The organism is Bradyrhizobium sp. STM 3557 (genome assembly GCF_045571465.1).
GTDB lineage: Bacteria > Pseudomonadota > Alphaproteobacteria > Rhizobiales > Xanthobacteraceae > Bradyrhizobium.
This window is the reverse complement of sequence record NZ_CP120697.1, coordinates 1,590,001-1,646,356: the sequence shown is the minus strand read 5'-3', so window position 1 is coordinate 1,646,356 and position 56,356 is coordinate 1,590,001. Positions and strand designations below refer to the sequence as shown.

General features: G+C 62.3%; 55 protein-coding genes, 1 tRNA gene and 2 pseudogenes (2 of these 58 running past the window's edge). 28 read left to right on the top strand and 30 right to left on the bottom strand.

All coding sequences use genetic code 11. The features are described from left to right. On the bottom strand, nt 1-907 hold the 5' portion of the coding sequence (locus tag P6U24_RS07475; protein ID WP_407158507.1) for a helix-turn-helix domain-containing protein. It extends 26 nt beyond the left edge of the window; only the first 907 of its 933 coding nucleotides appear in the window; its start codon is at nt 905-907; its stop codon lies beyond the left edge, outside the window. A 454-nt stretch (nt 908-1,361) separates the two neighbouring features. Here P6U24_RS07475 and P6U24_RS07470 point away from each other — a divergent pair, with 454 nt between their 5' ends. The 4 genes and pseudogenes from P6U24_RS07470 (at nt 1,362) to P6U24_RS07455 (ending at nt 5,042) form a co-directional block, all read left to right on the top strand. Then, nucleotides 1,362-2,258 (top strand): helix-turn-helix transcriptional regulator, encoded by an 897-nt coding sequence (locus tag P6U24_RS07470; protein ID WP_407160379.1) that lies wholly within the window; start codon nt 1,362-1,364, stop codon nt 2,256-2,258. A gap of 182 nt (nt 2,259-2,440) precedes the next feature. Then, nucleotides 2,441-2,641: a hypothetical protein gene (locus tag P6U24_RS07465; RefSeq protein WP_407158506.1), complete on the top strand. Its 201-nt coding sequence runs from the start codon at nt 2,441-2,443 to the stop codon at nt 2,639-2,641. Between the two features lie 149 nt (nt 2,642-2,790). After that, nucleotides 2,791-3,988 (top strand): annotated as a pseudogene (locus tag P6U24_RS07460) (NAD(P)/FAD-dependent oxidoreductase). Nucleotides 3,989-4,088: 100 nt separating this feature from the next. Then, nucleotides 4,089-5,042 carry an MBL fold metallo-hydrolase gene (locus tag P6U24_RS07455; protein ID WP_407158505.1) on the top strand — a complete coding sequence of 318 codons (954 nt, stop codon included), beginning with the start codon at nt 4,089-4,091 and terminating at the stop codon, nt 5,040-5,042. Between the two features lie 119 nt (nt 5,043-5,161). On the opposite strand, the gene P6U24_RS07450 is transcribed toward P6U24_RS07455, so the two are convergent. The 6 genes from P6U24_RS07450 to P6U24_RS07425 form a co-directional block, all read right to left on the bottom strand. After that, nucleotides 5,162-6,427: an MFS transporter gene (locus P6U24_RS07450; RefSeq protein WP_407158504.1), complete on the bottom strand. Its 1,266-nt coding sequence runs from the start codon at nt 6,425-6,427 to the stop codon at nt 5,162-5,164. 286 nt (nt 6,428-6,713) lie between these two features. Continuing rightward, nucleotides 6,714-9,851, bottom strand: a complete 3,138-nt coding sequence (locus P6U24_RS07445) for an efflux RND transporter permease subunit (RefSeq protein WP_407158503.1) — start codon at nt 9,849-9,851, stop codon at nt 6,714-6,716. Next, complete coding sequence (locus P6U24_RS07440; protein ID WP_407160378.1) at nt 9,848-11,005, bottom strand: efflux RND transporter periplasmic adaptor subunit; 1,158 nt, start codon at nt 11,003-11,005, stop codon at nt 9,848-9,850. Before P6U24_RS07440 ends, P6U24_RS07445 begins: the two co-directional genes overlap by 4 nt. A gap of 244 nt (nt 11,006-11,249) precedes the next feature. Then, nucleotides 11,250-12,671, bottom strand: coding sequence for a DUF4403 family protein (locus tag P6U24_RS07435; RefSeq protein ID WP_407158502.1), 1,422 nt, complete (start codon nt 12,669-12,671; stop codon nt 11,250-11,252). A gap of 53 nt (nt 12,672-12,724) precedes the next feature. Continuing rightward, nucleotides 12,725-14,014, bottom strand: coding sequence for a DUF3300 domain-containing protein (locus tag P6U24_RS07430; RefSeq protein ID WP_407158501.1), 1,290 nt, complete (start codon nt 14,012-14,014; stop codon nt 12,725-12,727). A 59-nt stretch (nt 14,015-14,073) separates the two neighbouring features. Continuing rightward, entirely contained in the window at nt 14,074-14,358 is a 285-nt protein-coding gene (locus P6U24_RS07425; RefSeq protein WP_280969714.1) for a hypothetical protein, read from the bottom strand. Nucleotides 14,359-14,772: 414 nt separating this feature from the next. On the opposite strand from P6U24_RS07425, the gene P6U24_RS07420 reads away from it, so the two are divergent. Next, nucleotides 14,773-15,699 (top strand): LysR substrate-binding domain-containing protein, encoded by a 927-nt coding sequence (locus tag P6U24_RS07420; RefSeq protein WP_407158500.1) that lies wholly within the window; start codon nt 14,773-14,775, stop codon nt 15,697-15,699. A gap of 33 nt (nt 15,700-15,732) precedes the next feature. Here P6U24_RS07420 and P6U24_RS07415 read toward each other — a convergent pair whose 3' ends face one another. From P6U24_RS07415 to P6U24_RS07395, 5 genes are all read right to left on the bottom strand, one after another. Next, on the bottom strand, nt 15,733-16,680 hold the full coding sequence (locus tag P6U24_RS07415; RefSeq protein WP_407158499.1) for a phospholipase D-like domain-containing protein: 948 nt from the start codon (nt 16,678-16,680) through the stop codon (nt 15,733-15,735). Nucleotides 16,681-16,756: 76 nt separating this feature from the next. After that, nucleotides 16,757-18,538: an ABC transporter ATP-binding protein gene (locus P6U24_RS07410; RefSeq protein ID WP_407158498.1), complete on the bottom strand. Its 1,782-nt coding sequence runs from the start codon at nt 18,536-18,538 to the stop codon at nt 16,757-16,759. A 25-nt stretch (nt 18,539-18,563) separates the two neighbouring features. Continuing rightward, nucleotides 18,564-19,757, bottom strand: coding sequence for an alpha/beta fold hydrolase (locus P6U24_RS07405; RefSeq protein WP_407158497.1), 1,194 nt, complete (start codon nt 19,755-19,757; stop codon nt 18,564-18,566). Between the two features lie 90 nt (nt 19,758-19,847). After that, the gene (locus P6U24_RS07400) at nt 19,848-20,129 is read right to left on the bottom strand and encodes a hypothetical protein (protein WP_407158496.1); all 282 of its coding nucleotides are present in this window, start codon (nt 20,127-20,129) and stop codon (nt 19,848-19,850) included. Nucleotides 20,130-20,235: 106 nt separating this feature from the next. Then, on the bottom strand, nt 20,236-20,565 hold the full coding sequence (locus P6U24_RS07395; protein WP_407158495.1) for a hypothetical protein: 330 nt from the start codon (nt 20,563-20,565) through the stop codon (nt 20,236-20,238). A gap of 567 nt (nt 20,566-21,132) precedes the next feature. Between P6U24_RS07395 and P6U24_RS07390 the strand changes: the two genes are divergently transcribed. Beyond that, nucleotides 21,133-21,417, top strand: coding sequence for a hypothetical protein (locus P6U24_RS07390; RefSeq protein WP_407158494.1), 285 nt, complete (start codon nt 21,133-21,135; stop codon nt 21,415-21,417). Nucleotides 21,418-21,458: 41 nt separating this feature from the next. Here the strand turns inward: P6U24_RS07390 and P6U24_RS07385 are convergent, their stop codons facing one another. After that, on the bottom strand, nt 21,459-22,385 hold the full coding sequence (locus tag P6U24_RS07385) for a LysR substrate-binding domain-containing protein (RefSeq protein WP_407158493.1): 927 nt from the start codon (nt 22,383-22,385) through the stop codon (nt 21,459-21,461). Between the two features lie 124 nt (nt 22,386-22,509). After that, nucleotides 22,510-23,043 (bottom strand): TetR/AcrR family transcriptional regulator, encoded by a 534-nt coding sequence (locus P6U24_RS07380; protein ID WP_407158492.1) that lies wholly within the window; start codon nt 23,041-23,043, stop codon nt 22,510-22,512. Between the two features lie 195 nt (nt 23,044-23,238). Here P6U24_RS07380 and P6U24_RS07375 point away from each other — a divergent pair, with 195 nt between their 5' ends. Together P6U24_RS07375 and P6U24_RS07370 are read left to right on the top strand one after the other, a co-directional pair. After that, nucleotides 23,239-24,486: an alpha/beta hydrolase family protein gene (locus tag P6U24_RS07375; RefSeq protein ID WP_407158491.1), complete on the top strand. Its 1,248-nt coding sequence runs from the start codon at nt 23,239-23,241 to the stop codon at nt 24,484-24,486. Between the two features lie 362 nt (nt 24,487-24,848). Further along, complete coding sequence (locus P6U24_RS07370; protein ID WP_407158490.1) at nt 24,849-25,676, top strand: hypothetical protein; 828 nt, start codon at nt 24,849-24,851, stop codon at nt 25,674-25,676. A gap of 76 nt (nt 25,677-25,752) precedes the next feature. On the opposite strand, the gene P6U24_RS07365 is transcribed toward P6U24_RS07370, so the two are convergent. Beyond that, entirely contained in the window at nt 25,753-26,115 is a 363-nt protein-coding gene (locus P6U24_RS07365) for a thiamine pyrophosphate-binding protein (RefSeq protein ID WP_407158489.1), read from the bottom strand. 9 nt (nt 26,116-26,124) lie between these two features. On the opposite strand from P6U24_RS07365, the gene P6U24_RS07360 reads away from it, so the two are divergent. After that, nucleotides 26,125-27,318 (top strand): thiamine pyrophosphate-dependent enzyme, encoded by a 1,194-nt coding sequence (locus P6U24_RS07360; protein ID WP_407158488.1) that lies wholly within the window; start codon nt 26,125-26,127, stop codon nt 27,316-27,318. A gap of 200 nt (nt 27,319-27,518) precedes the next feature. Next, on the top strand, nt 27,519-29,600 hold the full coding sequence (locus P6U24_RS07355; RefSeq protein ID WP_407158487.1) for a DUF4387 family protein: 2,082 nt from the start codon (nt 27,519-27,521) through the stop codon (nt 29,598-29,600). A gap of 255 nt (nt 29,601-29,855) precedes the next feature. Here the strand turns inward: P6U24_RS07355 and P6U24_RS07350 are convergent, their stop codons facing one another. The 4 genes from P6U24_RS07350 to P6U24_RS07335 form a co-directional block, all read right to left on the bottom strand. Then, a complete protein-coding gene (locus P6U24_RS07350; RefSeq protein ID WP_407158486.1) occupies nt 29,856-31,379 on the bottom strand; it encodes an AMP-binding protein in 1,524 nt (507 codons plus the stop codon). A 76-nt stretch (nt 31,380-31,455) separates the two neighbouring features. Further along, nucleotides 31,456-32,073 carry a MarC family protein gene (locus P6U24_RS07345; protein WP_407158485.1) on the bottom strand — a complete coding sequence of 206 codons (618 nt, stop codon included), beginning with the start codon at nt 32,071-32,073 and terminating at the stop codon, nt 31,456-31,458. Between the two features lie 71 nt (nt 32,074-32,144). Next, a complete protein-coding gene (locus P6U24_RS07340) occupies nt 32,145-32,420 on the bottom strand; it encodes a hypothetical protein (RefSeq protein ID WP_407158484.1) in 276 nt (91 codons plus the stop codon). Nucleotides 32,421-32,609: 189 nt separating this feature from the next. After that, entirely contained in the window at nt 32,610-32,876 is a 267-nt protein-coding gene (locus tag P6U24_RS07335; protein ID WP_407160820.1) for a hypothetical protein, read from the bottom strand. Here P6U24_RS07335 and P6U24_RS07330 point away from each other — a divergent pair. Both P6U24_RS07330 and P6U24_RS07325 read left to right on the top strand, forming a co-directional pair. Next, nucleotides 32,809-33,093, top strand: a complete 285-nt coding sequence (locus P6U24_RS07330) for a GCG_CRPN prefix-to-repeats domain-containing protein (RefSeq protein ID WP_407158483.1) — start codon at nt 32,809-32,811, stop codon at nt 33,091-33,093. The genes P6U24_RS07335 and P6U24_RS07330 overlap by 68 nt on opposite strands. Before the next feature lie 181 nt (nt 33,094-33,274). Next, nucleotides 33,275-33,790: an FAD-dependent oxidoreductase gene (locus P6U24_RS07325; RefSeq protein WP_407158482.1), complete on the top strand. Its 516-nt coding sequence runs from the start codon at nt 33,275-33,277 to the stop codon at nt 33,788-33,790. 281 nt (nt 33,791-34,071) lie between these two features. Here the strand turns inward: P6U24_RS07325 and P6U24_RS07320 are convergent, their stop codons facing one another. The 3 genes from P6U24_RS07320 to P6U24_RS07310 are packed head-to-tail and all read right to left on the bottom strand — an operon-like array spanning nt 34,072 to nt 36,020. Then, nucleotides 34,072-35,271, bottom strand: coding sequence for a hypothetical protein (locus P6U24_RS07320; RefSeq protein ID WP_407158481.1), 1,200 nt, complete (start codon nt 35,269-35,271; stop codon nt 34,072-34,074). 31 nt (nt 35,272-35,302) lie between these two features. Then, nucleotides 35,303-35,644, bottom strand: a complete 342-nt coding sequence (locus P6U24_RS07315; protein ID WP_407158480.1) for a hypothetical protein — start codon at nt 35,642-35,644, stop codon at nt 35,303-35,305. A 13-nt stretch (nt 35,645-35,657) separates the two neighbouring features. Then, nucleotides 35,658-36,020: a hypothetical protein gene (locus tag P6U24_RS07310; protein WP_407158479.1), complete on the bottom strand. Its 363-nt coding sequence runs from the start codon at nt 36,018-36,020 to the stop codon at nt 35,658-35,660. 62 nt (nt 36,021-36,082) lie between these two features. On the opposite strand from P6U24_RS07310, the gene P6U24_RS07305 reads away from it, so the two are divergent. Further along, the gene (locus P6U24_RS07305) at nt 36,083-36,496 is read left to right on the top strand and encodes a hypothetical protein (RefSeq protein WP_407158478.1); all 414 of its coding nucleotides are present in this window, start codon (nt 36,083-36,085) and stop codon (nt 36,494-36,496) included. A gap of 62 nt (nt 36,497-36,558) precedes the next feature. On the opposite strand, the gene P6U24_RS07300 is transcribed toward P6U24_RS07305, so the two are convergent. Next, nucleotides 36,559-36,635, bottom strand: a tRNA-Met gene (locus P6U24_RS07300). Between the two features lie 439 nt (nt 36,636-37,074). On the opposite strand from P6U24_RS07300, the gene P6U24_RS07295 reads away from it, so the two are divergent. Further along, nucleotides 37,075-38,508 (top strand): coniferyl aldehyde dehydrogenase, encoded by a 1,434-nt coding sequence (locus P6U24_RS07295; RefSeq protein ID WP_407158477.1) that lies wholly within the window; start codon nt 37,075-37,077, stop codon nt 38,506-38,508. Nucleotides 38,509-38,738: 230 nt separating this feature from the next. On the opposite strand, the gene P6U24_RS07290 is transcribed toward P6U24_RS07295, so the two are convergent. After that, nucleotides 38,739-39,500 carry an SDR family oxidoreductase gene (locus tag P6U24_RS07290; RefSeq protein ID WP_407158476.1) on the bottom strand — a complete coding sequence of 254 codons (762 nt, stop codon included), beginning with the start codon at nt 39,498-39,500 and terminating at the stop codon, nt 38,739-38,741. Nucleotides 39,501-39,613: 113 nt separating this feature from the next. Here P6U24_RS07290 and P6U24_RS07285 point away from each other — a divergent pair, with 113 nt between their 5' ends. Beyond that, nucleotides 39,614-40,129 carry a CvpA family protein gene (locus tag P6U24_RS07285; protein ID WP_407158475.1) on the top strand — a complete coding sequence of 172 codons (516 nt, stop codon included), beginning with the start codon at nt 39,614-39,616 and terminating at the stop codon, nt 40,127-40,129. A gap of 117 nt (nt 40,130-40,246) precedes the next feature. Then, nucleotides 40,247-41,029 carry an SDR family oxidoreductase gene (locus P6U24_RS07280; protein ID WP_407158474.1) on the top strand — a complete coding sequence of 261 codons (783 nt, stop codon included), beginning with the start codon at nt 40,247-40,249 and terminating at the stop codon, nt 41,027-41,029. 235 nt (nt 41,030-41,264) lie between these two features. On the opposite strand, the gene P6U24_RS07275 is transcribed toward P6U24_RS07280, so the two are convergent. After that, nucleotides 41,265-41,720, bottom strand: coding sequence for a DUF3775 domain-containing protein (locus tag P6U24_RS07275; RefSeq protein ID WP_407158473.1), 456 nt, complete (start codon nt 41,718-41,720; stop codon nt 41,265-41,267). Nucleotides 41,721-42,058: 338 nt separating this feature from the next. Between P6U24_RS07275 and P6U24_RS07270 the strand changes: the two genes are divergently transcribed. The 3 genes from P6U24_RS07270 (at nt 42,059) to P6U24_RS07260 (ending at nt 44,546) form a co-directional block, all read left to right on the top strand. After that, the gene (locus tag P6U24_RS07270; RefSeq protein WP_407158472.1) at nt 42,059-42,901 is read left to right on the top strand and encodes a fumarylacetoacetate hydrolase family protein; all 843 of its coding nucleotides are present in this window, start codon (nt 42,059-42,061) and stop codon (nt 42,899-42,901) included. A gap of 145 nt (nt 42,902-43,046) precedes the next feature. Continuing rightward, a complete protein-coding gene (locus P6U24_RS07265) occupies nt 43,047-43,661 on the top strand; it encodes a glutathione S-transferase family protein (RefSeq protein ID WP_407158471.1) in 615 nt (204 codons plus the stop codon). Between the two features lie 15 nt (nt 43,662-43,676). After that, nucleotides 43,677-44,546: an MBL fold metallo-hydrolase gene (locus P6U24_RS07260; protein WP_407158470.1), complete on the top strand. Its 870-nt coding sequence runs from the start codon at nt 43,677-43,679 to the stop codon at nt 44,544-44,546. Nucleotides 44,547-44,756: 210 nt separating this feature from the next. On the opposite strand, the gene P6U24_RS07255 is transcribed toward P6U24_RS07260, so the two are convergent. Further along, on the bottom strand, nt 44,757-45,302 hold the full coding sequence (locus P6U24_RS07255; protein ID WP_407158469.1) for a methylated-DNA--[protein]-cysteine S-methyltransferase: 546 nt from the start codon (nt 45,300-45,302) through the stop codon (nt 44,757-44,759). Between the two features lie 276 nt (nt 45,303-45,578). On the opposite strand from P6U24_RS07255, the gene P6U24_RS07250 reads away from it, so the two are divergent. From P6U24_RS07250 to P6U24_RS07235, 4 genes are all read left to right on the top strand, one after another. Then, nucleotides 45,579-46,835, top strand: a complete 1,257-nt coding sequence (locus P6U24_RS07250) for a M20/M25/M40 family metallo-hydrolase (protein WP_407158468.1) — start codon at nt 45,579-45,581, stop codon at nt 46,833-46,835. A gap of 77 nt (nt 46,836-46,912) precedes the next feature. After that, nucleotides 46,913-47,713 carry a phytanoyl-CoA dioxygenase family protein gene (locus P6U24_RS07245; RefSeq protein ID WP_407158467.1) on the top strand — a complete coding sequence of 267 codons (801 nt, stop codon included), beginning with the start codon at nt 46,913-46,915 and terminating at the stop codon, nt 47,711-47,713. A gap of 130 nt (nt 47,714-47,843) precedes the next feature. Next, nucleotides 47,844-49,160, top strand: coding sequence for an NAD(P)H-dependent oxidoreductase (locus tag P6U24_RS07240; RefSeq protein ID WP_407158466.1), 1,317 nt, complete (start codon nt 47,844-47,846; stop codon nt 49,158-49,160). 171 nt (nt 49,161-49,331) lie between these two features. Continuing rightward, a complete protein-coding gene (locus P6U24_RS07235) occupies nt 49,332-49,784 on the top strand; it encodes a cupin domain-containing protein (RefSeq protein ID WP_407158465.1) in 453 nt (150 codons plus the stop codon). An 81-nt stretch (nt 49,785-49,865) separates the two neighbouring features. Here the strand turns inward: P6U24_RS07235 and P6U24_RS07230 are convergent, their stop codons facing one another. From P6U24_RS07230 to P6U24_RS07215, 4 genes are all read right to left on the bottom strand, one after another. Continuing rightward, nucleotides 49,866-50,456 (bottom strand): hypothetical protein, encoded by a 591-nt coding sequence (locus tag P6U24_RS07230; protein ID WP_407158464.1) that lies wholly within the window; start codon nt 50,454-50,456, stop codon nt 49,866-49,868. Nucleotides 50,457-50,730: 274 nt separating this feature from the next. Further along, entirely contained in the window at nt 50,731-51,738 is a 1,008-nt protein-coding gene (locus P6U24_RS07225) for a DUF3618 domain-containing protein (RefSeq protein ID WP_407158463.1), read from the bottom strand. After that, nucleotides 51,716-52,141, bottom strand: a complete 426-nt coding sequence (locus P6U24_RS07220; RefSeq protein ID WP_407158462.1) for a phage holin family protein — start codon at nt 52,139-52,141, stop codon at nt 51,716-51,718. The genes P6U24_RS07225 and P6U24_RS07220 overlap by 23 nt, the downstream gene beginning before the upstream one ends. Nucleotides 52,142-52,174: 33 nt before the next feature. After that, complete coding sequence (locus tag P6U24_RS07215; RefSeq protein ID WP_407158461.1) at nt 52,175-52,519, bottom strand: hypothetical protein; 345 nt, start codon at nt 52,517-52,519, stop codon at nt 52,175-52,177. A gap of 484 nt (nt 52,520-53,003) precedes the next feature. Between P6U24_RS07215 and P6U24_RS07210 the strand changes: the two genes are divergently transcribed. From P6U24_RS07210 to P6U24_RS07190, 5 genes and pseudogenes are all read left to right on the top strand, one after another. Beyond that, nucleotides 53,004-53,933 carry a DUF6963 family protein gene (locus tag P6U24_RS07210; protein WP_407158460.1) on the top strand — a complete coding sequence of 310 codons (930 nt, stop codon included), beginning with the start codon at nt 53,004-53,006 and terminating at the stop codon, nt 53,931-53,933. Beyond that, entirely contained in the window at nt 53,930-54,595 is a 666-nt protein-coding gene (locus P6U24_RS07205; protein WP_407158459.1) for a TetR/AcrR family transcriptional regulator, read from the top strand. The genes P6U24_RS07210 and P6U24_RS07205 overlap by 4 nt, the downstream gene beginning before the upstream one ends. Before the next feature lie 46 nt (nt 54,596-54,641). Next, entirely contained in the window at nt 54,642-55,829 is a 1,188-nt protein-coding gene (locus tag P6U24_RS07200) for an ABC transporter substrate-binding protein (RefSeq protein ID WP_407158458.1), read from the top strand. Beyond that, nucleotides 55,814-56,263, top strand: a complete 450-nt coding sequence (locus P6U24_RS07195; protein WP_407158457.1) for a hypothetical protein — start codon at nt 55,814-55,816, stop codon at nt 56,261-56,263. Before P6U24_RS07200 ends, P6U24_RS07195 begins: the two co-directional genes overlap by 16 nt. Before the next feature lie 72 nt (nt 56,264-56,335). After that, nucleotides 56,336-56,356 (top strand): annotated as a pseudogene (locus P6U24_RS07190) (transposase); its annotated part runs 407 nt beyond the window's last position; the annotation flags it as partial.

Sequence of the window (56,356 nt, the reverse complement as noted above, 5' to 3'; positions counted from 1 at the left end):
GCTTCTCGCGCCGCCACGCTCCCGGACTGATCCCGACCAATGATGAGAACACCCGCGTAAAGTGGCTTTGATTCGCAAAGCCCGCCGAAATCGCGATCTCCGAGAGCGGCAGGTCGCGCACGGTCAGCAACTGCTTGGCCACCTTGACTCGTTGGTGCAGCAGCCACTGGTGCGGCGGCAGGCCCGTGGAGATCCGGAACGCCCGAGAAAAATGGCTGACGGAAAGGTCGAACTCGGCGGCGATCTGCTGCAGTGAAAGGCTTCCACCGAGGTCGGACTCCAACCGGTCGCAGGCCCGCTTCATCTGCCACGGCGCAAGGCCGCCGCGGACGAGATCAGCGCCGGGTTGCATGCCGCCATAGCTCTGAGCGACATGCGCAGTCAGCGCAAGCATCGTGTGATCGATGAACAGCTGATTGGCTTCGTCCGGCCGACGCAGCGCTTGCAAGAGCGCTGTTCCGAGATGGCGAACGATCGCGTCATTCACGCCGATGCCGGGCTCATAGACGAGTTCGCCAATGCACGGCGCGCCAGCTTGTTTGGCGACATCATCGAGCGCTGTCCGCGGCAAATATAGGTAAATGGAGTGATATGGCTTGTCGATCACGAAGCGCGGATCGCGTTTCAAGTCGTACAGATAAGTTGCACCGGCGCGTACATCCGCCTTGATGACGCATCGGCCATCCTCCCAGCATTCGCAGTCAGGGTAATTGCTAAGTTTGAGACTGACGAGGTAGGCGTCTTCGGCGGGAAATTGCCCCGAAAGAGCCCGTACAGGGTTATCGTGGCGCGTTTCAGTGGCAGCGAGTTCGATCCCGCGCAGCGTACGTGTCATCAGCGAAGGCGGCGGATCCGTCAGGTGCAAAAACTTGCGATGCCTCTGTTGGTAAACGGTCGCTTGTCCCATGTGGCGCGGTCTTCTTAATGGAGTCGCACGTGAGCGGCTGTTCCGCCGCCGCGAGATTACGACCGATTATCCGATATCGGCTTGAGGCCGTCTAGAAAGCCGTTAGTCGCAGCTTCGCGCACGAGTTTGTGACACAATCTCAGTAGGTTACTTAAGAATGTGAACTAAGGAATCCATTCACAAGAATGCTACCGACGTTCGGTAGCCCGATTGCCTCATTCTGCAGCAGCAGATGTTTCTGCTCGGCCTTTGTGCGCGGCTTTGGTTGAAGGCGTGCTGGCGGCTTGGAGCAAGATTAGGCAAAGCACCGCCGTTTTGGGAAAGACGGAGAACGCTTGCAACGCGTAGAACGCGCCAACGCTCAAACGAAATGCCTCTCGACGGCGAGGACAGGTCCATGAGCTGCACGCCGATCCAGCGCGATCTTCACGAGAATCACCCAGACACTCCCGAGATGCAGAATCGCAATCTGCCGAGCGGCGAACGGCGTTCCGCCGATGCTGAAATGGCGCGCGTCCTAAGAACCGCGCCGATACGCATTGCATCGGAGCCGTTTGGTGGCGCAATTGCCCATTGGAAGCACGGCGCTCTGCACGATGTCGTCGAGCCGATGGCCGACCATGTCATTATGACCTATCCCACCGGCACGCAGCGGCTGGAGCGCCGTAGCGGAAGATCAGTCGCGATCGGAACGGCGCGCAGCGGGATGGTGACGATCATTCCAGCCGGCTCGAGCGCCCGATGGGACATTCCTGGAGCCGTCGATGTCGTTCAGCTCTATCTACCGCATAGAACGCTCGAGCGTGTCGCAGCCGAAGCCGAGATGGCCGGGGTCGGTGACCGCCTGGAACGAACCGGGCATCCCGATCTCATTACATCCCGATTGCTCACGAGCGCTGTAGACGCAATGGATGGTATCGCGGCCCTCGATGCCCTGTTCAGGCAGCAAATGACTGACCTTCTCGTCACGCGGGTGTTGGCTGCGCACGCCGGGACGCCGGCGCCCTTTCAGCCGACATTGGGTGGGTTATCTCCGATGGCGCTGCGCCGCGCGGTCGAGCGCCTGCGCTCGGATGTCGAGGCGGACGTCTCGCTTGCAGCCCTGGCGTCGGAGGCCGGTCTGTCGCGCTTCCACTTCTGCCGCGCCTTCAAGGAAAGCACTGGACTATCGCCGCATGCATGGCTGCGCCAGCATCGGATCGAGCAGGCGATGAACATGCTGCGCGACACTGATGAGTCGATCGTTTCGATTGCAGCCGCGCTTGGCTATTCCTCGCAGACCGCATTCGCTGCAGCTTTCAGGAAGATGACCGGCGAGACACCGCGCGACTGGCGGAGGCGCATGCGTTAACAGCAATCGCTCTACAGTGACGGCAATCCCTCTGGGGCAGCGGCAGGACTGATCGGTTAGACCATCATCTTGTCCGAACCAACAGACGGAGACTAAAGATGACCTGGAGAAGCTTCGTCACCCAGCTGCCAATCGCATCACAGCGCAGAGGCCTTAGCACAGCAACTTTGTATGGACTTTCGTTGGCCGTCCGCTTCACGTCAGCAGCGGGAGGCGACGACGAAGTGCCCACGCCGTCGCTGCACATGATCAAGCCGGTCACGTCCATCATGATCAGGACCGCTCCGCGGCTTCCCTATGAGGACCTGGTCGAGGGCGCTCAACCGATCGTCCTTCGCTCCGGTTGGTCGCTGGGGTCGTCGGGCTGTCGCGCCGGCATGTGAGACCTTCATGCCGAGGTCATTGATACCGGATTGCCTGCGTCCACAAGGACCCAGCCTCTCATTCACACCTTCGCGTCGTCATCGATCGCTGCACAAGCAGCGAGCGGCAGCACGCGGACTATTGGAAGTCCAACCACAGGAGCCAACACATGCGACTAGTTATCATCGGCGCCGGCTTTGCCGGCATGTACGCCGCCCTCTCTGCCGCGCGCTTGCGCGATATCAAGGGCGTTTCGCCCGAAAATCGCGCTCGTTGCGCCCGAGCCGATGCTCGTGGTTCGTCCGCGGCTCTATGAGCCGAAGCCCGAAACCATGACCGCGCCTCTGCTCGATGTCCTCAACGCCATCGACGTCGCTTATGTGCGAGGCAGTGCCGAGACGGTGGACACCAAGTCTCGCATGGTGCAGATCGCCACGAACAAGGGCACGCGAAAGACCCTTTCCTACGATCGCCTGGTCGTGGCCACCGGCAGCCGGCTGTTCCGCCCCAATATTCCCGGACTCGCCGAACATGGTTTCAGCGTCGACTCGTTCGATGATGCGGTTGCCCTCGACAAACATCTGCATAGCTTGCCGAAGCGGCCAGCAGTGAACGGTCGCGACACAGTCGTCGTTGCAGGCGGCGGCTTCACCGGAATCGAGGCTGCAACCGAAATGCCCACGCGACTGCGCGCGATCCTGGGCAACGGTGCAAAGCCGCGCGTCATCATCGTCGAACGCAATCCGTCGATCGCCCCCGACATGGGCGAAGGCCCCCGCCCCGTCATCGAGGAAGCCCTGCGGAAGGTTGGCGTGGAAACCCGGGTCGGCGTCGGCGTCAGCGCGCTGGACAAATCCGGCGTCACGCTTTCAAACGGCGATCACATCGAGGCGGAGACGGTGATCTGGGCGGCCGGCATTCGTGCTGCTCCACTGACGCAACAGATTCCCGCCGAGCGCGACAATTTCGGCCGGCTGCTGGTCGATCCCTCTTTGCGCGTGCCCGGCGTGCCCGACGTGTTCGCGACCGGCGATGCCGCTCGCGCCACCTGCGACGACGAGGGCAACTATGCGCTGATGTCGTGCCAGCACGCCACGCGGATGGGCGCCTTCGCTGGCAACAACGCCGCTGCAGAGCTGCTTGGCGTCCCGACCAGGCCCTATCACCAGAAGGCGTACGTCACCTGCCTCGACCTCGGTGAAGCCGGCGCGCTGTTTACGCGCGGCTGGGAGCGCACCGTGGAGATGGTCGGCGACGTCGCCAAGAAAACCAAACAGGAGATCAACGGCGTCTGGATCTATCCGCCCAAGCCTGAGCGCGCCGCCGCCCTCGCCTCGGCCGATCCGGAACAAGTCACCAAGCTGTAGGCGTCCGACGCAACACGGGCCGCGCCTCGGCGTGAAGCGCGGCCCATCCGGAATCCACCATCAAGATCGAACCTCAATGTCAAACCATGGAGTCTTGACGATGAACCAGATGATCCGCAGCATCAAACAGAAGCCAATCAAGAACCTCGACATCACTTCCCCTCACGGCAGAACCACGACCGACGAGCTGGTTCCATCGCGCTATGCGCTGCGAATCGGCGAAATCGAGGTGCTGGTGATCAGCGATGGGGTGCTAACGCCGCCATCCGAGTCCATGGCTACCAATGCCGATCCGGCCGTCCGGACGGCCTGGCTGGACAACATGTTCTTGTCGCGCGACGCGTTCGATTGGGCACTGAACGAGGTAGTGGTGCGTAGCGGCGGCCAAACCATACTCATCGACGCTGGGCTGGGAGAGGAGTACCCGGACTTTCCGCGGGCGGGACAGTGGGGCCAGCGACTCGAGGCCGCCGGAATCGATCTTGGCTCGGTGACTGACGTGGTGCTGACCCACATGCACTTCGATCACGTTGGCGGACTGCTCGTCGACGGCGTGAAGAAGCGGCTGCGCCCGGACCTGCGGATCCACGTGGCTGCCGCCGAGGTCAAGTTCTGGGCTTCCCCCGATTTCTCCCGCACTGCCATGCCGCCGGTGCTCGCAGATTTGGCTCGGCGGGCGTCCAAGCAATTCCTGGACGAATATCACGGCCAGCTACAGCTCTTCGAAGAAGAGTCCAAGATTGCGCCCGGAGTCGTCGTCCGTCGCACCGGTGGCCACACCCCAGGGCACAGCGTGGTTCGCCTGGCCTCCGGTGACGATCGGCTCATGTTCGCGGGCGACGCCATTTTCCCGGTCTCGTTCGACCACCCCGAATGGCACAACGGCTTCGAGCACGACCCCGAGGAGGCGACCCGCGTCCGGCTCGAACTCCTGCGGGAGCTGGTGGCGACCGGTTCGTGGCTGGTGGGCACGCATATGCCGTTCCCGTCCATAGGCCGGGTCGCGGCGGCCGGCGAGCTCTTTCGTTGGGTCCCGGCCTGGTGGGACTACTGATAGCTGGATGGTCGGAGCCGAAGAGCGCGAGCTCACAGCGCAAACGAGCTCGCGCCTGCGGCACCGATCGAAGCGGTCACCGATCCTCCAATAGATCACCAGCACCGAAAGTCTCCCATTCACCAGCCAGGTTCAAGCCGCGAATCCCGGAGCAACAAGCCTCCGCAGATGATAAGGAATATCCCGAACGCGACCAGTGGAAGCGGAATCGTGACAGCCGCCAGCGCGCCGCCGATCATGGCGCTCAGGGATTCTGCACCCACCTGGAGTGCCTGGTTGTTGCCCATGACGCGGCCTTGCCGCTCCGAGGACACAGCGTTGGACAGGATCGTCGGGCATGCGGCAAGCGCGATCGTCCCCATCATGGTTGTCAGACCGCCGGTGATCCAGATCGAGCCTATTTGAGACGGCACTGTAATCGCAATCATGGCGGCCCCGGCGGCGATGCAGGCGGTGATGGCGAGGCGGTTCAAACCAATCTGGCGGGTCAATGGGGCCATGATGAAGAAGCTCGTGATTGCCGAGATCAGAGCCAGCCCCGAATAGATCAAGGTGGTTTGATCGACGCCGGTATCCCAGCGATCGACCAAATAGACGAGCACCATCCGGAAGTAGCCGAATAGCGCAAGATAGATCAGGAAATTGAGCAGATAGAGCCGCCGAATTGGCTTGTCGGTAAAGATGCTGCTGAGATTTGTGATCGCGGCGATCATGCTGAAATCGGCCTGCGGGTCAGCCGCGTGTGTCTCGGCGAAGCGAAACCATGTCCAAGTGAGCGTTGTGATAAGGAGCGGCACCATCAACCAGAACGGAACGCTCCAGCCGAGATGCAGGGCCATCTGGCCGCCGACTATCGGGCCGGCGATATAGCCGAGACTGGAGCTGGAGTACGTCCAGGCAAACAGACGCGGGCGCTCATCTGGGCTGCTCATGTCGGAAATCGCGCTCTGCGCGATGGCGATGTTCGATTCCGCCAGCCCGCCAATCAAGCACCCCATTCCCAGCAGGACGAGAGATCGCCATTCGATGCCGAGAGCTATGACGACATATCCAAGCACGGTCACCACGAGCGAATTGACCAGGACAGGTCTGCGGCCGTAGCGGTCGGACAAGGCGCCCAGGATCGGAGATCCCACGAACTGACCGAGCGGGTAAATTGCAAGCAGCAGACCGAGGACGATGCTCCGCTGCCCGACAGTGGCACCGTCGGGCAGAAATCCATTGTTTCCCATCAGCATGGGTGCAAACAAAGTGATCATGAGTGAGTAGCCGCAAAAGCCGATGAAAATCAGCAGATAGAGCGGCAGGAGCGGGAAAATGCGCCTGAGACCGGTTTGATCGACCGGTGCAGTCGGCGCGGAGTTGCAGTTCGCCATGTCAGTCATCGCCAAGCCCTCATATTTTGCCGCGGTACGATCGCGTCAGCGCCAACATGCTGGAGCGCCGGGGTCGTCGTCGCGCCGGACAAATGATCCGGCTGGCGGCCAAATACAAATACAGCTTCGATATGCTGCTATCGTCGAGAGCTATGGCCGGCGCGAAAGGTCCGCCGGCAAAGCCTGGGAAAGGGCAACCGACTGCCGGCTCGCTTCAACGAGGTCTCGACCTCAGGGCAATTGGCCATTGGCCTGATTTGGGGTGCCGACCGTCAGCCAGGACCGAGTTTTGCGGCTATTGATACAACGCTTCACGCTTGCTGCCGAAACGCTTCTTGACTTGCTCCCGCCATCGCTGAAAGGTCACATAGAGCATCGGCACCAGGAAAATGCCGATGGAGCTGGCAGCGAGCATGCCTCCGAAGACCGCCGTGCCTACGGCCCTTCGGCTGATCTCGGCCGCTCCTGTTGCCGTCACCAGCGGTACGAGTCCGAGGATGAATGCGACCGAGGTCATCATCACCGCGCGGAAGCGCATCTGCGACCCCAGCACCGCGGCATCCGTGATCGACATGCCCGCTTCGCGTTGCTCCTTGGCGAATTCGACGATGAGGATGCCGTTCTTGGCGGCCAGTGCGATCAGCACCACAAGGCCGATCTGGGCGTAAAGATCGAGATTCAAGCCAGCGAGCTTGATGGCAAGGTACGAGCCGCACACACCGACCGCCACCGCAAGCAGGACAGGAATTGGAATGGTCCAGCTCTCATACAGCGCGACCAGGAACAGATAGGCGAACAGAATTGCCAAGCCGAGAATGATTCCTGTCTGCCCCGACGCTGCCTGCTCCTGATAGGCCGTGCCGGTCCATTCGTAGGAATAGCCGGCCGGCAGCGTGGCCTTGGCGAGCTGCTCCATCGCCGCGATTGCCGTTCCCGAGGAGACGCCGGGCGCCGGGCCGCCATTGATCGTCACCGAGCGGTAATTGTTGTAGCGGGTGATGACCTGCGGTCCCGTGACGATCCTCGCGGTCGCAATCGAACGCAGCGGCACCATGTCGCCGGTCGCGTTCCGGACATAGATCTGCCAGATATCGGATATGTCGCCGCGGTTGGCGGCCTCGCCTTCCACATTGACCTGCCATGTTCGGCCGAACAGGTTGAAGTTATTGACGTAGACGCCACCAAGCGTCGCCTGCAAGGCGGTGAAGACGTCGCTCATATTGATGCCCAGCGCCTGGGCCTTGGCACGGTCGATGTCGAGATAGACGGAGGGATTGCTGGCCGTGAACGTCGAGAACACGCGCGCGAGGCGCGGATCGCGGTTGGCCGCGTTGACCAGCCCACCCATCACGCTGCCGAGCGCAGCCGGATCCTGCCCTTCCAATGCGTCGAGCTGATACTCGAACCCGCCGGAGGTCGAAAGCCCGATGATCGGCGGCAGGTTGAACGGGAGGACGTTGGCTTGGCGGATCTGGGCACCCGCGCCGAACGTTCGCCGGATCGCCGCTTGCACCGTATCCGTTGCCGCGCGACGATCCGCGAACGGCTTCAAGCGCGCGACCATGAAGGCCGAATTCGGTTCGTTGCCACCGTCAAGCAAGGAAAAGCCGATGATCGAGAGCACGTGATCGACCGCGGGCTCCTTCTTCAAAAGCTCCTCCACTTGCTTCGTCACCTCGCTGGTGCGAGCAACCGAAGCGCCGTCCGGCAATTGCACGGCAACGAAGAACGCGCCTTGATCCTCCTCGGGAAGGAAGCCGGTCGGCGTGAGCCGCGAGATGCCGAAGATGCCGCCTGCAAAAATCAACACCGCGACAAGAGACAACACGGCGAGCCGCAGGAGCCGCCGCACCAGGCTGGCGTAGCCGTCACGGACCCAGTCGATGCCGGCGAGCACGCGTCCCATGACGCCGCGCATGGGCTCGCGATGGCGCAGGAACACGGCACACAGGGCTGGTGACAGGGTCAGTGCATTGAGGGCGGAGATCACCATCGCCGCGCTGATCGTAACCGCGAACTGGCGGAACAACGTTCCAGAGATGCCCGGAATGAAAGCGATCGGAACGAAGACCGACAGCAACACCAGCGAAATCGCGATGATCGGCGCGGTGATCTGCGCCATCGCCTTTTTGGTCGCTTCGGCGGGGGAAAGGTTTGGCTCCTCCTCCATGACGCGCTCGACGTTCTCGACCACGACGATGGCATCGTCAACCACAATTCCGATGGCGAGCACCATCGCAAGCAGCGAGACCGTGTTGGCCGAATAGCCCATCGCGAGCAGCACCGCGAAAGTGCCGATCAGGCTGACAGGCACGGCGATCGCAGGAATGATGGTGGCGCGCAAGCTGCCAAGGAACAGGAACACGACGATGACGACGAGGACGAAGGCTTCGGCCAACGTCTTCAGGACCTCCTTGATGGTGTCGGCGACAAAAGTGGTGGAGTCGTAGTGCACCAGATAGGTCAAACCCGGCGGAAACCGCTCGGAGAGCTTGGCAAGTGTCGTCTGCACCGCCTTGGCCGTGGTGACCGCGTTGGCGCCCGGGGCGAGATAGATGCCGATTGGCACGCCCGGATTGCCGTCGATCCTGGATTCGCTATCCATGTTCTGCGCGCCGATCTCGACGCTGGCGACATCCTTGATCCGGAGCACAGAGCCGTCCGGGTTTGCGCGCAACACGATGTTGCCAAATTGATCTGACGTCGTGAGCCGCCCCTGCGTCTGCACGTTGAATTGGAATTGCTGATCGTCGCTGATCGGCCGGGCGCCGATGCGTCCAACGGGCGCCTGCACGCTCTGCGACCGGATCGCTGCGACCACGTCCGATGGCGCCAGATTGAGGCTGGTGAGACGCTGGGTATCAAACCAGATGCGCATCGAGTAGTTCAGCTTAGCGAACAGAGTCGCCTGGCCTACTCCCGGCGTGCGGGAGATCGCGTCCAGCACATTGATGATGGCATAATTGGTGATGAACAGAGGGTCCTGCGCACCGGTCTTGCTGTAGAGCACGAGGAACTGCAGCACAGCCGAGGACTTCTTCTGCACCACGAGGCCCTGCGCCTGGACCTCGGTAGGCAGTTGCGCCAGCGCGCTCTGCACGCGGTTGTTGACGTTGACGGTATTGATGTCGGGATCGCTGCCGAGCGCAAACGACAAGGTCAGGGTATAGCTGCCGTCATTGCCGCTCGTCGACTTCATGTACAGCATCTTGTCGACACCGACGATCGCCGCTTCGAGCGGCTGGGCGACGCTCGACTCCACGACCTCGGCGGAGGCTCCAGGAAAGTTCGCAGTCACCGTCACCTGCGGCGGCACGATGTCCGGGAATTGAGCGACAGGTATGCGCATCAACGCGAGAGCGCCGGCAATGGTGATGACGAGCGCGATGACTATAGCGAGCCGCGGCCGATCAACGAAAATGGACGAAATCATTGGGTTACTCCCGACGGGCTCGTTCGGAGCGCACTTTTCGCGGTCCCTTCCTCCTGAGCATTCATGCTGGATTGGATGAGCGCGCTGGCGGGGCCGGGTGCGATGACCTCACCTGTCCGCACACGCTGAAGCCCCTCGACGATCACCTTGTCTCCGGGCGCGAGGCCACTTGTCACGGCGGCGATCGTGGAGGTCGATTGACCCAGCTTGATCCGATGCTGCTCGGCCTTATTGTCCGCGGCGACGACATAGACATACTCGCCCTGTTGATCCGACAACACGGCCGAGCGCGGGATCGCCACCACCTCGACCGGCTCGACGCCTTCCAGCAACACGGTCACGAATTCGTTGTCGATGAGTTCGCGCAGGGAGAGATTTTTCAGGACGGGGTTTGGAATGGTCCCCCGCAGCGTGATGGTGTCGGTGTTCTGCGCGATCGTGTTGTTGACGAAGTTCAATTGTCCGGGCTCTCCATAGAGACGCCCGTCCGGGAGACGAACTCTGATGACGACCGCGCTGAAGCCGCCTTGCGCCGCGTAGCGCTCGCGCAGGCTCAATGCCTCACGGACCGAAACAGGAAAGATGACGTACATGGGATCCTGGCTGACGATGGTGGTCAGCACGCCCGAGCTCGGCGTTACGACGTTACCCTCGGTCACTGTTGTGTTGCCGATCCTGCCGTCGATCGGAGAGCGAATTTCGGTGTAATCGAGATTGGTCTGTGACAGCTCGACCTGAGCCTGCGCGGCTTGAACTTGCGCCTCAAGACTTTGCTGGTTGGCGAGCGCCGCATCATAGGTCGATTGCTGGCCGGCTGGCCCGCCGAGCAGCGCCTTTGCCCGCTCCGTCGTCAGCCTTGCATTCGCCAGAGTTGCCTGCAACTGCGCAACTTGCGCCTGCTTCGATTTCAGGTCGGCCTCGAAGGGACCTCGCTCCAGTTGATAGAGCAGGTCGCCCTTCTTGACCTCGGAGCCCTCGACGAAATTGCGCTTCTCCAAAAAGGCGGTGACGCGAGCCACTACGTTGACGCGATTGGTGGCTTCGATTCGCCCCAGGAACTCATTGGTCGGGGTGATCGGCCGCGTGACGGCCTCCATGACTCCAACGGCCGGCGGGCCGGACCCGCCAAGCTGGGCATTGGCAGGCGGAATCATGGCCAGCACCAACACTCCGGATAGAATGATTCCTGCTATTGGGCCAAATGGTCTGATTGCACGCAGCATTTGCCGGCCTCTTTTGGTTGGCAGCGGTCTAGGAAATAGGATTTCAGGTTTTGAAAGGGCGAGCGGAGGGCATCACCGCATTGCTATCTGCTGTACGCATCGAGCGCTTGGGCGATGCGCCGCAAGGAAAGACTTGCGGCGCATCCAACGCGAGCAACTCCAGATCGCCATTCACTCACATGCCATACAGGATCTTCAGCTCGCCGCTGGCGCGAAGGGCGATCTCGACTCCGTCCGCAGGCAGATACAGCTTCTCGAGCTTGGCCGAGGAAAGATGTCCTTCCATGCGGAAGCCGTCCTTCAGCGGCCTGTTCAACTTCGCGTTCGCGGCGTTGAGCAGGTTCTCATAGGCGACGCCATAGTCCACGCTCATCTTGTCGCGCAGTCCACTCACGATCGGATCGATCATCGCGGCGACGCCCTCATTGTCAGTCGAGGCGCTGAGATCCGAAAGCCGCACGGCATGACCATCGGCATCCACCTGGAGACCAGCGGTGAGATAGGTCCATTCACCGGCGTTCGGATCTGCATCGGACGCTTTGGCGACGCGCAGACCGATCGCGAGCTTGCCGGACGAAGGATAGACTTCAACATCCCGGACAGACATGCCAGCGGCCGGCGCAATTGAGCCGAGGGCCTGCTGGATCTTGCCCTTCAGCACGTCGTAGCTGATGCGCACGGGCAGGATCACATCGAACTGGCCGGGCGAGGTGACCTCCCGCCCGAGGGCCGGAAGTGCGGTCGGCGTCACCGCCGCCGGATGCTGTCCGATCACGGTTTCGGCGGCGCCCGCCAGCTCGAGCGATCCGCTGAGCACCTTGCCTTCGGCATGTACGCCGGCAAACGCGGCACTTTGGGGCGTCAACTGCAGCCAAACTTCAGGGTCCGCCGAGAGCTGAACTGGCTCAAACGCATGGCGCCAGGCCGTGGCAGCCTTGTCGTGCAGATCGAGACGGCGGGCAGCTGCAAGCGCACGCCCCCTCACCTGCGCAAGCTCCGTCCTGATCCGCGGCTCCGCATAGTTGGCGAGCGGAATCTCGCGGCCCATCACATGCAGAACGGGCGGCTCGCTCCAGCGAAAGCCGTCGCTGAAGTTCAGGTCGAGCGACCAGTCACGCGAGAGTTCCGGCCGCGCTTCGGCCTCGATCGTGGCACTGGCCTCGGTCTCTCCATGGATGCGGGCCGTGAACCGGTTGGCGCCTTGCCCTTCCAACGCGCCGTAGATCGGCACCGAACCATAGAGACGACCGCCGCGACCATAGAGCGACACCGGCCCCGACCGCTCGACGTAGCCGTAGATGTCGCAATTGGCGTTGACCCGGAAGAACAGCACCCGTCGATGCACGCAGCTCACACGTTCGTCGATGGTCGCCAGCCTTCGGGGAATACCCCTCTCGATATCGTCTGCCAAGGCTGGCAGACCGAATTCGATGGTCGCGGCGATGCGCGACTGCGTGCTGAAAGGCGCCACCGTATCGGGAGCGAGAGGCGGCCTCTCCGCCGCCATTGCCGACGAGCATAGCCCGACCATGCCGAGCGCGGCGAGTCCTGCTCGCACGCCGTGGCGTTTACCTAACGGCTTCAGGTGGAATTTCATGACATTTACCTCACGGATTGTTTGTTGCATTCAAGATGCTGAAGGTCTCTCGGTCAGAGTCTGGGTCGTCCCATCGGCCGGTGAAATTCGCCGAACGCGCCTTCCCGCGGCCGGTCCTCGCCGGCGAAGCCCCTTCGGAGAAGATCTGCGCCCTCTCCGGTTCGCGGGCGATCGACGTCACGCTCTGGGAGTGCCTCATGTCGCTCGAACGCCTCGCCGGCCTCGCGTCGAATCTCGGATTCTCGCGCACCGGGCCTCTCCGGTTCGATCCTCCTGGCGACATCGCCCTCCGGACGGTGAAACGCATCGGGACGTGGCGCATCGATCCGATCCCGAGGGATGGCACGTTGCTCGAAGGCAGAGCGATCCCGCAGGAGATCGTCGTTTGCCAGATCGTTGCGCAAGGCATTCCGGGCCGCCACGTCGCTGTTGCGGCCAAAGCGCTGCGTCAGCGCAGCGTTCGCATAGGGAACGTTGCCGCGATGCGCGGGATTGTGGACCCACACATTGTTCCCGATGTTCATGTTGGCGTGATTGAAGAGGTTATATCGATTGACGTTGATGATGACGTTGTTGTGCCACCAGTCGCAGCCGCCCCAGATCGCCGCGCCGACGGCGATCCCCGCGCCGAAGGAAATGATGTTGCTGGCGACGAAGCCAGGCGGCGACCAGTAGAACGGCTGATAGCCGGGGTAATCCCAGCCGCCATACACTTGGGCTGGATTGTAGACCGGAACGTAGTAGACGTCGGGATTCACGGGCTCGATCACGATCGGCCGCACTCCCGAACTGGCGCCGTCGGCCGGGGGCGGAGCGACGGTGACAATCTGCTGTGGGGTCGATTGCAAATTACCAGCGGCTTGCGCCTCGGCGCGCAAGTTCTGAACCGCATTGAGCACGTCCTGTTGCTGCGCCAGAAACGCGTCGCCCAGTTGCTGGGTCCAGTCCAGCTTGTCATTCATCATCTGAAGCGTCTGCGGCACTGCTGTCAGGGCTTTGACGCTGGGATCCCAGGGTTGGGTCTGCATCGAGTTCTCAAGCGCCTGCCCCTTGACCGTCGGGTTCTCCCGCGACCATCGAGCCGCCTCGACCACCTCCAGCGGATACGTCGAAGCCATGAGGATCTGCGTGAGCAGCGAATCCGGATAGAGCGCAATCGGCGCGACGAGCTGCGCGATCTGCGCCTGCGAGAACGCCGCCTGATCCTGAGTCTCGGCCTGCATTGGAGCCGCAGCAATGGCGTCCTGCGCACAAGCGGGAGCGGATGCGAAGTTGGAAACGAGCACGAGCGGCGCGGCACATAGTGCGAAACGGCGCATTGTCATTGCAATCTTGTTGGACATCTCTGTTCTCCTTCTGCAGCCGCGCGTCTGCGCGCGGCCGCATTGATGGGCTCCGGTGCTCAGAGGCAGATGCGCTGGCCGTTGCGCCAGAAGCATCCGGAGCCGCGGCGGTAGGCGTAAACGTTGCCGTAGCGTCCAATGCCGACCGCACCATTGGGACCTACGGCGAAACTGCCGTACCGTGTCGTGCAGGCAGCGCGATAGACGCCTCTGACGCAGCTCATTGCGCTGGCATCGGACACGGTGAGAAGGACGCCGAGGGCACTCGCCACTGCGACGGCCGCATATTTCGGCTTGAAACGCGCGAGCGCGGAGATGCGGGAGTTCGTCGTGATGGTGTTCATGGGAAGTCTCCTTTCGCGACAAATCGGCGCGCGACATCGTTCGATGCCCCGGCAGAGGGTCGCCATGCGAAGGTGGAAGCTGGACTCAAGGGCTGCGATTTGCCCCGTCCTCAACACGAGGAGAAATGGCTCGGCGACGATTTAAAAACAAATACCGCTTCAATATGCAGGTATCGCCTCGTCATATGGCCGGCCGCGCAACTCCAAAATCAGGCGGAAAAAGCCAGGGAAACGGAGGCCCTGGACGGCGCAACCTCAGCTAGTATACTCGGACGCCTCACACGATCGTGTACCACAACCGGCACCCGCCACCTTCTCCGACCGCTGGCATCAGGCTGATGGGTCACAGATCGGGTTGCCCAATGCGGCGATCTCATCGATGATGTGCGGCGGCCCCGGTATGGGCAGGACAAAATGCAGTTCCGTCAACTTCGATATTTCGTCAAGATCGTCGAGGCAGGCAGCTTCTCCCGCGCAGCCTCCATCGTTCATGTTGCCCAACCTGCGCTGAGCCAGCAGGTTGCCGAATTGGAGGAAAGACTGGGAGTGGCCTTGCTTCAGCGCAGTGCGCGGGGCGTTAGGCCGACAGCAGCAGGGGAAATCTTCTACAAGGAAGCTTCCGCGATCTTGCATCAACTCGACCAGCTGCCCGCAGTCGTTCGTTCGGACCGTGACCAGCCAGAAGGGGTGGTCAACGTTGGTTTCATATCGTCCCTCGCGCCGGTACTCGTAGGCTTTCTGGATGAGTGCCGGGAAGCATTTCCAAAGGTCGTGATCCGGTTCTCGGATGGAGACAGCCTCGGCCTGGAAGACAAGATCGCCTCGTCATTGGTCGATCTCGCCGTCCTTCATGAGGTCGAATTTACGACGGCTTTGATGCGCAAACCCTTGTATAGGCAGAAGCTGTTCGTTGTCTCGCGTCAGCCGATAACAACCAACGGAGACCCGATCTCTCTTGAGCGCATCGCGGAGCTGCCCCTCGTGCTGCCGGGGAACGTCAAGGGCCGTCGTGCCTTGATCGAACGCGTATTCGCCGAAGCGAAGCTAAAGACAAACGTCGTTCTCGAAGCAGATTCGCTGGTAAGTGAAATGTGGTCGGTGCGAAATGGGGTGGGTTGCACCATACTTCCGGTAGGTGATCTCTCCAATTTTGGGCCTCACGCTTTCGCCAAGCCGACGTTGATCGAGCCACCGATCTATTTTATCTGCTCCATTGCCTATTCTGCCGATTTTCCACTCACTGCCGCCAGCGAAGCGGTCCGCGATGCGCTCGCCAAGTTCCTTGAACGCCGGCTCAGCGAGGGCAGTATAGCGGGAGCGGAGCGCCTACCGGAACGGTGACGTCCGGAACGGCGGGAACGACTGAAGTACGCTTCAAGGATACGGTTCATATCGGTCCTTTTGAGTCAGAGCAAGCCGGCTCACGTCCTTCACTCCGTGTCCCGCCAAATCAGCGAACACGGCTTCATCGGATAATGGCAATTTGCACGAATGTTTCCAATCGTGCTCAACCGTCTCGACGAGCCGTCTCACCACGTGAGCCGATGATGTTTCGATGGCAAGCTCGCGACGGTCGTCAAAACTGCCAGGACTGAGATTGATCGAACCGACGACGGCACGCCTGTTGTCGGCAATCATCATCTTGCCGTGCAGCTTCAGTTTCTTCAGCGCATGAACCTTGGCGCCGACGTCGTGAACGATGCGCAGCCCGCTGACACCCTCGAACAGCTTCTTGCGTTTGAGCTTGTGAAGCGCACGGGACATGATCCGGACGTGGACCCCGCGCTTGACCGCGCGGACCAGGCGCTCGATGATCACCATGTCCTGATACCGCTCGTTCTGCAGCCACAGCGTTTCCCTGGCGGCGTCGACGAAGCTCGCGATACGCTGCCGGCCGTTGTTTGGACACCAGATCAGGCTGGAGCCCGGTGTCGGCTCGAACGGCCGCTGCTCCCAATCGGCATCGAAGCATCGCACCATCTCCGTAACTTCCGCCGCCTCCGTAGTCACGACCGCGTAGTCACGGGTCTCGGTGAGGTCGCGCGTTTCCCAGTTCAGGGACTCGACGACACCGACCCGGTTGTCGATCACCATCGACTTCTGGTGGGTGACGGCAAATTGTGGGCTGCTGTCGCGAACATCCACACCCGCCTGGAGCAGCATGGCCCTGGTCGTGTCATTGTCGCTCGTTCCATCACGCCTTGCCGGATTGAGCATCACCCTCACATGTACGCCACGGCGCCGCACCGCGATGACGGCATTGAGCAGCGTCGGATCAGTGAACAGGAACATGCGGATGTTCAGCGTGTGCTGCGCTGACATGATCGGATCCACGATGGCGCTCGCGGTGTCGTCCGGAAGAACGATCAATCGATGTGACATCTGCCCTTGTCCTCCTCTAAGCAGCGTCGGCAACGTATCGCGCCGCCTGAAACTGGATCCGGTGCAGTTCGGAGAACAGCCCGCCGCCGGCAATCAGCGCCTCATGGGTGCCCTGCTCGATCACCACGCCGTCCTTGAGCACGATGATCTTGTCGGCATCGACGAGCGTGCTGAGACGGTGCGCGATCATGATTACGGTCCGGCCCTTCATCAGCCGCCGCAGCGCCTCGATCACAAGGTGCTCGGATTCCGGGTCGAGAGCAGCCGTCGGCTCGTCCAGAATCAGGATTGGGCTGTTGCGGATCACTGCACGTGCGATGGCGATGCGCTGACGCTGACCGCCCGACAGGATTTCGCCCCGTTCGCCGACAACCGAATCATAGCCCTGTGGCATTCGGCTGATGAACTCATCGGCATTTGCGACCCTGGCGGCTTCGATGATATCAGCTTCGGTCGCATCGGGTCGCCCATAAGCAATATTTTCCCTGATCGTACCGTGAAGCAGCACGGTATCCTGCAAGACAAATCCGATCTGCGACCGCAACGCCGCGATCTTGTAATCAGCAATGTCGATGCCGTCGATCAGCACACGGCCGAGCATCGGCTCGTAGAAACGTGGAAGCAGGCTCAGCACGGTCGATTTTCCAGAGCCGGTCGGGCCGACAATACCGACCACCTCTCCCGGCTCGATGCTGAAAGATACCTCGTGCAGCACCGGTCTGTTCGCCTCGTAGCCAAAGCTGACGCGGTCGAAGCGGATCGCGCCGCGGACTCGGCCCGGATCGATCGCGTTCGGACGCTCGCGGACGATTTCGTCAGCCGAGAGGATCGCCTGAATCCGCTCCAGCGCGACTGTGGTCTGCGCAATGGTGCTGGTCATGCTGGCGAGATCCTTCACCGGTTTGAAGAACTTCTTGAGATAAGCGAGGTAGACCGTCAGCGCTCCCGCCGTCATCGTTCCCGCGATGATCAGTGACGTTCCTTTCCAGAGCACGACGGCGGTACAGATAGCGACCACAATGCTGACCATGGGTGACATCAGCGATTTGATTCCGCGCGCGCGAAGCGCTGCAGCGACAGAAGCGTGGCTTGCGGCTTCCAGGTGCGCGACCTCCAGAGCCTGGCCTCCGAAAGCTTCTGTCAAGCGGATCGACCCAAGTCCGCGCTGGACGATCGAGAGCACCTCCGCCTGGCGGTGCCGGAGAGCGCGGGTGGCGGCCTTCACGGCTCTCTTGAGATGGAATGCAAAGAGCAGCAAGACGGGCGTAAATGCAATGGCTATCAACGTGAAGTCCCAGTCGAGCCAGAACATCACTCCTACCATGAACACGATGGTGAGAAGATCGATGACGATTTCGAGCGTGGATGAGGAGGCAAAATCCTGGATCGTGGCGACGTCGCTGGTAATGGTCGATACGAGCACGCCAATCTTAGCATGATCGTAGTAGCGGAGAGAGAGCCGGTGCAGGTGCTCGTAGATGCGCAGCCGCAGATCGTTGGCGACCCACTGCCCCACGCTGGTCGTGAAGTAGCTGTCGAAATAGCTCGCGACCGCCGCGACGACTGCGATCGCCAGCGTCGCCGCGCCCGCAAAAAGAGCTACGCCCAGGGTATGCTTGCCGAAGCCAGCATATTCGTGGGCCCAGCTCAACCATTCGGGCAAGCGGTGACTGCCGAGCGCATCGTCCAGGACGAGCTTCAACGGCCAGGGCGCGGCCAGACTCATCGCGATCTCGATCAACATGGCGAGAAATACGATCGTCAGCCGGCCGCGATAGGGCCACAGCAGATCGATCACAAGACGAGACATCTTCCTTCTCCGCTTATTGAACTGAGGATTCTGCATCAGCGGTGCTGGACAGCGGCTTGCCACAGTCGGTCGGCGCTGGCTGGCCGGCAAAGCGATCCATCATCCAGGTGACCGCGGCATCGGCGCTGTCGCGCGCTACGAAGCCGTGTCCGACGCCCTGCACCCACATCATCCGCACCTTGCTGCCTGCCTTGCATTGCCGCTGCATGTAGCTCGCGGTCACTTCGGGGCGCACGATATCGTCGGTCGTGCCTTGCGCGAGAAAGAGCGGAATGCTCGGCGGAAGCGCGCCCGGGGTGTTGCGGGCCGCAAGGGAACGCCAGGGCTCGACGGTGGCGATGTTGGGCACCGAGAGGAAGTGCTCCTCGAGCGGCTTCTCCGTCCGGCGTCGGGCCAGGATATCGAATATCGATTCGATACATTCATTGGACAATTGGTCCACGGCCGGCATGGCTTCCGGCAACACGACTTTGTTGATGGGTGCTCCATAAACGCGCGACCACGACCACAACGTCATCGCGGTCAGGTTCTTGCCACCGGACGTCTTAAAATCGTCACCCATCAGGGTAACCAGCGAAGTTGCGGGCGCCGCCGCGGCAACACCGACCAGATTGAGCTCGGGCGCATAAGTCCTGGCAATCAGACCGGTGTAGAGCGAGGCCTGTCCGCCCTGCGAATGCCCCCAGACCGCAAAGCTGTTGCCGGTCTCCGCGCCTGGCAGGTTGCGCGCGGCGCGCACGGAATCGATCACCGCTCGTGCCTCGCTGTCGCCGACGAGATACGGATGAGGGCCTGGCGTCCCCAGGCCGGGATAGTCGGTGGCGGCAACCACGGCACCCTGCTCGATCAACTGACGCAGGCCCGCCATCTGCTGGAACACGAAAATTGCCAGCGACGGCGCGCAGTGTGGCACCACGCCCGTAGTCGGATGGGCCCAGGCAACGACGGGCCGCCCGCCTGCGGGTGCTGGGCCCGGCGGCACGATGATGACGCCGGACACCGCAATCGGCTCACCGTGCATGCCGGTCGAGCGATAGAGCACGCGGTAGGCCTGGGCGCCCGCAGGCGCAAAGCTCATCGGCTCTGAGCGGATCAGCGTTCCGGGGCGTCCGGCAATCTCCTGGCGCGATGCGTCATAGAAAGAGGTTTGCGCATCTGCGGCGACGACAGAGAACGCAAGTGCCGCCGCACCAACGATTGCGCCCAAGCAACGCGTCAGGACCGACCGTCCTTTGATTTGCTTTAAGAAGTTCATGAGAGCCTCACCTATGTTTTTGGTTGCCGCCGACAGACCCGGTTATCGGGTCCAGGCGGCCCGTGAACGGGCCGGCGAGTATCTTTCCGGCTCAACCTGGCCGCCGAACATCACCTGGTGACACGCCTCGCTCAGCCGCGCTTCATTCTCCCGCAGACAGCCGACGATCTCACCCACGTTCGGAATGAAATGACTGCACAGGCGAAATACGTCCGGCGTGCAAGCCTGCCGCTGAGCCGCGGTGCCCTCGGCGAACGCGGCACTGCTGGCGAGTGTCAGGACGATGCCGCCGACGGCGGCAAGCTTGATTGAAGTGCGATACATTTGCTCTCTCCTTTGGTTGATCACACGAACATCTTCTCTTTCTAGATGCACCGCCGGGCGCACCGCTCTGCAAACTCGCAAGGCTCACCTTGCAAAGCCTTCTTGGTCAGATCACTTCATAGGCAAACAGCGTCGCAACGAGGGTTATCCCAATCAGACCGCCGAGGAAGATCAGATCCGCAATCTGCTCGATCCGAAAGCTCAGGCTGGTACGCTGCGAACATCGAATAGACAGGTACGACGTCAGTGCACTTGCCAGGAACATGACCGACACGAGCGCGGCATATTCGTCGACATGCGACGATCCATGCTTTGCTTCCGCAAGCTTGACTAAGCCGATCAGCGTCGCGCAGACGCCGATCATCGTCGCCGAAACCGGCAGAATATGGGATGCGAGCGCTTGGCTCCGTGTTCTTATCGACAATCGATTCGACATGGCTCTTTGCTTTGCTCCTCACGGAGCCTCCTCATGACTGCTGCTGTTCAAATCCGGTCCACGACCCCAACGCGTGACGCTCCACTCAGCGCCGCCGCAAAGATCAACCGAAGTAATCTGGTCAGGCCAGCCACTTGACGGGCGGGACTAATGATCCACGTCGGCGTGCGGGACAAATACAGCTTCCATATGCGGGTATCGGTGCGGCCTATAGGGCGGCGCGTTCGTTGCCGACCGACGCGTTATTAATCAGTGCGCGCGGATCGTCTTTGGTGCGATCTATCAATGTGTTATGGATTCTTACGTTCGGCTCGGCAGCATCGGACCAGTTGGTGCAACGACGTCCCCTATAAGCGCGTTCACGACGGCGTTACGTTCTCCGACATGCACCGCAGACGACATCGGCACGCGATGCGTCGCCATCGGCCACGGCTATGCCCGCATACTCAAACGGTATTTGTCGCGGGGCGATCGATCGACCACGGAAGTGGCGCACGGCGCCTGTCGCCTCGTCATGAGGGAACGATCAGCCGCTTGGCATTCCCCAAACGAGAGAAGGAAAACCACATGAAATTCGATTCTCAGATCACGCGCCGCGGCTTCGCCGTAACTGCCGCAACTGGAGCGGCGACCATCGTCTTGCTCGGAGCCACAGCGCAATCCGCCAAGGCCTATCAGGGCAACATGGAGCGTGCGCTTGTATCGCTGCGTCAAGCCTTGCAGTCGTTACAGGAGGCGACGCCGAACAAGGGTGGCCACCGAGCACGCGCGGCGGAGCTGGTCCGCCAGGCCATCGAAGAGACCGAGGCAGGCATAGCATTTGCCGCGGAGCATGGCGGGGCCAGCCGCTAGCGGCCGAGCGTCAGGCACCTTGCGGTGCCTGACGCTCGTCGTTAGTTCAACCACACCGCTCCCGGTTTCCTCGCGTCGTCGATCTGCTCCTTCATAAACTCGATGAGGAGTTTCTTCACGCCTTCGGCGGCAAGTGTCAGCGTGAACTGGTTGGACCAGACCAAGCAGCAGGTAAGATGGAACGTCGGCGTAATCAGCACCGGCTCCGCAAAATCGGCGAGCGAGAAACCTGACATGTCACCCAGGTTGAGGATGGTGCTGGCAGCGCCAGAACGCACCGCCGAAAGCTCGCTCGAGATGTTGGCTGCTTCCGCGGCTAGCTGCACCGAGACGCCGGCCTTGGCGAAAGCGCGGTCGATAACGATTCGGCGCGCATTCGATTGCCCCGGTAGGATCAGCGGAATTTCCGAAAGATCCTTGATCGGGATCGTAGAGCCGGCGATCGGAGCCGATTGCTTGCTGCGGACGAGATAATGGTCCTGCCGGAATAGCGGTTGCCGCTGCACGGTGGGAAAGAACTCATTTTCGAAAATAAGAGCCAGGTCCAGGCGGCTCTTCTCGACTTCCTCGCGCAGGAATTCGCTATCGCCGTCCACGAATCTCAGGGCAATTTTGGGATGAGTAGCGCGGCACAGCTCGATGAACGGGCCGACCAGGGTGGTGGAAAGGGAAGCCGGCATCCCGAGGCTGACCGGCCCTTCGATTTCGCCGATCCTGGAGTGCACCAGGGCCGGCAGATTCTCGTATCGGCGAAGGATCGAGGATGCCTCGTCGTAGAATCGTTGCCCGGCAGCCGTCGGCTTGATGCCGCGAGCGCTTCTATGCAGCAATGCGACACCGAGCGAAGCTTCCAGCTCGCCGATCTGCTGGCTGAGGGCCGGCTGCGCCACATGAATGGTCCGTGCAGCCTGAGAGAAACTCCCGGCCTCGACAATTTTCACGAAATAATAGAGATGGCGGTATTGCATTCTCCCGCCTTCCTGCCGCGTAAAACCGATGGTTGCAAGGTGCTTACAACGCGCCGAGCTGTCAAGTGCACAGGTGTCACGTCATAGCAAGGACAGCCAAGTCGAGCCGCGGGAAAGTCTTCCTCTAGCTGCGCTCGACGAAACCGGCGATGAGCCTGGTCAGCGACTGCTCGAGTTCGTGCTGCGGCACCTCTTTATTTTCCGTTGCCACCACCGCGCGCATCACGCCGGCGAAGGCGTAGACAAGAACGAATGCGTCCGCCGGGCGCATAGGTCTTCTCACGCCACCCGAGCCGTCCGGGCCGGCTGTCGTCAGCATGTCGGTCAGGCTCTTGAACAGTGGGTTCAGCCTGGTGGCAGGTCCGCGCGACAACGCGTGTTCAAGTAGAACTCGGTGGACGCGACGCCGCCCGCCATAGCTCGTCAGTATGGAATGGACGAGGATCCGAATGCGTTCTCCTGTCGCCCCGGCGCGTGCAGTCGTCATCGCCTGCATCACACGATTTGACAGTCCTTCCAGCTCTCGCCCCGACAACGCTTCGAGGACCGCGTCCTTGTTATCAAAATATTGATACAGCGTGCCAATGCTGACTCCGGCCGCTTCAGCAATTGCATTCGTCGTCAGACCGTCCATGCCGCCTCGCTGGATGAGCCGCATGGCAGCTTCCAATATGAGGTCGACCTTGTTTTGGGCACGAGCCTGCTGCGGATTCCTGCGTCTAACTGACTGTTTTGATGCCGGTTTCACTGAGAAATGCCCCTGAGGTCAAACGCGAGTTGAGGATGTGAGCAATACTCATATTATCGCAACGGTCATCGGTTTCAGAGACCTTTCTCAGAACAGAGTTGAGCAATGAATCGGAGAACGATAATTGTCGCTGGAGCGAGCCTCGCTGCTGCAACTTTGGCCACGGAGGGGTCAATCGCGCAATCCACTGCGACCGAAAAGCGGCCCGATCAGCGTCTTGGCCAAACCTATCGCTTTGCCGATCCGGATATGGACCTCTTTTTCATCGCGGCGCTCGGCTGGGGTCCCGCGGGCGGCCTTGATATCGGGCAGGCTTTCTACATCGCTTCGCAGATCACGGATGGCGATGCTGACAGCTGGGTGCGGGCCTTTTCGAATTACGGCGACGCCATGAATGCCCAGGCAGACAGCTGGAATGCGCAGGGCCGAAAGCGTGCCGCCGGTGAGGCTCGGCTCAAGGCGTTCGCCAGCTACCGCTCGGCCTGGCAATTCGCAGGGCCCGGCGATCTATTCAAGTCCCTAGTGGTCAAACACAAGACCGCCTTTGTCGCGGCCATGAAGGAGCTTGCGATCACCGCCTCTCATTTCGAGGTGCCTTTCGCCGGCCAGCAATTGCCGGGCGCTTACTTCCAGAACGGGGATCCGGGCGCTCCTGTGGTACTCGTGATAGGCGGTGCTGACACTTGCTTTGAAGATCTGTTCTTGACCGTCGGCCGCAACCTTCTCGACCGCGGCTACTCGGTTGCCCTGGCTGACCTTCCGGGACAAGGCATCACGCAGGCGGACGGGCTCTATTGGCAAGTCGAAGCGGAGAAGCCCATCGCTGCGATTGTTGATCTGCTCGTCAGCCGTTTCGGCGCGAAGGCCGGTCGTATTGCTTTGATCGGGCTCAGTCTGGGTGGGTACTTCGCCGCGCGCGCGGCGGGCCATGATGAGCGCTTTGGCACCGTGATCGCCAGCACGCCGTTTCCGAACCCGACCGAGATGTTCGCGCTGGCGGTCAAGGAGAAGGCGAAGTCAGCGCAGCCGCCTTCGGCATCCGCACTGCGCAGCGCGCAAGTCACGTTGTGGAAAGCCGGTGCGAGCGGCCCACAAGATTTCCTGGCGCGCACATCGAACATGATCGCCGATCCTGCCTTGGTCACTGTCCCATTCCTGTCGATCCTCGGCGCGGGCGACTCCCCCGTCTTCGCGGCACAGGCTCACGCCTGGCACCGCGACATCAAATCGACCCGAAAGGCCTTCGTTCTGCTTGATGCGGCTTCTGGGGCCGACGGCCACGTACAGGTTAACAACCGGCTTCGCCTGGCCCAGGAGGCCACAGGCTGGATGGACGATATCTTCGACCTGTGATTTGAGCCCGTCATTGCTTCGCCGCGCGGGCACAATACGACGCGAGTCGCGATAGATCCGACCGCTATCTCGCAATCGCCGGACCGCGTGAACCCGTTGCCCTAGCAGGATCATCGGAGCGGTCTACCCGATCACGGCTCGCTAGCTCTTCAAAACGACTGCACGAGTTCGCCGGCTTCGACGTAGACCCAGGGCAACAGAACGCCTGGCCATCTGGCGTACCGATAGCCGTATAGCCAAACCGTATTTGTTACCGGGGCTCGCTTGAGAGATGGTCCCGCCGCTCGCACACGGCGGCGAGCGCACACCATTCCAGAGGCGACCACATGTCATTCGCTGCTGTTCACATCCATGAAGGATTCGTGCTCGCGCTGGTGTTCAAGATGGGGCTTTCGGCACTGATCGCCGTATCCGTTACCGTTCTTGCCGAAAAAGCAGGTCCCGTAGTTGGCGCATTGCTCGCAACGCTGCCTGTCACGTCGGGGCCGGCTTTCTTCTTTCTGGCGCAGGATCATGACGCAGCCTTCATTTCGCAGACAGCGCTGTCGACCTTTGCCCAGAACATTCCGACGGCGATCTTTGCGACATCCTATGTCCTGCTTGCACAGCGGCTGCCGACGATTTTGAGCGTCGGCGGCGCAATGTGCGTCTGGCTGGTTTATCTCGCGCTATCGCTCTGGGGAGACTCAGGGTTGCCCGCCGCGCTTATGCTCGGCGCATGCGTTTTCCCGCTCTGCATCGTCCTCGTCAGGCCTTACCGTCACGCGGCGGCGTCTGCGCCGGGGCAGCACATCAGCGACCTGATCGTGCGAGGTGTGGCCGTTGCACTGCTGGTCGGCGCGATCGAGGTCCTTGGCCTCGTGGCCAATCCGCTGTGGACAGGCGTGCTAGCTGCGACGCCCGTACTCTATCTCTCGCTGATGATCATCCTGCAGCGCCGGCTCGGCGGGCCGGCGGCCGCAGCTGTGATCGCCAACAGCCTCACAGGTTTCCTCGGCATATCGTTGGCATTCGTGAGTGTCTACCTGCTTGCGATACCGCTCGGGAAATGGGCCGCGCTCGCGTTCGGGCTGACCTTCTCGGCCTGCTGGAATACCGGCCTGTTTCTGCTGCACTGGCGCAGCGCACCGATCCTCCAGGCCAATTCCAATTTTGTTTTCCCCATTGGTGCCAATCGGAGCTCATCATGACCAAGACTGTCATCCAGTATGTTCTCTCCCGCCTTCACGACATCGGCGTCAGCGATGTATTCGGGGTGCCCGGCGACTATGCCTTCTCCGTCTGATAGAGCGCTTCCGCGATCAGCCGCTCGGTTTCGTAAACCGCATTCTGCGGCGTCATCACGGCATGTCCACAGACGACCGGCTCTGTCATCCGACGGAAGAGGTCGTATTCGCCGTTGCCCAGCGTATGATGCATCGGTCCCCGAGCGGCCTGCGTCGCCATGTTCGGACTGCCCACAAGGTGAAACACTGGCAGGTGCTCGGCATATGCGCCTGCGACGCCGTTGATCGCGCTGAGCTCGCCGACGCCATACGTTGTGCATAGCGCCGCCGCACCCCTAATGCGCGCATAGCCATCGGCTGCGTAGGCCGCGTTGAGCTCGTTGCAACATCCAACCCAGCGCATGTTCGGATCGTGGCAGATCGCATCGTTGAGCGAGATTGTCGGGGTTGCTGCGCGGAGGGGCGATCGGCCTCGCTTCTCCAAGCACCGGCTGATTGGCCAGATCGGCCGGAAAAGCCATGTACACCGGGCGGCGGTGCCGCCGTCGAGGCAATCGCAGCGACCCTCGATAAGGCGCGCACGGCCTGCGTGATCGCCGGCATTCTCGTCAACCGGACCGGCCAACGCGAGGTGCTGCAGCGCCTCATCGATGCATCGGGACTGCCGTTCAGCACCATGCTCATGGGCAAGTCCGCGCTCGAGGAGCAGCATCCGGCCTATATCGGGATCTATAACGGAGCGCTGATGAACGACGAGGTGCGTACCTTCGTCGAAGGGCGCGATTGCATCATGCTGGTCGGTGCGCCGCTGACGGATTTCAACACCGGCGCCTTCACCGCACGGCTTTCGCCGGAAAAGACCATCGCGATCAATCACCACCATGTTCAGGTCAGCGGCAAGAGATTCAACGATGTGGAAATGACCGATCTGCTCGTTGCTCTCGCGAATCACCTGCCGAAACGCGGCTGGGCCAGAATCAAGGCGAAATCCCTCGGCAAAGTGAGTGGCAAGGATAACGACCCAATCGACGCTCCCGCCCTCTATTCGCGGTGGGAACGCTTCCTGAAGCCGGATGACATTCTCGTCGTTGAAACGGGTACCGTCTCGATGGGCCTGGGGTTTGCGTTGCTGCCGCAGGGCGCGACCTTCCACAACCAGACTCTCTGGGGCTCGATCGGCTGGGCGACACCGGCGGCATTCGGTGCCGCAGTTGCCGCACCGGACAAACGCGTCGTTCTGGTAACAGGAGACGGAGCGCATCAGCTTACCGTGCAAGAGATCAGCCAGTTTGGTCGCCTCGGCTTAGCGCCGATCATCTTCGTGCTCAACAACCACGGCTATTTGATCGAACGGCTGCTCTGCAAGGACCCGAGCATCGCCTACAACGATATCGCCCCGTGGCACTACGCGGAGCTGGCGAAGGCCTTCGGCAATGACGAGTGGCTAACGGCGCGCGTCACCACCTGCGACGAGTTCGACCAGGCCCTGGAAGACGCCGGCGGGTCCAAAACCGGTGCCTACATCGAGGTCGTGACGGATGCCTGCGCTGCATCGCCTCTGGCGCTGAAGCTGCACGATGCGGTGGCAACCCTCTACAAATCATAGGCTCTCCGGAAATTTGCCGCCGCGGTGATCGCGGCGGCAGCCAGCTTTACGACAATCGCTGAACAGACGTCGGCCATAGCTGGCACCGATACCCGCATACTGAAGCCGTATTTGTTTTCGCCGAGTTCCTCGACCACAGTGGTGGCCGGCACCGGCGGTGAAACGAGAAGGCTTCACCCGCTTCAGGAAGGATATACATCATGGCAAAGCTCATCTATCGGGTCGTATCCGCCTGCGGCGCTCTTGGTTACGGCTATCCAAAGGAGTCGCTGGAAAGCGCGTTGCGCGGCCGTGTCGACGCGATCATCTGTGACGGCGGCTCGATGGATGCGGGCCCCTACTATCTCGGCACCGGGACGGAGTATTTTGAGCACGAAGCCGTGAAGGCGGATTTCCGTCACATGGTCGAAGCGGGCAAGAGGCTGGGCTGCCCCGTGATCCTGGGATCCTCCGGCATGGCGGGCGGCAACCGCAACCTCGACTGGATGATCGGCGTCGCCAAGGAAGTCTTCGGTGAACTCGCGGTGACGAACGCGAAGGTCGCCGTCATCCGCGCCGAACTCGATCCCGAAATCGTCATCCAGGAGTTTCGCAAGAGAGCCCTGCGTCCAACCGGCGCTGGCCCCGAGCTGAGCGAGGAAGCGCTGCGCGAGAGCACGATCGTCGGGCAGATGGGCATCCATCCCCTGATCACCGCGCTGGAGGACGGCGCACAATACGTGCTGGCCGGTCGCTCTTGCGATGTCGCCCTTTTCGCCTCCGACATGATCCGCCGTGGCATCGATGCAGGCCTCGCCTACCACGTCGGCCACATTCTGGAATGTGGCGCACTTGCCTGTGATCCCGGCTCGCCGTCGGACTGCCTGGTCGCCGAGATCTATGAGGACGGCTCAGCCCTCCTCGTTTCTCCGAATCCGGCGCGACGCTGCACCGCCTACTCGATCGCGGCGCACTCGCTGTATGAGGAGAGCCATCCGCAGCTCCAGTTCTATCCCGAAGGCGTGTTGGCGATGGAGAAGACGGAGTTCTTCTCGCGCAGCGCCGGTATAGCGGGCATCCGCAACAGCAAGTTTGTTCGCGCAGGCAAGCCCTGGCCGTGGAGCATCAAGCTGGAAGGATCGCGACGGCTCGGGGCCCGCAAGGTCTCGGTGATCTATATCGATCCCGCCGACCTCACGAAGGTCCCAGTCGACGTACTGGTCTATGGTCGTAACGGCGTGCAGGCAAATCCCGTTCAGGACGGCCAGCGCGAGCTTGGAATCATCATCGAAACCGCGGCAAAGACGGAGGAAGCCGCCGTGCTGCTGGCCAGCCTGCTGACGCACTATCTGATTCACTACGGCTATCCGGGCCGCAAGGCCACGGCCGGCAACATCGCCTATCCGCTGTCCCCCAATCTGGTGAGCTTCCGGCGCGACGACGGGCTCTTCGGCGCAATCGTGCCGAGCGGAACGCGCGATCCGGTGTTCTTCGAGCACTATCCGAAGATCAAGGAGGCTGTCATCAACCTGATTCAGCACGAATTCCCGGATGCGCTCAAAAATGCGACCTTCACCATCACGGATGCGGACGTAGCCAATCCGGCGATCCTGCTGCGGACCGTCGACCGCAATCCGCAGCGGCTGGCCGCACGGCATGCCCTCGAAATCGAGCGCATCACACAGCTTGCAAAGCCGAAAGCCACTTCGCGGCTCAACCTCGATGCGCCCGACGCGTACGAATGGTCGCTCTATCATCTGCTGCAGAACGAGCACGTCATCAAGAACGTGATGTTCGACATCACCTATTTCCGAGCGGACGGCGACTCGTGGCTCGCAGAAGGTAGCGCTCATCCGCGCTATGAGGACATCGGTGAAACAAACTATTCCGGCAATCTGGATGATCGTACCCTGTCGCTGATCGCCGATGCGCCTCCATCCGGTGTGCTGCTCAAGTCGAACCGCCTGCTCGACATGGCCGTCGTGATCCGCAGCAAGGACGCAGGAATCAACCGCCTGACGTTCGACATCATCTTCACGTCGGCCGAGAACTATGAAGCCGCACTGCACTCCAATGTCTTCTCCAGCTGCAATATTGCGAAGCTTCTAGGACTGCCGCGCGAGCACGTTGTCGGCACCTTCTTCGTCGATACCTGCAACGCCATCAAGATCTCGATCGACCGGCCGAACATCTCGGCATCAGTCGACGAGCGCGACGTTTTCGGAGCGCAGCAGCAGACTGCCGTCGAGAACCTCAACATTCCGATCTACGCGACGACGCTCGCCAAGGCCTCGTCGCTTTGACCATCTGCTATATCGGCGCGGCCGATACGCGGTTCCCAAAGCAGCGGCCGTGCGGCCCACCCTGCGCTGCTCATCGCGCCCCGCGGAAGCGAACCAAAGCGCAGTTTGGCGTACGATCGCATGGTAGCGCGGGTCGCCTCGTCATCGGCTGTTGCACTTCGCTAGCAGCGGGAAACTTGCGCACGACATTGCTCAACTACAGGAAAGCTGTTTCCGCAGGTCGAATTTGCTACCGTCGAGAGTGCCGGCCCGCAGTCAGGCGGCATCGACCAGCGATCGTGAGCGAGCTAACGCCTTAATGGCAGCACGATTGGGCTTACCCTGCTCGGTGAGCGGAATCCGATCGAGTGAAACGACGACCAGAGATGCCGCGATCTCCTGACCGAAATGTTCAGCAACCGCTTGATGGCACGTCTCAGCCCCGATGGAGAGGCCGGTCCAGGCGCTCACGGCAGCAATGGTGACTCGTGCTTCATTGTCGATCACCACGACGGCGTAGCGCACCGACGATAGCCCACACAAAACATCCTGAATCAGTGTCGGCGTCACCAGGATGCCGTTGACCTCGGAGGCATCAGCCGCACGACCCAGGATGTGGAGATAGCCGTCCGAATCAAGCCGACCGAGATCCCCCGAGCAATACCAACCTGCCTTGAAATTCGCCGCCTCGAGCTCGGGCCTGTTGCGGTAGCCGCTGGCCATCGCCGGGGATCGGACCTCGATACTGCCGATGTCCCCGGGCTCCCCGAGCGAACCATCCTTGAGGCGGAACCGAACCTCAACGCCCGGCAGAATGCGGCCGGCGCAGGTGAAGAGATCGGGCCGCGAGAGGTTGTGCTCGGCCGGCGTCAACATGCTGACGATACCCATTTCGCTGGCGCCATAGGTGTGCGCAATGACCGGACCAAGTCGTTCTCGTGCTCTCAAGCGCAGCGTTTGCGGTGCGGACGCGCCTATATGGGTAAGCGTTCGGAGCGATGACAAGTTTCGGCTGCGGACGTCGGGATGATCCATCAACTCGAAGAGCTGCGGCTCGACCAGGAAGAGATCAGTAATCCGCTCCGCCTCGATCGTGGCAAGGGTATCGGCTGCCTCGTAGGCGCCTTCGAGGACGACACACCCGCCTCCAAGCAGCGTGATATCGACGAGGACTTGCGAGAGATATGCGAGATGACCGTTGACAAGCTGACGACGGTCGCTGGGGCTTGGCACGCTTACCATCGCAGTGTAGGCCGCAAAGCTGCGGCAACTGCCTTTTGGTACCCCGGTGGTGCCGCCGGAGGAAATGATGACGGCGAGGTCCTCCGGCCAAGCCATGACATCGAGCCGAGTGTCCGAAGCCGATGAGGCCAATACATCGAGCCGATCACAGGACGCAGCGCAGTCGACGCCCACCGTCGCCAGCCGCACACCGGCATTCGCGTGCCAGTAATGTATGGTCTCGGGAAACACGACGAGGAGATCCGGCGCCATCTGCTTGAGCAACGCTTGGCGCTGCTCCTCCGTGGGCGGAACGGACAGGTAAACGGCGCCTGCGCCAAGAATGTGGGCGGCGTAACGAATGGCGATCGCCTCCGGGCGATTGGGCGCAAACATCGCCACCAGCTTACCGCGCGTGATCCCGACGTCATACAGGACTCGGGCGTACTGGAAGATCATGGCACGGAGTGCCTCGCCGGAGAGATGGGAGCCCTGATGGCGGACGACCGTCGACCGGCCGGCGAGTTCGAGCTGCGCGAGAAGCTTGTCCAAGTAAATTGGGGCAGGTCTGGTATTCATGTTCAGGTCCTCAGACAAAGGGTTGCGCGAGCGAATGGACTGCGTCGAAGACGTCCAGTCGACACCGCCATTTCTCTCAGAACAGTCCGGGCGCACGCTGCAGCTCGCTCATCAGCACACGCGCCCCGCTCCAGGCGATCTGGATCCCGATGCAGATGCGGATGAATGCAGCCAGGCGCATCAGGACGTTGACTCCGGACGGCCCCAGATGCCGGACCATCGGCGCGGCGAGGCGATACAAGCAATAGATCGCGAGCGCGACCGCGAGCAGGCCCACTAGCGCCGAGCCGGCAAGCAGCATCGCATTCGCGGTGAACTCGTGAGGTCGATGGCTGCCCATGGTCAGCGCGACCGAGATCGACCCGGGTCCAACGGTCAGCGGCAGTGTCAACGGGTAGAAACCGTCGCGAATGGTTTTGACGTCGCCAGCCTCAGTGACCCCGCCGTGCTTCGAACCGCTGTCGTCGTTAAGCAGCTGCCATCCCATCGCGGCGACGAGTAGCCCGCCGGCTATGCGAACCACGGGCGCCGTGATGCCAAAGAACTCCAGGATGAAAGAGCCGAACAGCATCGTTCCCAGAAGAAGCCAGAAGCCGTTGAAGGCAACGCAGAATGCCAGCCGGCCGCGCTCTCGCTCCGTGCAGCCCGCGGTTAGACGCAGGAACAGCGGTGCGGCCCCGATCGGATTGACCACGGGAAACAGGCCCGCAAAGACCAGGAGGAAGGCATTCGCAAGGTCGTTCACGGACCCACCCTCGGCCATCGTTACCGGAAATGCTCGGGGTGCAGGTGGGTATTGCCGGAAGCCCGGAATTCTGCCTGGCACGCCGGATGCAGCTGGCTCCGGTTATGGATCAGGCAGGCTTCGATCCTGGCAACGTTCGGAATATCCGAGCTGCAGAACCTGAAAGCATCTCCCATGCAGGCGGATCGCTGCTGCGGCGTGCCCTGCGCCAGCGCCGGGCGGGCGATCGAGAGCGCCATCGCCAGCGTCAAGACGCTGCCGACAATGGCCGTGGCCGATGGTTTGGATACTTTCATCTTGCCCTCCTTGGCTGAGTTATCCGCTCGTGGCGGTGCGACGCGCAGAAACCTCATCCGCGCTTGGACGGCAAATACCGTGTCGCTATGCACCTATCGCAACAGCCTATGGCTACAGGGGTTCGGAAGCGGCAGTGAAGCTGCAGCAGCAATTCTGCCGCTATGAATGCCTTCGGCAAGTTGCTGACTTCACGGAAATTCGGCGGTCATATCGGTTGCCGATACCAGCATAGCGAACTCGTATTTGTTCTGCGTCTCCGCGAGATGCATACCGCGAGCCGTCAGATCGGCTTTATGCCGGTCCAAACGACACCGCGTCATGCAACGATCGAAGCCGATCGGGATGTCATGGCGATACGTCAGAAGAGAGATCGAAGAGGAGATCGCAATGCTGAAGTCACTTATCGCGCTCGGCGCGCTGGCCGTGCTGGCGCTGAGTTCATCGCTACTGGTCACGCAGCCTGCCGCAGCAGCGGGCGGATGCGGCCCCGGGGCATGGCGCGGGCCCTGGGGCCGCTGCCGCGACACTCCCTATTATGGCCGACTGCCTGACGGCGAATGGAAATTTCGGCAAGCCTATAATGGCTGCCCTCCCGGATATTGGCGCGGGCCGTGGGGTCATTGTCGAAACACGCCGTATCACGGTCGACTGCCAAACGGCTCCTGGAAGTAATCGAGACATCTTCGCAGGATCGCTCGTGACCGGCGATTGATCGAGCCACGGCCACGCGCAATTCGACAGGTGCCGTTTTGCGCGGAATACGAGCCCATCAGGGGCAGAGACCTATGTCGAACTGTGCCGCGCCCCAAGACAGCTCTTGCCGCCTAACCAGGGATTCACAAGGAATACGAAAATGACAGACAGCGTTCTCGTCGTCGGTGCAGGCCCGGTGGGCCAGACCATGGCTCTCGACCTTGCGCGATATAGTGTATCGGTCCGTCTCATCGACAAGATGCCCATGCGCAGCGACAAATCCCGGGCGGTCGCACTCTGGAGCCGCACTCTGGAGCTTCTGGACCGTTCAGGTACCACCGACGATTTGCTGGCAATCGGCAACAAGGTATCGGCCGCAAACATATTGGCTGGCGGTCGGCTGATCGGACGCGTCGATTTTGGGGACGTTCGGTCGCCTTTTCCGTTCGCACTGATGGTTCCGCAGTGCGATACGGAAGCTGTCTTTGAGCGCCACCTCGAACGGTTCGGCGTAAAGTCGAAGCTCGGTGTCGAACTGATCGACTTTTCTCATGATGGCGATGGAGACTCTGCGACGATCCGCTTGGCCGATGGAAAGATCGAGCAGATTACCGATCTCTTGCAGCCGATAAGAAACCTAAGGCCGATGATTTCGCGAAGGTGTTCGCGTCTGTGACGCCGGTGACATCGAATGATCAAGCTCGAGAGCGCCCATATCGAAGAGGTACGTGGTATCCTTAAGCTGGATATCGTTCGGCAAGGATACGTTCTCGGCATCTGCCCACAATGGATCGGGCAAGAGCGGCGTGATCGATGCAATCGAGTTCGCGCTCAGGCAAGATGAGTCTTCTGAGCGGAGCGGGCACCAAGGGCCTGTCCGTGACCGAGCATGGGCCCTATGTCTCAGCTCCGCGACGGCCAACTATCGCATTGTCCGCGACCGCGGATGGCCGCCGACTAGGCGAAATGTCCGGCTATCTGGTCCTTGTCAGTTGGCGCTTGATCTTTTGATAGGTAGCCGGATCGACATACGCGTTGACGACGTCCAGTACTTCCTAAAGAATTTCCTCTCTCGAACGCGCCTTGAGCGCCGTCAGCTTGTCGTCCTCGTCGAGGAAACGTCCCACCAACATCCGCGCTTGCGTCTCGACGGATTCGACCGATTTGGCGGCGTCCTTGAGCAACACCGACCTTTGACGATTTGGGTGGCCTTCGTTGACGGCCGTTCGCATCGAGATCGTCGACAATCTTCAGCGCGGACGCCGCACGCCGCCTCAGTCTCTTCGCCGAGTTCATCAGTTCGACGACCTGATCGTAAGACGACCTGGAGCTCTGGGCTAGGCTGTTGCCGCGCTTCACCAGATCGCCGATATCGCCGACGACCGCTTCGACGTCGAGCTGCCCCCGTTGCGAGGCCGCATAGGCATTCGAAGCCGGGGGTGCGCAGACCCTCGTTATCAATTCCGACTGGATTTCCAGCCAAGCGCCGGTCTCCTCGAAGCCGTCTCGCCGGGCGGTGGGAATCACGCTCTCGGGTTCGATGTAAATCTCGCCGACGTAGTAGGTACTGAACCTCCCGTAGGACGGCTTCACCTTGGTGAAGAGTTTCTCCGCAATCTCCGTACCGTCAACTTGGATATTGCGGACCCGCATTCGAAGTCCGCGCGTGCGCCAGTCGGTTACTGCCGCGGATTCGCTCATCCTGCCGACCCAAGCCCAGTAGCGGCTTTCGCTTCCGCTGAAATACTCGATGGACTCGAGCTCCATCGTTCCTTTCGCGTGTTCGTAGGTTTCTCCGTACGGCTTGAACACCTGATCTGGCTCTCCGACGGCCACGACGAAGACGTCGATGGTCTCCAACGCACCACCGAAGTTCGTGCGATATCCTTCCTCGATGGCGGTCCTCCGTTTCCAGTCCGGATTGAACTCAACCGGCACTGTCTCGGAGAGATACGCCCGGACCTCGGACGGGTCCGTGAGGACCTCCGGGGCCTTCGATAGTCCCTTAAGGGTGACCTCGAAAAAATGATCTTCGGATTTCGAAGCATCTTCCGTCGGACTCATTTTGATGGACCGCGCCAGCAAACGCGACAGTTCGACTTCTCCTCCCTCGTCGGGATTCATCGCCTTCAATAGCGTGTCGCAATCGAAACTCAATTTGCTGATCGTGGACTCACCGGGGACGACGTCAGTAGGCCATTCCTGCCAAACGGCCGATGCCCCGAAAACCTGCGTCGCGCTGCCGATCCTTCTTTGACGCGCCGATCGACGTGAGGGTTTTCCAAGCTTGGTCCGCAGAGACAACTATTCCGTTGTCCCGGATGACGATTTCGTCGACGCGGATCGTGACTGTCACCTTGCCCCTACCGCTCAGAAACCCCACTCGCTGCGCTGCCCGAATTCCGTCGAAGGAATTCTGTACATATTCGCGCAGGGTGTGGCGCGGCTCGCCGTACATGCCGAACGTCAACGTCTCGAGGACGAACGCTCCTATATGGGGGACGGGCGGCGGCGGTGTGTCGTCTGGCATCGTAGCTTCCTGGTCACTCACCGTTTGAATCCTCTTCGTCCGCCAGCGCGCTCAGTCCGCCGTCGCTCGTCGTATCGAGCAAGGCGAGCCCGGCGTCCGGCATCCATGTGTACTTCTTGCCGTCCAATTCGTCCGACAGAAGGTCGGGCGGAATGAAATATTCGCCCGCTATGAGCATCCGGATCTCTTTGCCCGAGCAGCCGTCGGCAGGTTGCTTCGAAAGCAGCTTGCTCAAATTGCGTTTGTTCGTCTGCGGCACAACTGCCGACCAAGACAGGTTAGTCAGCGACGCGCACGTCGCGGAGCGTCCGACGGTCGGACCCCCGTCGACGGCATCCAGCTTGAACTTTACCTTCCGCCTGCCGGAGCCGGGCATATACGGAAGCTCGGCAGTCGCCTCGTCTAGAAACCCGCGCAGTCGAGAGAACGCATCCGATAGTGAACATCGGCCTCCTGCGACAGTACCGTCGCTCTCAGTTCCAACCGGGGGCGCTTGAGCAGTTGCGAGTATTTGTCAAAATACGCCGTCGCGGCGATACCGAGGGCATGTTCCAGCAGTCGATGATCGCGGCGATGGACGCGCTGGAGGCTCGCAAAGCCGAGCTCTCTGCCCTGCTCGCCGAAGCCCCTGCCGATACCCGGGGCATTCTCCCGAGCGCCTCGCAACTCTACGCCAAGAAGGTCGCGCACCTCACCGAGGCTTTGAACCGCCCGGAAGACCGGGCAGAGGCCGACCAGGCTATTCGTGTCCTGATCGAACGCATCGTTCTCCGCCCGGGTGCGAAGCGCGGCCAAATCGACGCCACCCTCCATGGTGTTGGGCACAATCCTGAGCTGGACTGCTGCGCGTAATGCGGAAAAGGCAGCACAAACCAACACTCCCGCAGCCTGGGCTACGGGAGTGTCGGTATCAGTGGTTGCGGGGATAGGATTTGAACCTATGACCTTCAGGTTATGAGCCTGACGAGCTACCGGGCTGCTCCACCCCGCGATAAACCGTGCCGCTCTTTTCAGGCGTCCAAAGATGGAAACGATCCTGGCTAACGCTCAGCGCGCGCCGGTCGATCCGTCCAAAGCTTCCTGAGAAGGCTTCCCCCCGATGGCCGGGCCGGCCCTGGGGTGCGGGCGGTATGTACCAACGCGGGGGCGGTTTGGAAAGGGTCTTGCGCAAAGTTTTTTCCAGTTTTGTGACGGACCGGAGGGAACAGGTCATCCTTCGGTATTTTGAAGGATTATCAGGTAGATAAAGCATCTTTCGCCGGTATCCATGGCTGTACCGGCTGCGGCACGTCGGCGCCTGCAGCAAGGAGCGGGAACCGGCGCGCCGCCAGCCCCTTTTGTCCCGATTCGGCGCCCTTGCCTTCGTTTCGCTGACGCGCGAGCCTCTCCCATCATACCGACGGCCGCCTCGTGTTGCCCAGGAGACGTCCATGGACCAGCCCCTGAAAAGTCCCCCGCTGTCCGCGCTCGACGATCTCTTCCACGCCATGGTCGCGCGCTCGCGCAGCGCGCCGCCGCCTGAGCTCGCGGTCCGGCGCGCGCGGCTGACGCGGCTGCGCGACCTGATCGCCGTCAACGAAGCGCGTTTTGTCGAGACGATCTCCGCCGATTTCGGCCACCGGGCGGCGGCCGAGACCACGATCGCCGAGACGCTGTTTTTGCTCACCGAGATCAAGCACACGATCAAGCGGCTCGCCGGCTGGATGGCGCCGCGACGCATCGCCACCGCGCTGCAATTCTGGCCGGCCAATAATCGCCTGATCCCGCAGCCACTCGGCGTCGTCGGCATCATGGCGCCCTGGAACTATCCGTTGCAGCTGACATTGGCGCCGGCGATCGGCGCAGTCGCAGCCGGCAACCTCGTCATGATCAAGCCGAGCGAGCTGACGCCGCGCTTCGCAACGCTGCTGAAAGAGCTGATCGCTGCGGCTTTCGAGCCGACCGAGCTTGTCGTGACAGGGATCGAGGACGGCGTGGCCCAGGCCTTCGCACAGCTTCCGTTCGATCATCTCGTCTTCACCGGCTCGACGCGTGTCGGACGCATCGTTGCGGAAGCCGCCGGGAAGAACCTGACGCCCGTGACGCTCGAGCTCGGCGGCAAGTCGCCGGCCATTATCGACGTCTCGGCCGATCTGGACGAGGCCGCCCAGCGCATCGCCTACGCCAAGCTGCTGAATGCCGGGCAGACCTGCATCGCGCCGGATTATGCGTTCGTGCCGGAAGCCGAGCGCGACGCCTTCGCTGCCTGCGTGCACAATCACATGCTGGGGATGTTCGGCAGCAATCCAGCGAACACGGATTACACCTCGATCATCTCCGAGCGTCACTATGCGCGGCTGGAAGACCTCGCCCAAGATGCGGCGTCGAAAGGCGCGTCGCTGCTGCAGCGGGCCACGCCGGACAATCCAGCTTGGCGGCGCCTGCGCAAATTTCCTCCGACGGTCGTGGTCGGCGCCACGCCACAGATGGCGATCATGCAGGAGGAGATCTTTGGGCCGCTGCTGCCGGTCATGGGCTATCGCGACCGGAGCGAGGTGATCACCTACATCAATGCCCACGACCGGCCGCTGGCACTGTACTGGTTCGGCACCGATGCAGCGGCGCGCAACGAGGTGCTGGCGCGCACCATCTCGGGCGGCGTCACCATCAATGATTGCCTGCTGCATTTCGCGCAAATCAATCAGCCGATGGGCGGCGTCGGCACCTCCGGCACCGGCGCCTATCACGGCCAATGGGGCTTCGACACCTTCTCCAAGCTGAAGCCGGTGTTCTATCGCTCGCCGCTCAATCGCATGGCCGATCTCTACCCGCCCTACGGCGCGAAGATCAAGTGGATCGAGAAGCTGTTGCGGTGGATGTCGTAGGCCACAACTTCCGCATTTCCGGGGCGCGACGAAGTCGCGAACCCAGAATCTCGATATGAGGAAAAAGAATCCAAACCAAGCTCGGGATTTCGGGTTCGATGCTGCGCATCGCCCCGGAATGACGCCCAGACGATAAGCAAAGACACAGGGGGGACCACGCGTCGCAATATCATCAGCGTCGTCCCGGCTCTGCGCTCACAGCGTTCGCTTGGCCGGGACGACGGCGCCAATCACGTCAGCAGGAACCCGCCGTCGACCGTCACGGTGCTGCCGGTCATGTAGCGCGAGGCGTTGGAGGCCAGCAGCAGGATCGCGCCATCGAGATCACTCTCATGGCCGACGCGCCGCTGCGGGATGCGCCTCACGAGCTTCTCGCCGGCAGGCGTCGCCCACACATCGTGGTTGATCTCGGTATCGATGTAGCCCGGTGCCAGCGCGTTGACGCGGATGTTGTTCGCGGCCAACTCCAGCGCCAGCGCCTTTGTCATCTGCACCACGCCGGCCTTGGAGATCGCGTAAGGAGAGATGAACTTGACGACGGAAAAGCCGAGCACGGAGGCGACGTTGATGACGTTGCCGCTCGACCGCCGCGCGATCATGCGGCGCGCCATTTCGGTCGCAACGAAATAGGCGCCTTTCAAATTGGCGCCGATCACGGCGTCCCAATCCGCCTGGCTCTGCTCCACCGCAGCCTTCTCGACCGCAATACCGGCATTGTTGATCAGCACCGTGACCGGGCCGAGCGCCGCTTCCGCGGCATCGATCGCACGCGCGATCGAACCATTGTCGGTCACGTCCATGGCTACGGCGGCCGCGCGGCCGCCCTGCGCCTTGATCTCCTCCTCCAACGCCTTGAGCTTGCCGGTCTGCCGCGCCGCCAGCACCACGGCCGCGCCATGTGCTGTCAGCACGCGCGCGAACTGCCGCCCGAGACCCTGGCTCGCTCCGGTGATGAGAATGGTCTCTGCCCCGACATCGAATAGATCGGACATGCTGCTTCCCTGTCGTTCCCTCGGGTGATTGCGGCGCATTGATACAGACGATTTGAAGCAGCGCAAATCCGAATTGTTTACTGCCCATCGCGTACAACCTGAACGGTACGACCATGAACAGTTTCGACCTCGTCGTCTATTGCGCCCTTGTTGTTGCCGTGGTCAGCGGCTTCGGCACCGGACTGCTGCGCAGCGCCATCACCATCCTGGCCTATCTCCTGGCGATGCCGACCGCGATGAGCGCGGTGGCAGCGATGGGAGCGCAGGCGCAGCCACCGTCCGACGCATTGTTCCAGCAGAACTGGATGCAGTTCTTCGCGGCGTTTCTGGTGATCGGCGCCGCGCTCGGCAAGATCGGCCGCATCATGCTGGACGAGGCGATCGGGCCGGAGGCCGGCTTCGGTGATCGGCTCGGCGGGGCGGCGCTCGGCGCCTTGCGGGTCGCGATGGTGGCGACCACGCTGGTCCTGGTGTTCGACCGGATCGTGCCGGAGGGGCGTCAGCCGAAATTCCTCGAGGGGTCGCAGCTGCGGCCGCTGCTCTCGCTCGTGGGACAGAAGGGCTTCCGTTCGCTCGCGCCAGAGGTCGCAGGCATGATCGATCGGCTGAAGCAGGAGCGGCGCATCTAATTCCGCGCTGCGGCGAAGCCATGCAATTCGGCACAGGCCGTTTGCCCTTACCAGCGCTGCCGCGCTTGGCTAGAATGCCGGCCTTCGCAAGCTGAGCTGATATTTGGGAGTGATATCGTGGATCTCGGGATCAAGGGCCGCCGCGCCATCGTCTGCGCATCCAGCAAGGGTTTGGGCCGCGCCTGCGCCTTCGCGCTGGCCAACGAAGGGGTGCATGTGACGATCACCGCGCGCGGCGCAGAGGCCTTGGCGAAGACCGCGGCCGAGATCCGCGCGATCAACCCCGGCGTCACCGTCACCGAGGTGCCCGGCGATATCACCACGCCGGCCGGGCGCGAGGCGGTGCTGAAGGCCTGCCCGGAGCCGGACATCCTGGTCAACAATGCCGGCGGCCCACCGCCCGGAGACTTCCGCAACTGGACCCGCGACGACTGGATCAAGGCGATCGACGCCAACATGCTGACCCCGATCGAGCTGATCAAGGCGACGGTCGATGGCATGATGGCGCGCAAGTTCGGCCGCATCGTCAACATCACCTCGGCGGCGGTGAAGGCGCCGATCGATATTCTCGGCCTCTCCAACGGCGCCCGTGCCGGCCTCACCGGCTTCATCGCCGGCCTGGCGCGCAAGACCGTGATCAACAACGTCACCATCAATGGGCTGTTGCCGGGACCGTTCGAGACCGACCGTCTGCTCTCGACGGCAAAGGGCGAGGCCGAGAAGCGCGGCATCACGCCACAACAGGTGTTGGCCGATCGCGCCAAGCTCAATCCGGCCGGGCGCTTCGGCGATCCTGAGGAGTTCGGCCTCGCCTGCGCTTTCCTGTGCGGCGCCAAGGCGGGCTTCATCACCGGGCAGAACATTCTGCTCGATGGCGGCGCCTTCCCGGGGACGCTGTAATTTCTTATCCTTAGCCTGCGAACGCTGAGGGGGTGCACATCGCTCGCTGCGCGCTCGCTATAACCTCGCCCCACTTGCGGGGAGAGGTCGGATTGCATCGCCAGATGCAATCCGGGTGAGGGGGTACAGGTCCATCGACGTGCACCAACCGTCGTCTGCCCCTCACCCCGCCCTCTCCCCGTAAGAACGGGGAGAGGGTGCCCACCGTGCCTGGGTGACAACTCCGGGCGATCGCCTACTGCTTCGTAATCTCGTCCTCGTCGCGTTCGCTATCGCTGGATGAATCCGCCGAGGTGCGCTCGTCGGTCCAGTCAACACCGAAGGCGGCTAGCCCTTCGGCTAGCAAGTCGCCGAGCATCGGTTCGCCCAGCAGATAGCGCGCGGTGTGGCGATCGCGTTGCCCGGCGGCTTCGCTGCGCAGATCGTCCCAGTCCTCAAGCGTGCCATCGCCACGGCCAAGCCGCATCAAGGCGACCAGATCGACCTGCTCGTCCTCGGTGAGCGCGCGGATGAAGCCCGTGATCTCGCGCACCACGGGATCGCTGCCACTGTCCTCCAGCACGTCAAGCATGTCGTCGTCGGCCGCGTTGGAGCCGGAATCCGGATCGCTTGCGGCCTCCTTGACGTCGAACTCGCGCGCCTTCTCGATCAGGAACGCGACCTTGTCGGGTGATATCGTCAGTTCCGGCATCTGTTCCATCCTCTCGTGATTGCGCCGATAACGCCGGTCCCGCACAGACGATCCATCGCACAGGACGACGCCTAGCCCCGTCCTCCTCCGATCTTGCGCGATCGGCCGCGATGCGGCGCGAGCTGTTCTCGCGCTTTGCCGAGACGTGCTGTTGATCGGCGGCCGTGTCGATGCCGCGGCTCACCGGATACCCGCCGCCCTTCGTGGGTGACGGCTGCTTTCGGCATGGCCTGCGCGCATATCGGACAGCTGCCCCCCGCGCCGCGGTTGAATTTCCGGCGCAACTGTTCCAAGAACGTCCCCTGGAATGCCAGAGACTTTTCAGGGAGAGAGACGAGATGAAGCTTGTACGCTATGGTGCAAAGGGCGCGGAAAAGCCCGGCCTGATCGATAAATCCGGCCAGTTGCGCGACCTGTCGGCCCATATCAGGGATTTCGACGGCGCTGCCTATGCGCCTGAGAGCCTGAAGAAGCTCGCTGCGCTCGATGCCGCCTCGCTGCCCGCCGTGTCCGGCAATCCGCGCCTCGGAGCGCCCGTCACCGGCATCTCGAAATTCGTCGCCATCGGTCTCAACTATTCCGATCACGCCAAGGAGACCGGCAACCCGATCCCCGCCGAGCCGATCTTCTTCCTCAAGGCCAACACCGCCTTGTCGGGTCCGAACGATCCGGTGGAGAAGCCCCGCGGCTCGACCAAGCTCGACTGGGAGGTCGAGATCGCCGCGATCATCGGCACGCAGGCGAAATACGTTTCCGAGGCCGACGCGCTCAATCACGTTGCCGGCTACTGTGTCTGCAACGATGTCTCCGAGCGCAACTTCCAGATCGAGCGGCTCGGCCAGTGGACCAAAGGCAAATCACACGACACTTTCGGCCCGCTCGGCCCATGGCTCGTCACCAAGGACGAGATTCCCGACGTGCAGAAGCTGTCGATGTGGCTCGACGTCAACGGCCACCGCCGCCAGACCGGCTCGACCGAGACCATGATCTTCTCGATGGCCAAGTGTATCTCCTACGTCTCACAGTTCATGACGCTGCTGCCTGGCGACGTCGTCACGACAGGCACGCCGCCCGGCGTCGGCATGGGCATGAAGCCACCGACCTTCCTCAATGTCGGCGACATCGTCACGCTGGGCATCGAGGGCCTCGGTGAGCAGCGCCAGGAGATTGTCCAGGCTTAAGCCAGCAGCGCCCACGCGCGACCGTCATTGCGAGCGAAGCGAAGCAACCCAGAATCGTCATCCAAGAAACAGTCTGGATTGCTTCGTCGCTGACGCTCCTCGCAATGACGGTACTGTTGTCCGCATCAACCCAGGGGCACGACACATGAAACTCACCTATTCCCCCGCCTCGCCGTTCGCGCGCAAGGTGCGCATCGCCGCGATCGAGCTGCGGCTGGTCGACAAAATCGAATTCGTTCCGACCGCGGTGGTCCCGGGTCAGCCCAACGACGAATACAGCCGCATCACGCCGCTGAAGAAGCTGCCGGTCATGATCCTGGGCAATGGCGATGTGATCCTGGATTCGTACGTCATCGTCGAATATCTCGACGAGCTCGCCGGCGGCAATAGACTGATCCCGGCGTCAGGCCCTTCGCGCTGGAAGGTCAAGAGCGAGCATTCGATGCTGCAGGGCATGCTGGATTCCATGCTGCTCTGCCGCTACGAGGCGATGGTTCGCCCGGAAGCGCTGCGCTGGCAGGCATGGAGCGACGATCACTGGCATCGCGCCTGGATGGGCATGGCGCGCTTCGAGCAGCAGCCGGACCTCCTGACCCGGCCGTTCGATATCGTCTCGATCGGACTGGTATGCGTGCTCGGCTATGCTGACTTCCGCTTTGCCGATTGCGGCTGGCGCAAGGCCTATCCTAAGCTCGACGCCTTCCATCAGAAGATGCTGGAGCGGGAGTCGGTGAGGATCTCGGTGCCGCCGCCGGCGTGAATTGGAGCAGCTTGCATGGCCCTGAAATTCGCCGTCGCAGATCTCACCATTCAGCGCATCGTCGAGCAGGAATCGCCGTATTTGCCGGCGCTCGACATGTTCCCCGATCTCACGCCGGAGAGGCTCGGGCAGCATCGCCCCTGGCTGAAGCAGGCCCATGCGCTCGACGACAACGACATGCTGGTGCTGTGCTTCCAGTCCTACCTGGTGAAGACGCCGCACCACACCATCCTGATCGACAGCTGCATCGGCAACGACAAGCCGCGGCCGGGACGGCCGGCCTGGAACATGAAAACCGATGATACCTACCTGCGGAATCTGGCGGCGGCGGGGGTGTCTATCGACGACATCGACGTCGTGATGTGCACGCACCTGCATGTCGACCATGTCGGATGGAATACGAGGCTCGACAATGGCCGCTGGGTGCCGACCTTTCCGAAGGCGCGCTACGTCTTTGGCGAGCGCGAATATGAGTACTGGACGGCGCAGAATGCGAAGGCCGAGGTGCCGCCTTTCGCCGACAGCGTGCTACCGGTGATGGAGGCCGGCAAGGCCGACATCGTGAGCAACGATTTCGCGATCGGCGACCATGTCCGGATCATGCCGACCCCCGGTCACACGCCGGGCCACTTCGCCGTCGGGGTCGGCAAGGGCAAGGACGACGCGGTGTTCGCCGGCGACCTGATGCATACGCCGCTGCAGCTGCGCCATCCCGAGCTGTCGCCGAGATTCGACATCGACCCGGCACAGGCTGCGACGACGCGGCGGCAATTCCTGGAGCGCTATTGCGACACCGACACGCTGTGCTGCCCGGCGCACTTCCCCTCGCCCACGGTCGGCAAGATCAGGCGTATGGGGGATGGGTTTACATGCGAGGCGGTGTAACTAGGACCTTGCTGCAACGATCATACTCAGCCGCCATGCCCCGCGCAGGCGGGGCATCCAGTACGCCGCGGCTTCTCGATTGACCACGAACGCCTCTGCAATACTGGATCACCCGCCGGAGCCTGTCATCGGGCAGCGCGTTCGCGCCGACCCGTTGGCGGGTGATGACAGCAGAGGTCACCGTTCCGCTCTTGACTGCCGCTCGCAGCCTCAATCAAACAGACTTGGCGTGTAGTTCACGGCCGCGCCCTCGATTGCCAGCATCTTCAGCTTGGTCTCGACGCCGCCGCGGGCCGAGAACCCGCCAGGCTTGTTGCCGGCGGCCAGCACCCGGTGGCACGGCACCACGATCGGGCACGGATTGCGGCCCAGCGCCTGGCCGACATCGCGCGACAGCTCGACGCCGCCGAGCCGCTTGGCGATGTCGCCATAGGTCAGGGTCTTGCCGGGCGGAATCTGCCGCGCGATCTCGTAGACGCCGCGGTTGAACTCCGGCACGTCCTCCAGATCGAGGGCGATGTCGGTGAGATCGTCCGCCTTGCCTTCGAGCAGGGCGACAATGCGGTCGATGGCGGCCTTCACCTCGGCGGTCGGCTCGGCTTCGGCGATGTCGCCGCGACGCTGGCGGATGCGGGCGCGGATCTTTTCCTCACTGCCCATCGGCAGTTGCACGCCGTTGATGCCGCGCGGTCCCCACTCGATGCCGCAGATGCCGATCGGAGTGTCGAACAGGGCGTAATGCTGCTGGTCTGTCATGGCTCGCTCCACTCACGTCCCATGCGCTAACGGTTACGCGGAATCTAGGCTTGGAGATTGTTGCGATCCACCCGGATTCCGGCGAATCTTCACAGGCGGTTCCGCCCGCCGGCCACCCTCCCGATTGGCTGCGCTCCCCGCCCGGGACGCGGCTGGCGCGCGTCTCTTGGTTCGCGAATGCCCTTCTGCATTTTCTGAAAGGTGATTGTCGGGTACCTCGCTGCTAAGCTGCCGCCGCCAAGGCGCGTGTTCCCGCCGGGCACAAGAAGGACAACAATGACGCGTTCACCCTCCCTGCTTGCAACCATCACCCTGCTCGCGCTCGCCTCGCCGATATCGACCGCATCTGCCGCGCCCGACGAGCGGCTCAAGGCCGCGGCCGAACAGGCCAAGCCCGCGCTGATCGAGACGCTGCACGACATGGTCATGATCGAGTCCGGCTCGAGCGATGTCGAGGGCCTGAAGAAGATGGCCGATTTCACCGAGGCGCGGTTGAAGGCGCTCGGCGCCACCACCGAGCGGCGCAAGACCACGCGCGGCGTCGGCGCCGACATGGTGATCGGCACCTTCGAGGGCACCGGCAAGCGTAAGCTGATGCTGATCGCGCATATGGACACCGTATATCAGCCTGGCATTCTCAAGACCGAGCCCTATCACGTCGATGGCGACCTGATCTACGGGCCCGGCATCGCCGACGACAAGAGCGGCATCGCCGTGATCCTGCACAGCCTGCAGATCCTGAAAGACGTCGGCTGGCGCGACTATGCCAAGCTCACGGTCTCCTTCAATCCGGACGAGGAGGTCGGCTCGATCGGCTCCGGCGAGATCATCTCGGAGCTCGCCGACCAGCACGACGTCGTGCTGTCCTGCGAGCCGACAGGCGCACGGCCGGCAGCGCCGCATGAAGCGTTGCGGCTGGGCGCCAGCGGCACTGCGACGGGCACACTCGAGGTCACCGGCCGTGCCTCCCATGCCGGCGCCGCGCCCGGCCGCGGCCGCAACGCGCTGATCGAGCTCGCGCACCAATTGCTGCAGACCCAGGATGTCGCCAAATCGATCCCCGGCACGCAGTTGAACTGGACCACGGCTAAGGCCGGCACGGTGCGCAACCAGATTCCGGAGAAGGCGGTCGCCGGCGCCGACATCCGCCTCACCATTCCCGACGGGATCGCGAAGCTGCAGGCCGCGATCGACGAGAAGATCAAGGATCATCTCGTGCCGGACACCGAGGTCAAGATGACGATCGAGCCGGGCCGGCCGGCCTTCGTGGCCAGCGAGCGCGGCCGCGCTTTGGCCGAGGAAGGCAAGGCGATCTACGCCGAGATCGATCGGCCGCTGGACATCGTCGGCACGACCGGCGGCGCCACCGATGCCGGCTATGCCAACCGCAATGGCAAGGCGATTGTGGTCGAGAGCTTCGGCCTCGCCGGTTTGAACATGCATGCGCACGACGAATATATCGACACCGTCTCGATCGTGCCGCGGCTCTATCTGATGACGCGGATGCTGATCGAGCAGGGCAAGAAGCCCTGATGCGTTGAACTTCAGAAGCGAGCGACCCGGCACAAGACCGGGCGCTCTGGACGGAAACGAACGAGGGAGGACGCGCCATGAGGCTGTCTCAGGAGCAGATCGAGTTCTTCCGTACCGAGGGCTGGCTGTTCCTGCCCGAGCTGTTCAGCCCGGAGGAGACCGCGTATCTGGCCCGCGAGGCGGAAGCCATCTACGCCGCCAACCGGCCCGAGGTCTGGCGCGAGAAGAGCGGCGTGCCACGCACCGCCTTTGCCGCGCATCTCTATAACGACGCGTTCGCCGTGCTCGCCGCGCATCCGCGCATGATCGAGCCGATCGAGCAGATCTTCGGTGAAGGCGTCTATATGCACCAGTTCAAGATCAACGCCAAATCCGCCTTCACCGGCGACGTCTGGCAATGGCACCAGGACTACGGCACCTGGAAGCGCGACGACGGCATGCCGGAGCCGCGCGCGATGAATATCGCGATCTTCCTCGACGAGGTGATGCCGATTAACGGTCCCCTCATGCTGGTGCCAAAGAGCCAGCATGCCGGCGACCTGGAGGCGTCGCACGATCTGCAGACGACGTCCTATCCGCTGTGGACGCTCGACGAAGAGACGGTGACGCGGCTGGTCCAGCAGGGCGGCATCGTCGCGCCCACGGGCAAGCCGGGCGGCATGCTGATGTTCCACGGCAATCTGGTGCACGGCTCCGCCGGCAATATCACGCCCTATCCGCGCAAGATCGTCTATCTGACCCTGAACGCGGTTTCGAACTATATCCGCACCCCCACGCGCCCGGACTACATCGCCCATCGCGATTTCACACCGATCAAGACGGTCGACGACGACGCGCTGGTGCGGCTGGCGCGTGCTCGTCGCGAGGCGGCGGAGTAAGTCTCTCATCTCCTCATTCCGGGGCATCGCGACGCGATGAGCCCTGAATCCATAAACACGAGCGCGAGTATGGATTCCGGGCTCGATGCTATCGCGTCGCCCCGGAATGACAGCAACTGATAGGTCGTCCATGAACCTCTTCCCCCTCCTCCAAGCCCGCAATGCCGCCGGAAGACCGGTGCGCGTGGCGCTGATCGGCGCCGGCAAGTTCGGCTCGATGTTCCTGGCGCAGGTGCCGCACGTACCGGGGCTCGAGGTGCCCGTCATCGTCGATCTCGATCCGCAGCGTGCGAAGGACGCCTGCAAGACGGTCGGCTGGGACGAGGACCGGATCGCGGCGACCACATTCACCTCCGAAGGTGCCAAGGCGATCGCTGATAACGTCGACGTCGTAGTCGAAGCCACCGGCAATCCCGCCGTTGGCATCCGCCATGCGCGTGCGGCAATCGCGAGCGGCAAGCACATCGTGATGGTGAATGTCGAAGCCGACGTGCTGGCCGGTCCGCTGCTCGCGGACGAAGCGCGCAAGGCGGGTGTGGTCTATTCCCTTGCCTATGGCGACCAGCCGGCGCTGACGGCAGAGATGGTCGACTGGGCTCGCGCCACCGGCTTCCACGTCGTCGCCGCCGGCAAGGGCACCAAATATCTGCCTGCCTATCATGACGTGACGCCCGATGGCGTCTGGCAGCATTACGGCCTGACCGCGAGCGAGGCGCAGTCGGCCGGCATGAATCCGCAGATGTTCAACTCCTTTCTCGACGGCACCAAATCGGCGATCGAGATGGCGGCGATTGCGAATGCCACCGGGCTCGACGTGCCCTCGCAAGGCCTGTTGTTTCCACCTTGCGGTGTCGACGATCTGCCGCAGGTGATGCGGCCGCGCGAGCGCGGCGGCGTGCTGGAACGGTCGGGCGTCGTGGAAGTCGTGTCTTCGCTCGAACGCGACGGCCGCCCGGTGTTTCGCGACCTGCGTTGGGGCGTCTACGTCGTGCTGGAAGCGCCGAACGACTATGCCGCCGACTGTTTCAAGCAATATGGCCTGAAGACCGATGCGAGCGGCCGTTATGCGGCGATGTACAAGCCCTATCATCTGATCGGCCTGGAGCTGAACATCTCGATTCTGTCGGCGGCGCTGCGCAAGGAGGCGACCGGGCAGCCGCAAGGTTTCCGGGGCGATGTCGCAGCCATCGCCAAGCGCAATTTGCGCGCGGGCGAGATGCTCGACGGCGAAGGCGGCTACACTGTATGGGGCAAATTGATGCCGGCACAGACAAGCCTTGAGCTCGGCGCGCTACCGATCGGGCTGGCGCATCGCGTCAAGCTGGTGCGCGATGTCGGCCATGGCGCGATGGTGCGCTGGAGCGACATCGAGATCGACGTCGGAAACGAGACGGTGAAGGTACGCAAGCAGATGGAGGCGATGTTCGCACCAAGCCCATCGCGGTGATCGCAGCCTTCGATCCGAGTGACCTTATGTTGCAGGCGTAACATTCGGCGCCGTCGCATGACATGTTTTTGTAGCACCCGGCATGCATCACGCTCTCGCGCGATGTGGCGGCCGGTCGAGCTCTGTTGCTCTTCGGCCCGCCACTCGCGACCGACAAAGGAGACATGCGACGTGCGGAAGTCTATTCACCTGGGATTATTGGCCATCGCTGGCCTTGCATTACTGGCCGCGCCGCTGCGGGCCGAGGACAAGCCGGCGACGGACGCTGCGCGGCCCGTCAAGGTCACGCCGATGCTGACGACGGCGGTCACGTCGAGCGGCCAGCCGATTGTGATGCCGCAGAAGGACGTGCAGATCACGGTGTCGACCTATGACATCGCCCCGGGCGCCAAGCTCCCCGAGCACAAGCATCCATATCCCCGCTATGGCTTCGTCGAAGCCGGCACGTTGCGCGTCACCAATCTCCAGACCGAAAAGACCGAGACCTACACGCAGGGCAGCTTCATCCTCGAGGCGGTCGACCAATGGCACAAGGCGGAGAATGTCGGCGGCGATCCCGTCAAGCTTCTGGTGATCGACGTGATGCCGAAGGGCGCCACCAGCACGATCCTGAAGAGCAATTAAGACGCGTGGTGGTCTGAACCACAAAAGGAAAGCCCCGGCTCAGGATCCGGGGCTTTGGTCTCAGCGCCAAGAGCGAAAATCTTAGTTGGTGTCCTCACCGAGCGCGGCGTTGAGCTTGTCGTAGTTCTTGGTGACGAGGTCGATATTGCCCTTGTTCTCGACCTCAGGCGCCTTGGCCTTCAGCGCCATATCGAGATTGGCGAGCGCCTCTTTCTTGTCCTCGGCCTTCATCTTCTTGTCGGCCTGAACCTGCGCGATCTGCTGCTTGATGACCGCTTCCGAGCCGACATATTTCTTGCTCTGCGGATCGATGCCGCCCATCACCAGGCTGATATTGTCGATCACAGTGTTGTACTCGTCATAACTGGCGAAGCCGTGCTTCTTGGCAACGGCTTCGAGCTGCGCGGTGACCTTGGCGTCCGGCGGCGCATTGTCCGGCAGCTTGTCGGTGATCGCATCCATCTCCTTCTGAGAGGCGAGCACGTCGTCGATCTGCTTCTGGGTCAGCGCGATCTGCTTGAACTGCGGTGGCTGGCCGGCCGGCGGAGCGGCCTGCGCCGGCGCGTTCTGCTTGGCTTGTGCGAGCGCCTGGTCGCTGGACAGCGCGCCAAAGGACATGGCGAGACCGGCAATGCTTAGGGCGGCAAGAGTCGTCCGAACGAACACACGCATGGGAATCTCCTCAAGAGCTGTGGGGAACGCAAACTACAGCGCATCTTTGCGTACGATTTTTGAAATGAACCGGTCCTGAACTCAAAATTCACGGTTTTGACGTTTCGGGCGTAACGCCGTGTCGCCGGGACGAAGCAAGTGGCGAACGTGTCACGCGCGAGGCGAAGGGTGAGGAGCGAATGGCGAATGGGTGATGATCATCCCTGTTCGCCACTCCCCTTCATGGCGAGCACTGACGCCGCAATGCCGCGCCATCGCGAGCGCCGACGGCAGACTAATGATGGTCTGTGCCGTGCACAGCCGGGGCGTAGACAGGCGCTTCTTCCACTTTGACCGGCTGCCGCCATGCACCATCCGGTGAATGATGCTCATCGGGGACGATGCTTGGGTGGTCGGGCTTGGCGCTGGTCAGGGCGGCGTCTTCGGCGCTGGCCTCCCGCTCTCGTCCGGGCTTGTCGGCGTCGCTGCGCGTGGTCTCGAGGACGCGTTCGCCCATATCCTTCGCCGTTTCTTTCGCCATGTCCTTGGCGGCGCCGACCTGCTCCGACGCGAGATCGCGCGCCTGCTCCTTCATCCGGTCGCTGGTCTCACCCATCAGCCGATCTTCGGTTTCGGTTGCCGGCATCAGCGCCCCCATCAGGGCGCCCACGGCCACCCCGAGCCCTGCGAGCAGCAGCGGCTGTTCGCGGCAGAAATCCAGGAACGTGCTGCCTGTCTGCAGCGTCCGCTGCCCGGCCGATCTGGTGGACTCCGAGATTGACGACGCCGTGCGAGAAGCTGCATCGGCCATCGAGCCGGCCGTCTCGCGAACGCCTTGAGCAGCTTGGCTCGCAGACTGCGAGATCGCGCCGGCCGCATCGCGCATGCTATCACCGGCTCGGCTCGCTGCGTCCTTCGCAGTATCGGTAGCGCGGTTCATCGTCGCGCCGAGACCATCCGCGCGACCAGTTCGATCTGCCGAAAACGCCCCGCTGCCAGCATTGCCATCGGCACTCAGGCCACTCGCTCCGCGTGCCCTGCCCTGGTTTGTCCCCGATCTCACGCGAGGCCCGAGCATCAACCAGGCCAGACTGGCCCCGATGATGGCGAGCGGGAGCGGATTGCCGACCACCTGCTCCTTGAGATTGCGGGTGAATTCAGCGGGCGCGCCCTCACTGAGCCGTTCGGAGATCTGATCGACCAGGCGTCCGGGGGTGATTGAGGCCCGGAGTTCGTCCAGGGTTTCGGAAAGTTGGCTCCGGGTTTGTTCGGTCTCTCGTTCAAGCTGCTCGACGTCGCTCATGGCTCTGACTCATTTGTTCGCTGGCTACAGACGCATTGCGTTGGAGCTGGTGGACCGTTCTGCTGGGCTTGAGATTTTCCATCTTCAGCCGGTTCATACCGATCAGAAGCAGGATAAGGCCGACAATCAGCACTACTCCGCCGACGATCAGGGAAGACCAGTAGGTCGGCAAGCCAAGCCGCTCAACAATGGCTGAGACGCCGGCCTGAAGCAGGATGACGAGTGCAGGGATCAGCAAGACGGCGCCAGCGACGATCATTCCGATCCCACGCGCCGCAGTGGCGACGTTCTCGGACATCTCCGCGCGCGCCAGCTGCACTTCCTTCTGCAGGAGCGTGGTGGTCTGCAGGAACAGGTCGCTGACGATTTCCGGAGCCGAGCGCTGATGGGTGGGCATGGCCATGGTTTCCTTCGAGCGTTTCCTCAGGTACGTTCTTCAATGCGAGGGGCCGGCAGAGCTCTTGAGGAATCGGCTGGCGGCAAAGCCTGCGATCATTGCAGCGCCGAACAACGCCAATGGCTCCCGGCGGCCGAAATCGTTGACGCTCGTTACCAAGTCACCGATCTGGCCCTTGCGCAACGCATCAGCGCCCTTCTCCAGCTGAGAGGCCGCCGAATGGACGAAATCGGCGGCTTTGGGCATCTGGTCTTGCAGCTCGTCAGCCGCACTGTGAACCGCCTTGGCCATTTGCTCGGCCTGCCCGGCGCCCGCCTGTTTCTGCTGCTCTGCGATGTCTTCGACTCTGGCTTTGACCTGGTCTTCTGCGTCTGCTGCCGGCATGTCCGGATCCTCTTCTGCTCTTCGCGCAGGGCGTGCTATCTGCAACCTTTCCTGCACAACGCTGTGTTGAGAGGTGTGTCTCGACTGAACCTGATCGCCTCGGCGAGGTTCCTATCGGACCGGAAGACTTAAGGCGTGCGGATGGAGCGCCCGCGCCGCTGCGCTCCGCAAACGCGCCGCGCGATCGACATTGGCGACTAGCAAGACGCCGCCCCGATTTCTCGGAGCGGCGTTTTTGGTTTGCGGTGTGAAGAGGGATGATCTGTCCTTTGCAGGCCTGGCAGCGACCTACTCTCCCAGGGCTTGAGCCATAGTACCATTGGCGCTGAGGAGTTTCGTTGCAACAGTAGCCGGCCCCTTCCCTCCTCGGGAATGCTCGACGTGACCGCTTGACAGCGGCCGGATATTTGCGGCCAAATGCGATGTGACTACTCGGTCACATTGCATTTGGCCGATTTATGGCGTTGAGGCTGGGACAGCTTGCATGACCATTGGCATCGCATGCGCGGGGGCTGATCCGGTCGCTGCCGTCGTGGCCGCCGGGCTCGGCGCGGAGCTCGCCGGGCGTGGCGCGATCGGCGGCTTTGCCGTGCTCGCCATTCTCGACGCAGCCGGCGAACTGCACCACACGAGCGTGCAAAGAGGCGGTGTCTCGGAGCTTGTCATCCCGCCGGCGTGGGGCTCGGCGAACATTGCGGCGCTGATCTCGAGCGGTCCCGACCGGCCCGAGCCGTTGATCCAGTTTCTGCCGGGCAAGTCGGGCCATGGGCTCGTCACCGGGCATCGGTTGCCCAACACAATCGGCGCCGATGGCGTTGCGCTCAACGTCGCTGCGCTGCGCCTGATCGAGACGGGCCGCGCGCCGCAGGATGCCATCGATGACGTGCTACGATCGGCGCCTGAGGCCGATGCCGGCCTGATCGCCGTGAAGAGCAGCGGCACGATCGGCTTTGCCAATTCGGCGCGCGTTGCGCGTCGCCCCGATCTCGGTGCCGCGTATCGGTTCGCGCATGGCCGCGGCTATGCGCTGCTGCACAATTCCATCTATGGCAATGTGGCGAGCTGCGCGCACCTGGCTGCGATCCTCGGCGATCTCGCCTGGGCAAGCCTGACGAACACGCCGGGCGATCACGCCCTGCTACGGTTCGAGCGGCCCGTGCCGCTGCGTGCGTCGGATTGTGACCGCGTGGTCGTCGATGATGAGGACCGCATCGTGGCCATCGAGAGTGCCAATCCGGCACTGTTCGGCGCCACTTGTGCATCGCGCACGGTCGCTGCCGCGCCGACGATGATTGTTCGCAACGGACAGCGCGTCGGCGCTGCGATGAACGACCTCTACGCGCGCATCGCGGATGGATCGGCCCATCCGCTCGAGCGACGCGTCGACCGCACGCTGCTGACGAGGCGACAATGACGTCGCGCCGCGAGCAGACCGAACGTGCGATCCTCAAGGCGCTGGGAGACCAGCTCTGCGAGACCGGGATGGCGGGCGTGGGCATCAACGTGGTCGCGAGGCGCGCCGGTGTCAGCAAGGAGCTGATCTATCGCTATTTCGACGGCCTGCCCGGCCTGATGCTGGCCTGGATGCAGGAGCAGGATTTCTGGACGCGTAAGTCCAATGTGGTGAAAGCAAGCGAAGCCAGCCAGCGCTCACCGTCCGAGTTGATCCTGTCCATGCTGCGCGAGCAGATCGATACGCTCGCCGACAATCCTGCGCTGCGCGAGGTGCGGCGATGGGAGCTGATCGAGCGCAACGAGATCAGCGCCCAGCTCGCCGATCGCCGCGAGGCGGCCGCGCGCAGCTTCATCGACCGGGTCGACGGCCTGACCGATGAGGCGGACGTGCCGGCGATGGTCAGCATTCTACTGGCGGGTGTGCTCTATCTGATGCTGCGCGCCAAGACCGAGGCGTACTTCCTCGGCGTGCCACTGCGCACCGAGGAAGGCCGGGAACGGCTGTGGGAGGCGCTGAAGCATCTGATGCGCGCGCTGCCGGATGATTTGAAGGAGCAATCGCTCAACACGCTGGAAGGTCGGCGGCGGCCAAACCGCATGAAAAAGGATCATGCGCCATGACGCAACCGACCTCGGCTCACTGAAAACAAAAACGGGAGTCTCGCTAATGATGGCATCTCTGAATTCGTCGCTCGGAACAGGCCCCCTCTTCCGCTCGGCGCGCGTCGCTTTGCTCGCGGCTGCTGTTGTGGCAATGAGCTTCGGTCCGGGAAGCGAATGCGCGCAGGCGACCATCGTGAAGGCCGTGATGCAGTCGGGACTACGCGTCACCGATCCGATCCTAAGCACAGCGTTCACGGCCCGCGATCATGGCTACATGATCTATGACACGCTGCTCGGGCTCGACAGGGATTTCCACATCCGTCCGCAGATGGCCGACTGGAAGGTTTCCGGCGACGGCAAGCTCTACACCTTCACGCTGCGGAGCGGATTGAAGTGGCACGATGGCGCGCCGGTGACCGCCGACGACTGCATCGCCTCGATCAAGCGCTGGGCCAGCGTCGACACCACGGGCATGCCGCTGATGCAGATGGTGAAGGAGATCCGCAAGGTCGACGACAACAATTTCGAGATCGAGCTGACGCAGCCGACCAGCCTGCTCCTGTCAGGCCTTGCCAAGCTCAGCTCGCGCCCCGCGTTCATGATGCCGAAGCGCGTCGCCGACACGTCGGCCAGCACCGCGATATCTGACTATGTCGGCTCCGGCCCGTTCAGATTCGTGGTCTCGGAATTTCAGCCGGGCCTGCGCGCGGTCTACGAGAAGAACATCGACTATGTGCCGCGATCAGAGCCCGCGAGCTGGACTGCGGGCGGCAAGGTCGTCAATGTCGATCGCGTCGAATGGGTGACGATGCCGGATCAGTCGATCGCGGTCAGCGCGCTGCAGAATGGCGAGATCGATTTCCTCCAGCAGGTGCCGTTCGACCTCTTGCCGGTGCTCGAGAGCAATTCCGACGTCACGGTCAAGGTGCTCGACGAGCTCGGCGCCTGGACCTATTTCCGCATGAATCATCTCTACCCGCCGTTCGACAACCGGCTGGTGCGGCAAGCGGCGATTGCCGCGGTCGGCCAGGAGGACGTGCTGAAGGCGCTGGTCGGCAATCCCAAATATTATCAGACCTGCGCGGCCGTGATGGGCTGCGGCAATCCGAACGGCGATTCCTATGGCGCGGAGTGGGTGATTCCCTCCGACATCGAGCGGGCGAAGGCGCTGCTCAAGGAGGCGAAGTATGACGGCACGCCTGTGGTGGTGCTGCAGCCGACGGACATCGCAATGCTGTGGGCCAGCCGCTGATCATCGGTGACGCGCTGCGCAAAGCCGGCTTCAACGTGCAGATGAAGACCATGGATTGGCAGAGCGTGGTGATCCAGCAGGGCAACCAGAAGCCCCCCGGCGAAGGCGGCTGGAATCTGTTCGCGACTTACTCGATCCTCGCCACCTCAGGCGATCCGTTCGGCAACACGACATTGTCGGCCGCGGGCCGCAAGTCGTGGGCCGGCTGGCCCGACGTGCCGGAGATCGAGAAGCTTCGTCTCGACTTCGCCGCGGCGACAATGCCGGAAGCGCAGAAGACGATCGCTGTGAAGATCCAGAAGCTCGCGATCGACGAGGGCGTGGTGGGGCCGCTCGGCCAATTCCGGATTCCATCGGCTTATTCGGCCAAGCTCAGCGACGTGCTGGAGTCGCCGGTGACGGTGTTCTGGAATCTAGGGAAGGCGGGCGAGTAGGCTGCCGAATCATGATACGTTGAGACGGATCGGATCATGATCTGATCCCTTGATCGAGCATGATCTTCGCGCAAACGCCTGGCCGCGAGACAG

What these genes read in the sequence shown, in the direction of transcription:
- P6U24_RS07455 (WP_407158505.1), top strand. Translation starts at nt 4,089, where the DNA reads ATGAACCAGATGATCCGCAGCATCAAACAGAAGCCAATCAAGAACCTC.
- P6U24_RS07390 (WP_407158494.1), top strand. Translation starts at nt 21,133, where the DNA reads ATGAAATTCGATTCTCAGATCACGCGCCGCGGCTTCGCCGTAACTGCC.
- P6U24_RS07225 (WP_407158463.1), bottom strand. Translation starts at nt 51,738, where the DNA reads ATGAGCGACGTCGAGCAGCTTGAACGAGAGACCGAACAAACCCGGAGC.
- P6U24_RS07385 (WP_407158493.1), bottom strand. Translation starts at nt 22,385, where the DNA reads ATGCAATACCGCCATCTCTATTATTTCGTGAAAATTGTCGAGGCCGGG.
- P6U24_RS07470 (WP_407160379.1), top strand. Translation starts at nt 1,362, where the DNA reads ATGCAGAATCGCAATCTGCCGAGCGGCGAACGGCGTTCCGCCGATGCT.
- P6U24_RS07250 (WP_407158468.1), top strand. Translation starts at nt 45,579, where the DNA reads ATGACGCGTTCACCCTCCCTGCTTGCAACCATCACCCTGCTCGCGCTC.
- P6U24_RS07325 (WP_407158482.1), top strand. Translation starts at nt 33,275, where the DNA reads ATGACAGACAGCGTTCTCGTCGTCGGTGCAGGCCCGGTGGGCCAGACC.
- P6U24_RS07210 (WP_407158460.1), top strand. Translation starts at nt 53,004, where the DNA reads ATGACCATTGGCATCGCATGCGCGGGGGCTGATCCGGTCGCTGCCGTC.
- P6U24_RS07400 (WP_407158496.1), bottom strand. Translation starts at nt 20,129, where the DNA reads ATGTATCGCACTTCAATCAAGCTTGCCGCCGTCGGCGGCATCGTCCTG.
- P6U24_RS07290 (WP_407158476.1), bottom strand. Translation starts at nt 39,500, where the DNA reads ATGTCCGATCTATTCGATGTCGGGGCAGAGACCATTCTCATCACCGGA.
- P6U24_RS07350 (WP_407158486.1), bottom strand. Translation starts at nt 31,379, where the DNA reads ATGAATACCAGACCTGCCCCAATTTACTTGGACAAGCTTCTCGCGCAG.
- P6U24_RS07340 (WP_407158484.1), bottom strand. Translation starts at nt 32,420, where the DNA reads ATGAAAGTATCCAAACCATCGGCCACGGCCATTGTCGGCAGCGTCTTG.
- P6U24_RS07365 (WP_407158489.1), bottom strand. Translation starts at nt 26,115, where the DNA reads ATGCGCTGGGTTGGATGTTGCAACGAGCTCAACGCGGCCTACGCAGCC.
- P6U24_RS07265 (WP_407158471.1), top strand. Translation starts at nt 43,047, where the DNA reads ATGAAACTCACCTATTCCCCCGCCTCGCCGTTCGCGCGCAAGGTGCGC.
- P6U24_RS07425 (WP_280969714.1), bottom strand. Translation starts at nt 14,358, where the DNA reads ATGAACACCATCACGACGAACTCCCGCATCTCCGCGCTCGCGCGTTTC.
- P6U24_RS07200 (WP_407158458.1), top strand. Translation starts at nt 54,642, where the DNA reads ATGATGGCATCTCTGAATTCGTCGCTCGGAACAGGCCCCCTCTTCCGC.
- P6U24_RS07440 (WP_407160378.1), bottom strand. Translation starts at nt 11,005, where the DNA reads ATGATTCCGCCTGCCAATGCCCAGCTTGGCGGGTCCGGCCCGCCGGCC.
- P6U24_RS07310 (WP_407158479.1), bottom strand. Translation starts at nt 36,020, where the DNA reads ATGCCCGGCTCCGGCAGGCGGAAGGTAAAGTTCAAGCTGGATGCCGTC.
- P6U24_RS07215 (WP_407158461.1), bottom strand. Translation starts at nt 52,519, where the DNA reads ATGCCGGCAGCAGACGCAGAAGACCAGGTCAAAGCCAGAGTCGAAGAC.
- P6U24_RS07240 (WP_407158466.1), top strand. Translation starts at nt 47,844, where the DNA reads ATGAACCTCTTCCCCCTCCTCCAAGCCCGCAATGCCGCCGGAAGACCG.
- P6U24_RS07315 (WP_407158480.1), bottom strand. Translation starts at nt 35,644, where the DNA reads ATGCCAGACGACACACCGCCGCCGCCCGTCCCCCATATAGGAGCGTTC.
- P6U24_RS07205 (WP_407158459.1), top strand. Translation starts at nt 53,930, where the DNA reads ATGACGTCGCGCCGCGAGCAGACCGAACGTGCGATCCTCAAGGCGCTG.
- P6U24_RS07355 (WP_407158487.1), top strand. Translation starts at nt 27,519, where the DNA reads ATGGCAAAGCTCATCTATCGGGTCGTATCCGCCTGCGGCGCTCTTGGT.
- P6U24_RS07220 (WP_407158462.1), bottom strand. Translation starts at nt 52,141, where the DNA reads ATGGCCATGCCCACCCATCAGCGCTCGGCTCCGGAAATCGTCAGCGAC.
- P6U24_RS07255 (WP_407158469.1), bottom strand. Translation starts at nt 45,302, where the DNA reads ATGACAGACCAGCAGCATTACGCCCTGTTCGACACTCCGATCGGCATC.
- P6U24_RS07445 (WP_407158503.1), bottom strand. Translation starts at nt 9,851, where the DNA reads ATGATTTCGTCCATTTTCGTTGATCGGCCGCGGCTCGCTATAGTCATC.
- P6U24_RS07275 (WP_407158473.1), bottom strand. Translation starts at nt 41,720, where the DNA reads ATGCCGGAACTGACGATATCACCCGACAAGGTCGCGTTCCTGATCGAG.
- P6U24_RS07270 (WP_407158472.1), top strand. Translation starts at nt 42,059, where the DNA reads ATGAAGCTTGTACGCTATGGTGCAAAGGGCGCGGAAAAGCCCGGCCTG.
- P6U24_RS07285 (WP_407158475.1), top strand. Translation starts at nt 39,614, where the DNA reads ATGAACAGTTTCGACCTCGTCGTCTATTGCGCCCTTGTTGTTGCCGTG.
- P6U24_RS07375 (WP_407158491.1), top strand. Translation starts at nt 23,239, where the DNA reads ATGAATCGGAGAACGATAATTGTCGCTGGAGCGAGCCTCGCTGCTGCA.
- P6U24_RS07415 (WP_407158499.1), bottom strand. Translation starts at nt 16,680, where the DNA reads ATGTCAGCGCAGCACACGCTGAACATCCGCATGTTCCTGTTCACTGAT.
- P6U24_RS07295 (WP_407158477.1), top strand. Translation starts at nt 37,075, where the DNA reads ATGGACCAGCCCCTGAAAAGTCCCCCGCTGTCCGCGCTCGACGATCTC.
- P6U24_RS07435 (WP_407158502.1), bottom strand. Translation starts at nt 12,671, where the DNA reads ATGAAATTCCACCTGAAGCCGTTAGGTAAACGCCACGGCGTGCGAGCA.
- P6U24_RS07230 (WP_407158464.1), bottom strand. Translation starts at nt 50,456, where the DNA reads ATGCGTGTGTTCGTTCGGACGACTCTTGCCGCCCTAAGCATTGCCGGT.
- P6U24_RS07430 (WP_407158501.1), bottom strand. Translation starts at nt 14,014, where the DNA reads ATGTCCAACAAGATTGCAATGACAATGCGCCGTTTCGCACTATGTGCC.
- P6U24_RS07420 (WP_407158500.1), top strand. Translation starts at nt 14,773, where the DNA reads ATGCAGTTCCGTCAACTTCGATATTTCGTCAAGATCGTCGAGGCAGGC.
- P6U24_RS07260 (WP_407158470.1), top strand. Translation starts at nt 43,677, where the DNA reads ATGGCCCTGAAATTCGCCGTCGCAGATCTCACCATTCAGCGCATCGTC.
- P6U24_RS07330 (WP_407158483.1), top strand. Translation starts at nt 32,809, where the DNA reads ATGCTGAAGTCACTTATCGCGCTCGGCGCGCTGGCCGTGCTGGCGCTG.
- P6U24_RS07380 (WP_407158492.1), bottom strand. Translation starts at nt 23,043, where the DNA reads ATGCGGCTCATCCAGCGAGGCGGCATGGACGGTCTGACGACGAATGCA.
- P6U24_RS07245 (WP_407158467.1), top strand. Translation starts at nt 46,913, where the DNA reads ATGAGGCTGTCTCAGGAGCAGATCGAGTTCTTCCGTACCGAGGGCTGG.
- P6U24_RS07395 (WP_407158495.1), bottom strand. Translation starts at nt 20,565, where the DNA reads ATGTCGAATCGATTGTCGATAAGAACACGGAGCCAAGCGCTCGCATCC.
- P6U24_RS07450 (WP_407158504.1), bottom strand. Translation starts at nt 6,427, where the DNA reads ATGACTGACATGGCGAACTGCAACTCCGCGCCGACTGCACCGGTCGAT.